The organism is Rubritalea marina DSM 17716 (assembly GCF_000378105.1).
Taxonomy (GTDB): Bacteria; Verrucomicrobiota; Verrucomicrobiia; order Verrucomicrobiales; family Akkermansiaceae; genus Rubritalea; species Rubritalea marina.
Map to the genome: position 1 here is coordinate 1 of NZ_KB899266.1, position 47636 is coordinate 47636.

General features: G+C 52.1%; 34 protein-coding genes, 1 tRNA gene and 1 pseudogene. 24 read left to right on the forward strand and 12 right to left on the reverse strand.

What is annotated here, in order from left to right; genetic code table 11:
• Window positions 1–555: 555 nt before the first annotated feature.
• Window positions 556–4062: a DNA polymerase III subunit alpha gene (gene dnaE, locus F454_RS0112570; protein ID WP_018971014.1), complete on the forward strand. Its 3507-nt coding sequence runs from the start codon at window positions 556–558 to the stop codon at window positions 4060–4062.
• 7 nt (window positions 4063–4069) lie between these two features.
• Here dnaE and F454_RS0112575 read toward each other — a convergent pair whose 3' ends face one another.
• Window positions 4070–4786: a YdjY domain-containing protein gene (locus F454_RS0112575; RefSeq protein ID WP_033368004.1), complete on the reverse strand. Its 717-nt coding sequence runs from the start codon at window positions 4784–4786 to the stop codon at window positions 4070–4072.
• A gap of 2 nt (window positions 4787–4788) precedes the next feature.
• On the reverse strand, window positions 4789–9387 hold the full coding sequence (locus F454_RS0112580) for a LamG-like jellyroll fold domain-containing protein (RefSeq protein ID WP_169334402.1): 4599 nt from the start codon (window positions 9385–9387) through the stop codon (window positions 4789–4791).
• A gap of 453 nt (window positions 9388–9840) precedes the next feature.
• Here F454_RS0112580 and F454_RS0112590 point away from each other — a divergent pair, with 453 nt between their 5' ends.
• The 3 genes from F454_RS0112590 to F454_RS0112600 all read left to right on the forward strand — a co-directional run bounded on the left by F454_RS0112590 (window position 9841) and on the right by F454_RS0112600 (window position 14510).
• Complete coding sequence (locus tag F454_RS0112590; protein ID WP_018971018.1) at window positions 9841–13332, forward strand: hypothetical protein; 3492 nt, start codon at window positions 9841–9843, stop codon at window positions 13330–13332.
• A gap of 36 nt (window positions 13333–13368) precedes the next feature.
• Window positions 13369–14148, forward strand: a complete 780-nt coding sequence (locus F454_RS0112595; protein ID WP_018971019.1) for an SDR family oxidoreductase — start codon at window positions 13369–13371, stop codon at window positions 14146–14148.
• A gap of 143 nt (window positions 14149–14291) precedes the next feature.
• Entirely contained in the window at window positions 14292–14510 is a 219-nt protein-coding gene (locus F454_RS0112600; protein WP_018971020.1) for a hypothetical protein, read from the forward strand.
• A gap of 70 nt (window positions 14511–14580) precedes the next feature.
• Here F454_RS0112600 and F454_RS0112605 read toward each other — a convergent pair whose 3' ends face one another.
• From F454_RS0112605 to F454_RS0112620, 4 genes are all read right to left on the reverse strand, one after another.
• Window positions 14581–15501: a S1C family serine protease gene (locus F454_RS0112605; RefSeq protein ID WP_083913026.1), complete on the reverse strand. Its 921-nt coding sequence runs from the start codon at window positions 15499–15501 to the stop codon at window positions 14581–14583.
• Between the two features lie 85 nt (window positions 15502–15586).
• Window positions 15587–16171: a hypothetical protein gene (locus tag F454_RS0112610; protein WP_018971022.1), complete on the reverse strand. Its 585-nt coding sequence runs from the start codon at window positions 16169–16171 to the stop codon at window positions 15587–15589.
• Window positions 16172–16193: 22 nt separating this feature from the next.
• Window positions 16194–16787 (reverse strand): RNA polymerase sigma factor, encoded by a 594-nt coding sequence (locus F454_RS0112615; protein ID WP_018971023.1) that lies wholly within the window; start codon window positions 16785–16787, stop codon window positions 16194–16196.
• Window positions 16788–16982: 195 nt separating this feature from the next.
• Window positions 16983–17057 (reverse strand) — tRNA-Met (locus F454_RS0112620).
• 311 nt (window positions 17058–17368) lie between these two features.
• On the opposite strand from F454_RS0112620, the gene ileS reads away from it, so the two are divergent.
• The 4 genes from ileS (at window position 17369) to F454_RS0112640 (ending at window position 22356) form a co-directional block, all read left to right on the forward strand.
• Window positions 17369–20155 carry an isoleucine--tRNA ligase gene (gene ileS / locus F454_RS0112625; protein WP_018971024.1) on the forward strand — a complete coding sequence of 929 codons (2787 nt, stop codon included), beginning with the start codon at window positions 17369–17371 and terminating at the stop codon, window positions 20153–20155.
• 663 nt (window positions 20156–20818) lie between these two features.
• Entirely contained in the window at window positions 20819–21022 is a 204-nt protein-coding gene (locus F454_RS0112630) for a DNA-directed RNA polymerase subunit omega (RefSeq protein WP_026292892.1), read from the forward strand.
• A gap of 60 nt (window positions 21023–21082) precedes the next feature.
• Entirely contained in the window at window positions 21083–21544 is a 462-nt protein-coding gene (smpB, locus tag F454_RS0112635; RefSeq protein ID WP_018971026.1) for an SsrA-binding protein SmpB, read from the forward strand.
• Window positions 21545–21972: 428 nt separating this feature from the next.
• Entirely contained in the window at window positions 21973–22356 is a 384-nt protein-coding gene (locus F454_RS0112640) for a rhodanese-like domain-containing protein (protein WP_018971027.1), read from the forward strand.
• A gap of 40 nt (window positions 22357–22396) precedes the next feature.
• Here F454_RS0112640 and F454_RS15195 read toward each other — a convergent pair whose 3' ends face one another.
• Window positions 22397–22978, reverse strand: a complete 582-nt coding sequence (locus F454_RS15195; protein ID WP_083913028.1) for a CIA30 family protein — start codon at window positions 22976–22978, stop codon at window positions 22397–22399.
• A gap of 139 nt (window positions 22979–23117) precedes the next feature.
• On the opposite strand from F454_RS15195, the gene F454_RS0112650 reads away from it, so the two are divergent.
• The 9 genes from F454_RS0112650 to F454_RS15200 all read left to right on the forward strand — a co-directional run bounded on the left by F454_RS0112650 (window position 23118) and on the right by F454_RS15200 (window position 32821).
• Window positions 23118–24017: a MerR family transcriptional regulator gene (locus F454_RS0112650; RefSeq protein WP_018971029.1), complete on the forward strand. Its 900-nt coding sequence runs from the start codon at window positions 23118–23120 to the stop codon at window positions 24015–24017.
• Between the two features lie 42 nt (window positions 24018–24059).
• On the forward strand, window positions 24060–25583 hold the full coding sequence (locus tag F454_RS0112655; protein WP_018971030.1) for a phytoene desaturase family protein: 1524 nt from the start codon (window positions 24060–24062) through the stop codon (window positions 25581–25583).
• A 9-nt stretch (window positions 25584–25592) separates the two neighbouring features.
• Entirely contained in the window at window positions 25593–27119 is a 1527-nt protein-coding gene (locus F454_RS0112660; protein WP_018971031.1) for a phytoene desaturase family protein, read from the forward strand.
• A 4-nt stretch (window positions 27120–27123) separates the two neighbouring features.
• Complete coding sequence (locus F454_RS0112665; protein WP_018971032.1) at window positions 27124–27792, forward strand: hypothetical protein; 669 nt, start codon at window positions 27124–27126, stop codon at window positions 27790–27792.
• 3 nt (window positions 27793–27795) lie between these two features.
• Complete coding sequence (locus F454_RS0112670; protein WP_018971033.1) at window positions 27796–29100, forward strand: ABC1 kinase family protein; 1305 nt, start codon at window positions 27796–27798, stop codon at window positions 29098–29100.
• Between the two features lie 30 nt (window positions 29101–29130).
• Entirely contained in the window at window positions 29131–29808 is a 678-nt protein-coding gene (locus tag F454_RS0112675) for an SDR family NAD(P)-dependent oxidoreductase (RefSeq protein WP_018971034.1), read from the forward strand.
• 102 nt (window positions 29809–29910) lie between these two features.
• Complete coding sequence (locus tag F454_RS0112680; protein ID WP_018971035.1) at window positions 29911–30507, forward strand: hypothetical protein; 597 nt, start codon at window positions 29911–29913, stop codon at window positions 30505–30507.
• 202 nt (window positions 30508–30709) lie between these two features.
• Complete coding sequence (locus F454_RS16430; protein WP_018971036.1) at window positions 30710–30886, forward strand: hypothetical protein; 177 nt, start codon at window positions 30710–30712, stop codon at window positions 30884–30886.
• 540 nt (window positions 30887–31426) lie between these two features.
• Window positions 31427–32821: a sulfatase gene (locus F454_RS15200; protein ID WP_018971037.1), complete on the forward strand. Its 1395-nt coding sequence runs from the start codon at window positions 31427–31429 to the stop codon at window positions 32819–32821.
• A 111-nt stretch (window positions 32822–32932) separates the two neighbouring features.
• Here the strand turns inward: F454_RS15200 and F454_RS0112700 are convergent, their stop codons facing one another.
• The 3 genes from F454_RS0112700 to F454_RS0112710 all read right to left on the reverse strand — a co-directional run bounded on the left by F454_RS0112700 (window position 32933) and on the right by F454_RS0112710 (window position 37895).
• Window positions 32933–34618, reverse strand: a complete 1686-nt coding sequence (locus F454_RS0112700; protein ID WP_018971038.1) for an exosortase/archaeosortase family protein — start codon at window positions 34616–34618, stop codon at window positions 32933–32935.
• Window positions 34611–36956, reverse strand: a complete 2346-nt coding sequence (locus F454_RS0112705; protein ID WP_018971039.1) for a tetratricopeptide repeat protein — start codon at window positions 36954–36956, stop codon at window positions 34611–34613. The genes F454_RS0112700 and F454_RS0112705 overlap by 8 nt, the downstream gene beginning before the upstream one ends.
• Window positions 36957–37028: 72 nt before the next feature.
• Entirely contained in the window at window positions 37029–37895 is an 867-nt protein-coding gene (locus tag F454_RS0112710) for a choice-of-anchor L domain-containing protein (protein WP_026292894.1), read from the reverse strand.
• A 311-nt stretch (window positions 37896–38206) separates the two neighbouring features.
• Between F454_RS0112710 and F454_RS0112715 the strand changes: the two genes are divergently transcribed.
• The 4 genes from F454_RS0112715 (at window position 38207) to dapF (ending at window position 41179) form a co-directional block, all read left to right on the forward strand.
• On the forward strand, window positions 38207–38812 hold the full coding sequence (locus F454_RS0112715) for a hypothetical protein (RefSeq protein ID WP_018971041.1): 606 nt from the start codon (window positions 38207–38209) through the stop codon (window positions 38810–38812).
• 86 nt (window positions 38813–38898) lie between these two features.
• On the forward strand, window positions 38899–39423 hold the full coding sequence (mog, locus tag F454_RS0112720; protein ID WP_018971042.1) for a molybdopterin adenylyltransferase: 525 nt from the start codon (window positions 38899–38901) through the stop codon (window positions 39421–39423).
• A gap of 75 nt (window positions 39424–39498) precedes the next feature.
• Window positions 39499–40302, forward strand: a complete 804-nt coding sequence (gene trpA, locus F454_RS0112725; protein WP_018971043.1) for a tryptophan synthase subunit alpha — start codon at window positions 39499–39501, stop codon at window positions 40300–40302.
• 64 nt (window positions 40303–40366) lie between these two features.
• Complete coding sequence (gene dapF / locus F454_RS0112730) at window positions 40367–41179, forward strand: diaminopimelate epimerase (protein ID WP_018971044.1); 813 nt, start codon at window positions 40367–40369, stop codon at window positions 41177–41179.
• Between the two features lie 88 nt (window positions 41180–41267).
• Here the strand turns inward: dapF and F454_RS0112735 are convergent, their stop codons facing one another.
• Window positions 41268–42998 carry a LamG-like jellyroll fold domain-containing protein gene (locus tag F454_RS0112735; protein ID WP_018971045.1) on the reverse strand — a complete coding sequence of 577 codons (1731 nt, stop codon included), beginning with the start codon at window positions 42996–42998 and terminating at the stop codon, window positions 41268–41270.
• Window positions 42999–43232: 234 nt separating this feature from the next.
• On the opposite strand from F454_RS0112735, the gene F454_RS15970 reads away from it, so the two are divergent.
• The 3 genes from F454_RS15970 to F454_RS0112750 all read left to right on the forward strand — a co-directional run bounded on the left by F454_RS15970 (window position 43233) and on the right by F454_RS0112750 (window position 46615).
• A complete protein-coding gene (locus F454_RS15970; RefSeq protein ID WP_205619043.1) occupies window positions 43233–44120 on the forward strand; it encodes a phosphatidate cytidylyltransferase in 888 nt (295 codons plus the stop codon).
• 37 nt (window positions 44121–44157) lie between these two features.
• Window positions 44158–45324 carry a 1-deoxy-D-xylulose-5-phosphate reductoisomerase gene (locus tag F454_RS0112745; protein WP_018971047.1) on the forward strand — a complete coding sequence of 389 codons (1167 nt, stop codon included), beginning with the start codon at window positions 44158–44160 and terminating at the stop codon, window positions 45322–45324.
• A gap of 748 nt (window positions 45325–46072) precedes the next feature.
• On the forward strand, window positions 46073–46615 hold the full coding sequence (locus F454_RS0112750; protein WP_018971048.1) for a DUF4288 domain-containing protein: 543 nt from the start codon (window positions 46073–46075) through the stop codon (window positions 46613–46615).
• 728 nt (window positions 46616–47343) lie between these two features.
• On the opposite strand, the pseudogene F454_RS16530 reads toward F454_RS0112750, so the two are convergent.
• A pseudogene (locus tag F454_RS16530) lies at window positions 47344–47636 on the reverse strand (hypothetical protein); the annotation flags it as partial.

Here is a 47636-nt window from a genome sequence, read left to right on the forward strand (position 1 = left end):
AACAGTTTATTCTTCAAACCCCTGGGCGATATGAACTGGTGTGCTGCTGTGCTGTTGCTGAGGAATTAAAAAGTGATGCATAGCTTATCACTAAAGGGCTACAGCTTACTTGTCCACCTCTAAAAAAGGGTGTTTCACTTTACTATGATACCTTGAATTTCAATATATCCATTAGATATGATATCACTTCACGGGAGACCCAATTCACACACTGTTAAAATCTTACAAAAGCTAAGAGCTTCGAATTTTTTTGCTTTTGCTGCACCCTTATTAAATCATGTTCAAATGACCACTCTTGGCGAGACTAACAAAAAGCCATCTCTCATACATCCATGGGCTGAGGCGATGCGTTGGTATTTGGAGTGGTTGCAGATTTGTAGGCGCACGCATAAAGAAACTGCAAGTATCCCGGAAAGAATGGCCAATGCTGTGCATCGACAGCATGACGCTAAAGCGTCACGACGTCAAATGACACTATGAGGTACACCCCTCGAAGAAAGAATTTCCGAGCACCTCCTTTACTCTTTTTAGATTCCTCATTAGGCTCCTTCCAGCATGTCAGATTCCTTTGTTCACCTACACGTTCACACCGAATATTCGATCAAAGACTCCATCGTCCGCATCAAGGACTTGGCCGGTGCGGTAACAGACAATGGCATGAGCGCCGTCGCAATGACCGATCACGGCAATCTCTTCGGTACAGTCGAGTTCTACCAAAAGATGACCGGCAATGACATCAAGCCGATTCTCGGCTGCGAAGTCTACCTCGCCCCATCCGCCCTCACCGACAAAAAAGACATCCCAGGACGCAAACGAGCGACTCACCTCACACTCCTAGCAAAGAACAAAATAGGCTGGGACAACTTGACCAAGTTAGTTTCTGTTGGGCACCTCGATGGCGATTACTTTGGAGAGCCACGCATTGACCGCGACACGCTGCGCGAATTCTCCGAAGGCATCATCTGCCTCTCTGGCGACGACGAGGGGCCCATCCACGAATGGCTCGAAAAGGGGGATCTCGCTGCCGCCAAAGCCCAGGTGGAAGAACTCATCGACATCTATGGTAAGGAGGACTTTTACATCGAGCTGATGGATCACGCGCTGGAGACCCAGCCAGCGATCATCAAGTCGCTCACCTCGCTGGCCGATGAATACCAACTCAAGTTAGTAGCCACCAACGACGTCCACTTTCTCAAGGCGGAGGAACACGAAGCTCACGACGTGCTCATTTGTATTGGTGAGTCCTGCCTCTTGCTTGATGAGAACCGCAAGAGCTACTCCGACCAAGTCTACTTCAAGTCAGCTGCAGAGATGCGCGCCCTCTTCAAAGACTACCCCGGCGCCTGCGACAACACGCTGGAGATTGCGGAGAAATGCAATGTCGAGCTCGTGCTCGATCCTACGTCTTCAGACAAGTACCCGCAGTTCGAGTCCCCAGATGGCTCACCGCGTGAGGAATACTTCAAGAAAGTCTGTAAAGATGGCGTGAAGATGCGCTACCCAGAGGATAAGATTCAGGAGCTCTGCGGCATCTATGATACCGATGTAGACGGCGTCTGGAAGATTCTCGATGAACGCCTCGAGTACGAGGTGGACATCATCAACTCACTGGGTTTTGCCTCCTACTTCTTGATCACCGCGGACTTCATCGTTTGGGCGCTCGACCACGACATCCCGGTAGGCCCGGGCCGTGGTTCCGCTGCGGGCTCATTGGTGGCCTATGCCATGAAGATCACCGACATCTGCCCGATGCGCTTCGGACTACTCTTCGAACGATTCCTCAACCCAGAGCGTGTTTCGCCACCCGATGTGGACATCGACTTCTGCCAGACCCGTCGCCCTGAGGTCATCGACTACGTGCGTAAGAAATATGGAGAACGCTGTGTCTGTCACATCATCACCTACGGCACCCTAGGCGCGAAGTCGGTGCTCCGAGATGTGGCTCGCGTCATGGGCGTTTCCTTTGGCGATGCCGATAAACTTGCCAAGCTCATCGAAGCCGTTCCCGGTGTGAAGCTTCAAGGTGAATACGATGCAAAGGAAGAACTGCGCGATACCGTAGAGGCATCCTCCACCTTCAAAGAACTCTGGAACTACGCAATTAAACTCGAGGGCCTCACGCGCAACACAGGTGTCCACGCTGCCGGCGTGGTGATCGGTGATGGCGACCTCGACCACCACGTACCACTCGCCCGCGCGAAGGAAGGTGAAGTTGTCTCACAAGCAGACATGGGCGCGATCACTGAGATCGGACTCCTGAAGATGGACTTCCTTGGTCTGAAGAACCTCACGGTCATCCAAGACGCGGTCGACCACATCACCCCGCACACACCAGGCTTCAACATCACCCAGGTGCCACTCGACGATAAGCCAGCCCTCGCCCTGCTCAACCGCGGCGAAACCATGGGTGTGTTCCAGCTGGAATCCGGCGGCATGGTCGAAACATGTAAAAAGTACGGCATCGACAAGATCGAAGACGTGATCGATTTGCTCGCTGTTTATCGCCCGGGTGCGATGCAGTACATCGATGAGATGATCGCGGTGAAGAAGGGCGAGAAGGAAGTCGATTACGAACACCCGCTGCTCGAAGAAATCTGTGGCGACACCTACGGCGTGATGATCTATCAGGAACAGGTGCAGAACGCGGCAAAAATGCTCGCCGGCTACACCCTCGGTGGTGCGGATATTCTGCGCCGTGCGATGGGTAAGAAGAAGCCCTCCGAGATGGCCAAACAGCGCGAGATCTTCGTCAAAGGCGCCGCCGAGACCAACAACATCAACGCCACCAATGCCAACAAAATCTTCGACAAGATCGCGGGCTTCGCCGGCTATGGTTTCAACAAATCGCACTCCGCCTGCTACGGCCACATTTCCTATTGGACCGCCTACCTCAAAGCGAACTTCCCGGTAGAATTCCTCTGTGGATTGCTCTCCAATGAAATCAACAATACAGAAAAAATCGCGGTATTCATCGCCGAATGCCACCGCATGAAGATCGAGGTGCTGCCGCCAAACGTCAACAAATCCAAACTGCGCTTCGCACCGGAGATGCTTCCATCCGGCAAGATGGCCATCCGCTATGGACTCGCCGCCATCAAGAACGTGGGCGAAGGCGCCATGGCTGTGGCAATCGCCAATCGCGATAAGAACGGCCCCTTCGAGAGCATGGACGACTTCTCCAACCGCCTCGACACCAAGGTCGTGAACAAACGTATCCTCGAGAATCTCATCAAAGCCGGCGCCATGGACTGGACCGGCGAGACACGCGCCAGCATGGACGCCCGTCTCGAAACCGTCATCGCCACCGCCTCGTCCTCGCACAAAGACCGCGCTGCAGGCCAAGTCGCCCTCTTCGACTCCATGGACTTCGGTTCTGCTCCAGAGCCGGAAGACGCACCCCTCGTACTCCGTGAGTGGCCAAAAGAGCAACGCCTCGACACCGAGAAAGAATTGCTAGGATTCTACACCTCGGGCCACCCACTCGATGCCTACCGTGGGGTGATCGATGCTGACATGTACACCCGCATCGGCCTCATCGAAGACATCGACCTCAGCGACCGCCGCAAGCGCCATCGCTTCGCCGGCATGATCAAACAAGTAGAGCACAAAGTCACGAAAGCTGGCAAACCCTTCGGTGTGATCTACCTCGAAGACTTCACCGGCACCAAAGAAATCCTCGCCTGGAGTGAATCCTACACCCCCGCGCGCGAAGAAGGTCTCCTCGAAGCTGGCACCGTGATTCGCCTCTTCGGCAATGTTCAAGAAGACGACCGCAACCCCGAATCACGCCGAGTCTCCGGCTCCAAGATCGAAGGCCTCGCCGGCAAACGCGTCGCAGGCGCCGACAAGAAAGCCCTCAATATCACCCTCTGGACCTCAAAACACGACGAGCAAGACCTCAAGGAGATCAAACACATTCTGGAATCTAACCCAGGGAAAACCCCTGTGCTGCTCCACATCCAAAACACCATGGGTGACCGCGCCACCCTCATAGCAGGCGATTCATTCCAGGTCAGAAAGTCTGACTCCCTAGAAATGGCCCTCGCCAAGTGGATGGAGTAGCCTCCCCTCACTCCCCACCATCGGGCTCCCGGAAATGGAGCTCCACCTGAACTGGCATTCCAGGCTTTGGTAGGGGCAACTTGGTTGAATAACTATAAATATCATCCTGTGGCACCGTAGCGTTCCCCGCTCGGTTGATCAAAGCTGAAGGGTCATTGATCAACGCTATGAGGCTCTTTTCAGCGTGGGCATTGAGAAATCCGGCTCGGCTTACCTCCCCCGTGTAGAGCCACCCACTCAGCCGCTCTTGCGCTTCTTTGCCGTCAACCGCTATCAGCTCTTCGAGCGAGCAGGCGTGGTCTTCCTCAAACACCTTCCACCTCAGCCGGACCTCGACTGGGTCTCCTTTTTGCACTCCTATCAGCATCGCCGCATAGTGCAACTGAGCTGGGAGAACATCCGTAGAAAAGAGCGTCTCATGCACCTTGCCGGTGGAATGGGTCATCGCATATTCTAGATTCGAATCTACGACTTCTGCGCTCACCACATAGCGTATCATACGCGACTGCGTATGGAGCCACACTCTGCCTAGTGTGAATGCATGCTCACCCGCAGGTTTGAGTCCCAGTGATTGCTGAGGCGCATCAAAGTGTGGCCGATCAGCCACAGGAGCTTCGAATTTACCGGATGGCTTGAGATGCTCAGCGCCAGCGATTTTTTGCTCAGCTGTTTGAGCAAGAGCAACACCAGCGACCGCCATGGATAGGGATACAGCTCGCAACATGATTATGGGCTTTCTATCGCTTCCACACGGAAGAACAACGGAGTGCCTTGCGGCGTGAATTCTACGTGATGCATGGTGTAATCCGAGTCCACATCTTCCATGCTCGCATTCGAAATAGAACCACTCACCGATGGATCCGTAAAAGGCCGCCATTCGATCATGTCGGTACTGACCTGTGGAACCAAGGTGATCCCGACTGCTTCCTTGGGCTCGATGTAACTATAGCGAAATGTACCCGAAAGCATCTTACCAACTGGGAGACCGTGGCTTTTGCTATCGGCATCTAGGCTGGGAGCTTGAGCAAGGTTCGGATTCCCCAAACCAAAGGCATAGTAGAGACCGTTCTGCACTCCATTTTCAGATGCATCGCCATGCACTCCCCCTTTCTCTGGATCGTCATGCAAGCTTTCATCCAGATAGGTGCGTACCCAATGGTTCAGGCCGCCCTTGGACTCTTTTTCTGCTAACAAAGCAATCTCCGTCTCTGAAAGAACACGGCTGTGAATGCGAAGCTCATCGATGTAACCAGCATAGCTATTGCCTCCACTCGTAGAGCTACCAAACACAAATTGCGCCACACTCACATTGAATGGAGTTGTCGAATTACTGCGGGCTCCCACGAGTGCACCATCCTTGTACACCTGCATCAGTCCGGCGCTGCTATCTTTGGTAAATACCCAATGGCTCCAAACATCATTAAATAAGCTTTGGTCGCCATCAAAACTTGTCGTCATTTTGTCTACTGTCCCCTCACTACCTAACTCGAAAATGGTAGCAGCACTATTATTCGGCACGTAAAGGCGAAGCACCGCTTGGTTCGAGGCATTTTGCGCGTGAAACAGCTGAGAAGAACGAAAAGCTTCCGCGCCATCACGCTGCGCCCAAAACGATATACTGACGCTCTCCCCAAAACCACTAGTAAGTGCGGGTGGAATCGTCAGGGTGTCTCCATTGATATAAATGGAGGAACCTCGCTTCGCTACAGAGCTCAACTCCACTTCATCGCTCGTAGTCATATGGTACGCGTTCCCTGAGCTGTCTAAAAAGCTGCCATCTGCTTCCTCAGCATCAAAGGTCCAATGCGCTAACAAGTCATCCGCAAGTGCATCCACTTCGCTGAAAGCCAAAGTCGCAGAGCCCGTCTGTCCGTCACTTTGGCGGATCGTGTACTCTAGTGAATCTACCGACCCACTACTCTGTTTGGTATAGCTAATCGATTTTCCATCCGATGAAATCCGCGCATATCCAAGACTCGGTGCCGTGGGTATCGCCACGACTTCCACGCTCCCTGCAAATGCATCATTTTCTGTCACATCGATCAATGCAGGCACATCTTGTGCCACGACCAGAGTATCATCGAATGGGATCGGTGCTGGCACCACGCCATGGCTGTGGTAGCCCCCATGGCGATACTCTAGGTGGTCCCCGCTGATTGCCCCCTCACCATTGATCGGTTCGTCCTCACCCTCTTTCTGCCACGCCACGGCAAAATGGCTCGCTCCCTTATTTTCCTTATGACGCAGCTCGATATAATAACGCTCGCCCGCCACTAGGTCGAAATACTCCGACACGCCAGCTCGCCCGTCTGACCAGCTCTTCTCCCCTGTCGAGCCCGTGGTATGTGCCACAAGTTGCATATGGGTATCGTACTCTGTTGGGCTCCAGTAAAAGTCCACATCGTCGTCACCCGTGACATAGAAGCGGTACTTGCCACTCGTTGGAGGAACTACCCAACCACTGGCTCTATGGCCTATCGAGTTCGTCGTCTGTGAAGGTGTGTAGAGCTCAAAGTCTGTAATCGTTTGGTAACCGCCAGTCGCGTTCCAAGGGAAATGATAATTCGCCTCAAGATCCTCGACATCGCTTCCTTCAATTTCCTCAAAAGTCGCGACCCAGATACCCCCTGCCACAGACCCAGTATTATCAGGTACTGTGAGAGTCGCCGTATCGGATACAAACACGTGTTCCCCTACGGTGCACACGCAATAATACGTACCTTGGCTCCCACCAACCACGGGCCATAACCACAACCAATGATCTTCTGTCACCGGGCCAATCGGCTCCCCATTGCGATACCATTGGTAGATCTTCGTACCACTTCCGCTTATGAGAAAATTGAAGCTAGCATAGGAACCTACATTAGGGCTTTGATCCGACAAATTGGTCGTAATTGCCGGAGTCACTGCCGCCTCTGGCTCCTCTAACACAAGTACTGATCCATCCACTAAGTGGATGTCCGACTCAGAAGGTGTCGTCCAGCCTACGGATACATATCCCGGTGTTTTCCCCGTCTTGTGGAACAGCCTAAATGTATAAACCTCTCCAGCCGTGAGATTCACCGCCACCGGGCTTTGGTCGGATATCGCTTCCCAATCTTTTCTTTCCACCACGGCACTTGAGGCAGCGATCAGCTCCCAACTGCTGTCATCCTCTGGGTCCCAATGGATCTCAGCACCATCATTGGTGGTGAGGTAAAACTGATAGAGGCCAGACTCCTTTGGCACGACCTTAAACTCGACCTCGCGCCCCATGGTGTCGGCTTCAGGTGGGAAATCCAAACTGTAATAGCGACGTATCCGGTCAGCTCTTCCCGAAATGGCCGTGAGCGGAGTGCTATTAAACTCATAATGAAACTCACTTTCCACCACACCAGCCTGATAGCCATCAGGTGCAGCCCAAGCATGCACGTGCACTTTAAGCAGTTCCACCAGCTCCTGCCCTGAGCCTTGTAGGCGTAGCTCAAGATCGTAGATGCCGTCTTGTGAGAAATCAAACCCCGTGCTCAAGCTGCTGGCATCATCCAGTTGTACAGATGCAGCATTCTCACTCAGCACCGTCCAGCTCACTGTGTAGTCATCCGTAGGCACCGACTCTCCGAGACCATCTAACACGTCAAGCAACACATCTAGGGTCCCGTCCTCACTCACCAAAGTATGGTACTCAGGCTCGAACAATTCATGCGGAGTCGCGCTAAAATCCACCACCCACTCACTAGTATCCCACCCTGGTAAGGTCGCATAGCCACCACGTGCCACACTATAGGGTAACGCCGTAAAAATCTCTCCTAACAAAAAGTTCGAGTCATCATCATTCTCGATCCAGCCTCTAATATACTCCTGTCTCTCCCCACCAGGTTGCCACGCTAAATGCCAATACCATTTCCATTGGTCTAGTAAGTATCGACGTTGCTGAGCCGTCCAATAAGGCATCGCGAGTTGGTGCATTGCCACACCACCTAGGGTGTGCGTGTGCGCGTATTGGAAATGCTCTTGAAAACGCACCAAATAGTCCGTCATTTGATCCACATACTCTTTATCAGCAGCTGGGGGATCAGCTCCCTCCAGAGAATTCATATAGCCAAAAATAGCACCCGCTGTCCTTGCCGATGCATCCAGGCTAAATGATTCATTAAAGCCATACGTGTAGGCCACGGCGCCGACCCCTTCATGCATCGAAGCCTTTAGCTGCTCCCATTGCCATGCCATCTTTTCCTCGATCGACGGGTCAACCGCTTCATCCCATCCCTCGGGCACGACCCCTTTGACTGAATCTGGTTTCTCATCCTCGCTGGCATAGCCATAGTGCCGCGCATCGCGGATACGTACTGAAGTGTCCAGCACCCGCTCACCTTCAGCATCCGTCACTTTCTTCGCCATCGAGAGGGCAGAAAAACTATGCACCACGCAGATATTAAATCCATTTCCTGTGTAATCACTATGCACCCCAGCATGAGCACCTCCAGCTATCGGATGACGCCCGCCATACTGGGCCCACCATTGCACCCGGTTGGCTATTTTTTCACTATATGTCTGTAGCTCATCGTAGTACTCCTCTTCCTTCGTTTTCTCCAAATATTCAGCGAGAAACATCAATGAAGTGTTCAGCACCCAGTTCTCGTGTCCCGCGAACTGGTTCACAAAATGCGGATTGGCCGTGCCATCTGGCAAATACTGTTCTAGCGGAGCATACTGCGCGTTCTCCAATGCCGAGAGACAAGAATCCCGCACTTTATTGATCGAGAGCCGATACGGAGTGTCCCCCGTCGTATCATTCCAATTCGGATGACCCAACAGCGCGAAACCCGCCCAGCGCTTTGGGTAGTTCGAACCCGTTGCGCTTTCATCATTCATGATACTTTCATGAATCCCAGCACAGGCGATTTCATACTGCGCTTCAAAGGCCGTACTCCCGAGTGGAAAGGTAGGACCAAGCCCGCCGTCACCTTCCAGCTGCACGTTGACCACCGTCGTCCCCACACCGGAGCGCAACACCATCAATGGCAGCAGGCCATCGCCGCGCTGCGCACGCTCAATCGCTTCCCCCAAATCGCGAGTCGCTCCAATGAAAATACCCCAGCTATTCTCCCTCACAGAATCGCTAAATTCCTCACCAAACGCACCGTAAATGTAATCATCCACCTGCAAACCCGCCAAGGCTCCAGGCGCCCCATCAATCACCTCGCTCACCCTCACCATATTCGACTCAGACTGCGCAAAATACCGTCCTCCGATCATCCCCAAGGGATAATCAGTGTCGGTCTTCTCACCCGCCAAAACACCTGACACCAACAAAGCGAAGCACCAGATTATGACTCTATCCATTCTCATCGGGCGCAAAGCCTAGCCTATTGATTATTAATATTCCATGAGTAAAACAATGGTTCACCAGATTGTTAGACCAACCCAATCCGAGATCTGTTGGCATTCAATGGATCACGCGACCTGGAGATAGAGATGTTTTTTATACTATGTGCTTCCAGATCCCTACCGCCAATCCCCCAACAACTCGACACCTCCCCTCACTGATCGGACGGAGCTTACGACAGACTAGTTCAGGGAATATGAATGTCACGCAGGGCGGCCCAACTGCCCTAATCTCCCGCCCCCACTGGGATTCCAAAGGGGCGGAAGGATTTGCAACCATCCTTAATAGACTAGCCCTTAGCATAAGACTACAATGGCAATTCGCTATCTCGACTCATGCGCAAAAGTCTTCCTCCTAAAGCTTTCTCAGGCCTTCGGTCTCTTTGTTCCATTCGCAGAGGCTATGCCCTCATGACAGTCTTAATCGTCAGCCCCTTGCTGCTCGGACTGACTCTCGCCAGCATCCAGTTAGCCAATTCTCAACAACGCAATAGTCGAAAAGTTTGGGCACAAGCAATCGCAAAGCAGAATGCCAAATTTGCCCTCAACATCGCCATTGCCCAACTCCAACGCTATGCTGGTAGAGACCAAGTCATTAGCGCACGCAGCGACATTGACCCGCGCAACACACAACAATTCCTGACTCAAATCTATCAAACTGAAGAGATTCCAGGAAACTTCGGCACTGGCTTCCATGAGCGGCGGAGCACGGCACTTCCAGCTGTGTTGGTCTCCGGCAATGAATTCTACGACTTACTCAAGCCGAATATCGGCAAGAGCTACCCCAAAGGGTACTTCCACGGCCGCTCAGAAAGCACAGGAGATCGTTACCTCACGATCGAATCCAGCTCTAAGATTCGCGTGCCAATCGTCGGTATTCCAAGCTCCGGGCAGCACCAGCAAGCTTACGCATACTGGGTGAGCGACGAAGGGATCAAGGCGAACATTTCTATCGACCCTCTCGCAGACACTCAGGCACACCCAAATAGAGCCCCCGCCTCAGCAAACCTAGGGGCACTAGAGTCTAAAGCGAAGCCAGAAAAGCCAGTGCAGCGTGCTGCTCATCTGCAGATCGGCTGCTTTGCTGCCAGTGGTGTCTTGCTTGCCGAAGAATTGCGCCGTCATCGGCACGACATCACCTGCAGCTCGGAGTTCCTGCTCTGTGACATGCTGCATGGCGGCCTGCGCAAAAACCTCAATGCTGCATGCCAGCTAGAATCAGATCAATTTGTAGACCTCATCCAACATCGCGGAAGTGAATACGATCACCCAAACCCGGTCTTCCTCTACCAACGCTGGTGCTTTCCGGCTGAACGCGACGAGCTCTCGATTAGCCACTACCCTAGCGCTCCTTGGGAATTATTCCGTAGTCACATTTTACGTGCAGAACTTGAGCCCAACCTATCGCAAACTGACGCGCCCGTTCTCAGTCATCTGGGAAGCGCCGCGCACCGATTGACCCACTATTGGGAAAACTACCACACGAGCTATGTACCACAAACATTAGCACGCCTGGTACGCCGGTCACCAGTTATCTTGCGCTTCCAAGTTGCCGTTGATTATAGCCTCGAGGATCTGGGTGCGCACAGCGACCCTGTCGATGGCACGACCTGGACCAGATATCGACTTCGCCAACACTTCATCCCATACCTTAGCTTTTGGAACCCGTACGACAAAGGAATCGCGGTCACCGAATCCATCCAGTTCAAAACCTACCTCACCCGCGGCTATAGCGGTGGCAGCTATGATAGTCTCTTTCAACTGCAGCTAGGCCTCGACCAACGCTGGATGAGCAAGGCCGCCCATAGCTCAGAATGGGATAGTGGCCATGGTGAGTCCCAGATACGCTATCCATACTTTGCCGGTAGCTCGCGCGTGAGCAACAGCCAGCTCAATGCCACCTGCTTCACTGTGCCACCATTCAACCTTGCAGCAGGAGAAACCTGCAGCTTTACCGCAGGCGCAAGCAACACCACATTCGAGATCACTGGCAATAAACAAAATCTATTGGTTCAAGCGGATGGCCCGATCAACATGGGTTTCGGCTTCATCAGTAAAAATCTTGAGCTCTTGATCGAGAAGCCGGATTCACCCGAGCCACTCGAACTCAGCTTGATACGCTTTCCCGCAGAGGGAGGCGATGAGGAAACTCGCCTGCAAGTCACCAATGCCTCAAGCTTCCAACGCCTGCACTGGAATATCGGCGAGGCTACCGCACAATCGACGCTGCGGTTTCGACCAACGATTCTCGGCGACGACGAGCCCCTGCCTCAAGTCGATTCCAATGGCACAGAATCGCCGAAAATCACCACCTTACTCATCAAAAAGTGGCCCGCAGGTGAGCATCTCAGCGCACTCCCAGAATCATCTCTCGCGCTAGCACCCTCCAATGCCTATCAAGCACCCTGGGCACTCTTCTATCAGAGTAATGCCGCTCGCTTTGGCGCTCTAGGCTCCAATAGCGAAGGAGCTGACAGCTTTTCTTCTAACCCCATGTACCTCTCGGGGGTCGCGATCGGCCAGCACCCACTCAATTCCCCAGACCTCAGTGCTGATGCTCGCCCATTCGTAGGCTACTCCGACAGCATCGCCCATGGCTCACTTCGCTCCATACAGCACAAACTACCCCACCTCAAACGGCGCCTCTTTTCACCGGCACAACTCAATCAAGTCAACCTCAGCAAATGGCTCAGCAACTACAATGCCCAGCAAAGTAATGCCTCAGCTACCGACGCCCTGAGCCCCTCAAATTGTATCGGCAATTCCTTTTGCCCACCCCATGTCCCGTCCGGACGCACAAGCATCGTAGTTTTTGACGCCAAAGCCTACGAATCTAGCAACACCTCAACCCACTATGACGCTAGCTATCGATACAACCACGCACTCTGGGATCGCTACTTCTTCACCGGACATTATGCCAATGAACTTCAAAGTCAGAAATCATTCGCTCATGAACTCCGAGCACAACACCTCAACGTATGTCACAACCCAGACTTGTTGGCAGTCCATGACCCGCATCGTTCAGCCACTCAATTTACCCTTCAAGGAGGATTCAACATCAACTCCACATCAGTCAAAGCATGGGAAATGCTTCTCTCCGCCACTGCTGAAACATCACCCTATCATGACAAACTCACACACTTCAACGCGCGTGCTCAGCCTCATTCCACCCCACTGAGTAAGCCCCCAAAAAGCACCAAAGACCCTAGCCTTTATGACGGTTCGAGCCACCGAGCCCTCAAAGCCAAAGAACTCAGAACACTTGCTGAAGCGATCGTAGCACAAATCAAACTACGTGGCCCAGCTGCCACTATTAGTAGCTTCACCAATCGCAAGCTCGATCCCTCACACCTCGCCTCGACCCACCAAGCGAACGCCCTCCAAAGCAACTCCCTGCTGACCGGACGCCTCCAAGAAGCCATCAATCGCAGCGCGATCAATGGCGTCTTCAATGAAGCGAATTGTGTGTTGCCTCCCTCATTGTTGGCGAGCTCCGAAGCCGACTTCCAAGCCGGGAAAGTCAATCCAGAGGCACTCAACTACCACAGCACGTATGGCTGCCCCGCAAGCATCACCCAATCAGACATTCTCCACTCTATCGGACATCGTATCAGCCCACGCTCAGACACCTTCAGCATTCGAGCTTATGGTGAATGCCGCAGCCCAAGTGGAAAACTGCTAGCACGCGCATACTGTAGCGCAATAGTCCAACGTGGTTATGACTACATGCACCCTGGCGACCCCGCCGAGGGAACCGAGAAAGAATGGCAGCTAAACGCATACGACAAGGTTCCTACTCAAGGCCAGTGGGTGGAAAGGAAGCAACTTCACACTCATTCAAAACAATTTGGCAGACGATTCAATCTCACGGAATTCCGCTGGCTCAATCCCCATGAAATATAATTGAGTTCCTCCCTGAAGTATGGCATTTGATGTACTATGTCTTATCTTGATTCGTTGTTCAACCTGAAGGGAAAAGTTGCTGTTGTCTTGGGTGGCACTGGGGACTTGTGTGGTCAAATTGCTATGGGGCTGGCGAAAGCAGGTTGTCAGGTCGTTCTATCTGGGCGCGATGAGCTCAAGGCCTTCGATCGCGTGGAAGCCATCGAAGCAGAAGGCGGCACCGCCTACTTTGTCGAGGCAGAAGTCACTGAAAGTGGCTCACTCGAGGCCTTGGTCGACATCGTGAGTGAACGATCAGGACGCATCGACATCCTCATCAATGGTGCAGCTATCAATTCGAGAAACGCGATGGAGAACGTGAGCGAAGATGAGCTCACCAAGATATTTGATGTTAACTTCAACGGCACATTCCGTGCATGCCAAATCTTCAGCAACTACTTTAAACAACACGATCGTCCAACCAGCATCATCAACATTGGCTCGATTTCCGGCATCAACCCACTCTCCGATCGCTTCGTACAATCGGCAAGTAAAGCTGCAATCCATAACCTCACCCGCAACCTTGCCCGCGAATGGGCTGAATTCGACATCCGAGTCAACACCCTCATCCCCGGATTTTTTCCAGCAAAACAAAGCGCCACGATGCTGGATGATGCCCGCGTACTCGAGATTTTAAGACAAACACCTGCCTCACGTTTTGGTAATCCAGAAGAACTTGTCGGAGCCACATTGTTGTTGGCCTCGCCGAGCGCTAGCTCCTTCATCACTGGGTCTGAAATTGTGGTCGATGGAGGATTTAGCACAACTTCCATATAAAAGTGCAAAGGCTTGATAGATATTACGTGATAATGCGGTAATTTCATTCATAGAACGTTGCAACTTATTATTATTAACATTGACTTATGGTAATAATAAATCTGACAATCACAAACATTGAAGCAACCTATTAAGGAACGATCATGCAGCACAAAAACAACGAACTCTTACACACGGAGAAAATCATTGCCGACCGCAAAACCTTCTACCTCGACCTCAAGAAAAACGCCCGTGGTAAAGTTGTTAAAATCACCGAAGATGTTGGCGGCAACCGCGATACCATCATGATTCCTGCAGACATCCTTGGCGACTTCATTGCAGCCCTTACCGACATCCAAGAAACCTCGGACAACGACGAGTAAGACCACCCGCTCACAAACAAAAAAAGGCACTCCTCTCGAGTGCCTTTTGTGTTTCTACCCCACGCTAGAACTACCTCCCAAATGGGAAAAAGCTCATTCCCGCGGTTCCTTTGCTCATCGCGTCACGATTGACCCCGAGCGCATCGACTCTGGCCCGAACATCTGCCGGAACCGCTTCGCGATCAGCTGCAGTTTCATATGGCCCTGAGAAGACCACATTGCCTTGGCGATCTTTTACCGTGATGTGTTTCCCATTTTCGTCATCGGATTTCACATTCACCGACCCTTGATCATCCATCAGGGAAAAACTGCTACTGAATGAACCATGAGCACCCTGAGTGAGCGAGCTGTCTCCCCAAGAATCTTGTAAAAACTGCTTCTGAAGCTGCGCCATGCGTTCTTCCATCTCACGCGTGCGCGCCTGCATCATCTCGCGAATTCTTTGTTGATCGATACTAGGCAGATGGCGCATGGAATGCGGGATTGCCTGCGGGCTACGATCTTTCGGCTGTGATTCGCCAGCTTCGGGCATCTGAAGCTCGCGACGAGCCAAGTGCGAGGGCCTGGCTTGGAGAGTCACCGATTTGGTGACCACTTCACCTTCGGATAAACAAGTGATTGCGACATCTTCGCCAACTTGGGCTTGATGAAGCGCCTGCTTGAGGTCTCCCATGTTCGTGATCTTTTTGCCGTCAATAGCTGTGATCACATCAAATTTTTGAATTCCGGCCTGCGCTGCAGAACCGTTCGGCGATACTAACTCAATGGTGACACCGTGTGTGAGTCCCAAGCGCTCAGCCATGCTAGGCTCGATAGGCTGTCCAGCCACACCTAACCAAGGCTTTTCCACTGTGCGAGCTTTCGCAGAACTAGCTCGTAATTGAGCAACCGACTCATCTGGTTCCTGAATGGGAGTTAGCCGCTCTATCGCTAATGCTGATGTGCAGAATCCTGCGGATACCATTCCTGTAATAATGACCGATTTATGCATAGTTCTCTGTGGATTATCTTTCAGTTATTTTGGGTAGTTGGGATTAGGGAGTTCAGAATGTAGGTACAATATTGATGCCTTGTATTCAGTGGATTTCTGCAGGGACAGCGTAATATTCCACACGTGGTTGTTTGATGACATGCGGATTTCCCTCACGGTCACGCACAATGACTTCATCCTCAAATTCGACTTGCATCAAACGCACAGCACGTCCGTTCGCATCGTAGGTGATCACATCTTGTGTGGCGTTCTTGAGTTGGGAAGAAAACTGGCTACTGGGCTGTTGCGGGTTACTTGCTGGCACCGCACTTTCAATATTCGCCATGGGGACTTGCTGACTCAATGGCTCCACTGTCGTCACCTGAGCAGATGCTTGTGAAGCGGATGGGTCGCCTTGGTTCAACATCAAATAAGAAACTGCGGCGACTAATGCGACGGCGGCAGCTTGAGCCCAAGTGTTGAAGAATCGCAATTTAGACTTCACCGTCTGTGGTGACTGATCGGCGACTAGCTTTTGGGCTGCTTGGAATGGGATGATGTTTTCTTCATTTACGGAGCCTTCGCCCCATTGATCCATGGCTGAAGCCATGCGCTTGATCATATCTTCTGGCATCATCTCTGGGCTGTGCGCCTTGAGCTGTTCTTCAAAGTCCTTGAGTTCTTGATCCATAGTTGCTGAAGTCTGTGATTACTTAGTTGATAGCGAGGTGGCCATTTTTGCGCTCGTCATCGAGCAATTTTTTGAGTGCTGCCAAGCCGTATCGATAGCGGGAAGCAGCGGTGTTTTGAGAGATATCTAATGCTTCGCCAATCTCCGCAAAGGTTCGCTCACCCCAGATTTTCATGGTGATGACCTCCGCAAATTTGGGTGGCAATTTTTTGATACTTTGTTCGATATAGGCACTTGATTCACTCTCGGCCTCGGCACTCTGAAACCACGGATCCTGGACTCCGCCAGTGTCGTGCATTTTTTCAGATTCGGCTTTTTCTTCGCGTTTCCCGCGTCGTTCCACCTTGCGTCCGAGATCAATCGCATTGCGCCTGATCGCTGTGTAAAGATAAGGCAGCCAGGCTTCTTGCCCACCACTGAAACTTCCATCATTCACCTTCTGCACTAGTTTCACTAGCGCCTCTTGGAGGATGTCTTCTGCATCAGCATGTGAGCGCGTCTGCTGACGCGCAAACAACAGAAGCTTGGAACCATGCTCACGGAGCCATGACTCCCAAGCTAGTCCCTTCTGATTTTGCGCGCTCGCTTCACCCATACTGTCTTGATCTTCATCCATAGAGCGTCAGAGAAAACACCTTTTGTTTATTGTACCTTAATTTTCTGAACTTGCATCCATTCTTCGTTAGAATGTGGTGCCACAACAAAAGCAATTGGTAAGCCAAAGATATAAGCTGGAGTGGAGGATCTGGAAACAATAAAAAACCGCAAGTCCTAGAGAAGGAATTGCGGTCGCCAGAATCTGAAAAAAAGTTGGTAGCACGACCGGGATTTGAACCCGGGACCAAAGGCTTATGAGTCCTCTACTCTACCACTGAGCTATCGTGCCACTGAACTTTTAATCTGTTCGAGCCCATGAGCTCGTACGCGGAGCGATTTACCGCAGCTCGGTGTACTTGTCTATAAAAAATTTTAAGGAACCATCAGAATTGTCGAAGAGCCGCTGTTGTAGCGCATCACGCAACGCTAGAGGCACAAGCCGAAAAAATGCATGTGAGCCACATCACCACCTGGAGGATCTAATTATTCCATAGCGACACACAAATCTCTGCAATCAGGGATCCCAATAATTAGCATAATGTGCGATTGACCCTCAGATTTTCTGTGCCTAGCTTCGGCGCGAATTCAGCCAACTAATTTATGAGCAAGGACGCCCAGAACTACAAAGACAGCTTGAGCTTACCGCAAACAAGTTTCCCAATGCGTGGAGACTTGGTGAAGCGTGAGCCACTACGCCTCGAACAATGGGAATCAAATGATCTCTACCAGCGTATTCAAAAGCGTCGTATCGATCAACATGCTCCTCGCTATATCCTCCATGACGGCCCTCCATTTGCGAATGGTGACGTGCACATGGGAACTGCGCTCAACAAAGTTCTCAAGGACCTCGTACTAAAGTCTAAGACCATGGCAGGATTTGAGACTCCCTACATCCCAGGCTGGGACTGCCACGGACTACCAATCGAATTCAAGGTAGTGCAGAATGCTCAGGGGCTCGAGCCTGCTGAGATCCGCCGTCGTTGTGTCGACTTCGCCAAAGGCTGGATCGACACCCAAAAAGCATCCTTCCGCCGACTCGGTGTGCTCGGTGACTGGGAGAACCCGTACCTCACCATGGATGCGGCGTATGAAGCCGACATCGTGCGCACCTTTTCCGCACTGATCAAGCGCGGCAATGTCTACCAATCCAAGAAGCCAGTCCAGTGGTCTTACGGCGCCCAGACTGCCCTTGCCGAAGCTGAGGTGGAGTACATGGACAAGAAGTCGATCTCGCTCTACGTCGAGTTCCCACTCCTCTCCGACAAGTTTGGTGCCGGCACCTCGATGGCGATCTGGACCACCACACCGTGGACGCTCCCAGCGAACCTCGGGATCGCCACCCACCCGCTCTTCGACTACGTCGTGGGTCGCTTTGAGAAGGTCAAGCAGGTCAAAGGCCAGCCAGACGAACTCATCAGCAAGCGCCTCGTCATCGCCAAGGAACTCATCGAAGCCTTCGAAGCCAAGACTGGCTTCGCCCTCAAGGAAACCTTCCAAGAAGTGAAGGGCGACACCTTTGAAGGGCTCGATGCGCAGCATCCATTCCTCGCGCGCACATCCAAGCTCATCAATGCCAACTTCGTCACCACCGAGACCGGTACTGGCGCGGTGCACATCGCCCCAGGCCACGGTGCAGACGATTACTCTGCTGGCCAGCAAAATGGTCTCGGCGTGCTCTCACCAGTCGACGACGAAGGCAAGTACACCGACGAGTGCGGACTCCCAGACATGGTGGGCGAGCACGTCTTCGACTGCAACGTCCCGATCATCAAGATCCTCGCTGGCAAAGGTTTCCTTCTCGGCAAAGAAACCATCGCTCACAGCTACCCGCATTGCTGGCGCTCCAAGACGCCGATCATCTTCCGCGCGGTCGAACAATTTTTCATCTCACTCGAAGGCATCCGCGAGCAAGCGCTCGAAGAAATCGACAAGGTCAACTGGCTACCAAAGTGGGGCCGCAACCGCATCCACGGCACAGTCGAGGCGCGCCCCGACTGGTGTGTGTCCCGTCAGCGCACTTGGGGCGTTCCCGTCCCCGTATTCTTCAATGAAGAAGGCTCCGCCGTGATCGACGCCGATGTGGCCGACAAGATCGCCGACCTCATCGAGCAAGAAGGCTCCAACATCTGGTTCGAACTCAGCGACGCCGAGCTCTGCGAGCGCCTTGATCTGCCAGCGGGCTACAAGAAGTGCCGCGACACCCTCGACGTCTGGATCGACTCCGGTTCCTCGCACAAAGCCGTGGTAGACCGCCGCCCTGAGCTCGAAGGCCCAGCCGACCTCTACCTCGAAGCCACTGACCAACACCGCGGTTGGTTCCAGTCTTCGCTAATGCTCTCCGTGGGTCTGCGCGATGCAGCGCCATACAAGTCCGTACTCACCCACGGCTTCGTGGTCGACCAAGACAAGCTCAAGGCCAAGAAGGCAGGACAAACCAATGGCGAGTCCACCAAGCTTTCTAAATCCGAAGCCGAGAAGAGCGGCAAACCGATCGACGCAGCCTACTACTACAATAAGTACGGCTCAGACATCGTGCGCCTCTGGGTTTCCAGCGTCGACTGGCAGACCGAAGTCCCATTCGGTGAAGACCTCTTCAAGCAAATCGCTGAACCATACCGTCGCTTGCGCAACACCCTGCGCATCCTCCTCGGCAACATGGACGGCTTCCATCCCGAGACCGACGCCGTTGCCAAGGCCGACATGCCATTGCTCGATCAATGGGTGCTCGAACGCCTCAACATCGTCATCGACGAATGCCGCAGCGCCTACGAAAACTTCGAGTTCCGCAAGGTCTTCAACCAAATCAACCAATTCTGTGCCACCGACCTCTCCGCGATCTACGTGGATGTCACCAAGGACCGCATGTACTGCGACTCCAAGGAAAGCCTTCGCCGCCGCTCCACCCAGACGGTCATGCACGAAGTCTTCAGCGCGCTCACTCGCCTTCTCGCACCAGTGCTCGCCTACACCGCAGACGAAGCTTGGGAACACGCTGGCTTTGCCGACTCAGTCCACGAGCAAGACTTCCCAGCCGTCAATGACGCATGGGCAAGCTCCGAAGTCAGCACCAAGGTCGACGCCCTCCTCGAAGCGCGCGGTGTGATCCAGACTGCCATCGAAGAACAAGTCCAAGCCAAGGCATTCAACAAGAACAACGAAGCCGACGTCACCGTCACCGTGCCAGCAGACTTCCCAGCACTTGATGAACTCCAGAACCGCGACTTCGCCACCGAATTCTTCATCCTCGCGAACCTCACTGTGGAAACTGGCGACGCGCTCAGCGCCACCGCCAAAGCCACCGAGTACGCGATGTGCCCACGCTGCCGCCGCTACGAGCCACTCCTCGAGTCCGGCCTCTGCGCACGCTGCGAAGAAGTAGTCGGCTAAGCCACAGCGACGTTCTAGCGCTCAGCCGAACAAAATCATTCCAAAAACCTAGGGTACCTCACAGGAACTCTAGGTTTTTTGTTTTTCAGAATTTCAGATGATGGAACGGCTTCCCCACGGCCATAACGAACTGAACCCAGATTCAGAAGCCCTCCAGCAGGGCACGCCATGAGATAAAACTTAAGGTGCTGTTTGATCACAACTCTCAAATCGCCAGCTACAAGGCAATGCGACACCACCCAAGTCCCCCATAGGATCGTGAATCATCAATACGACAGAATAAATACTCAGCTAACACTAAATAAGTTAAGCCCCCACCCCACGTCTAACATAAAATAAAATAGCAAGATTATTCAAAAAACAACTTGCGCAAATAGATGATCAGGAGTAAAACAATACTCAGAAAGCAAGCAGTGCTTGTCTTTCGGCCAGAGTCGGTATTTCGGGGGGAATTTCCCGACTCTGTGCCTAATCTTTCAATCAAGCCCAATCACAATTCAGATTGGGCTTGATTCTTTTATAAAAAGAAGCTTGAACGTTTCTTCACAAATCGCAGAGTGTCACCGCTCTCCAGACCAATCACACTAGCTGAAGCATATGGAACCATCGAACATCATCCCGTTTGAAAAACCCAAGCCAGCGACTCTTTATCCAGGAACACCCATGAAAAGCGACCTTGTAGAACAAGCAGCAGAGATCGTAGTAGATCCACAAGTCCTCATCAACGTTGTATCTCAGCGTGTGCGTCAACTCAACACTGGCCGTGCGCCATTAGTCGACACGCTCCCAAGCATGGGCGCTGCCGACATTGCTCTCACTGAGATCATCGAAGGCAAAATCAAAGTGGTTGCAGAGGAAGAGGAATAAACCTCGTCCTTTCACAAACCACTTTCCAGCACCTGCAACACCCAGCTCCACCAGTACTTCATGAGTGCCGAAATTTCTAAAAATAGAAAAGCGCGCCACGAGTACCACATTCTCGACACCTATGAAGCGGGTGTCGAACTCAAAGGAACAGAGGTCAAGTCGATCAGAGCTGGGAAAGTGAATATCGCTGACTCATTCGCGCGCGTCGAGAAGGGTCAGCTTTTTTTGTATGGCTGTGACATCCAGCCTTGGGAAACTGCAGGCTCATGGTTCCAACACCAAAGCCGCCGCCCGCGTCGCCTACTTGTTCATAAGGCAGAAATCCTCAAACTTGAGCAGCAGACAGCCCAAAAAGGCAACACACTGGTCTGCCTGCGCATGTACTGGAAGAACCGCCGCGTCAAAATCGAGGTCGGTGTCGCCAAGGGCAAATCCATCACCGACAAGCGTCACGCCCTGAAAGATCACGTCGAGAAACGTGAAGCGCAGCGCGAAATGCAACGCTTCAATAAAGGCCACTAAGTGAGCGTACACGCCTCGCGATTCTCCTTTGCCTCTTGGCATTGAAGCTGCAGACTCTAACACTGCATCAAGAAAGAAATCTTTCGTCACCACGACATCGTCACTGTCAGCTTCTAGTATTCATTACCAGAGAGCGAAGGCATTCCGGTACTCATACGCAATGAGCACACTTGCACTTCAGGAATCACCGAAATTCCTATTCCTGAGATGCATCCGAATATCTGCGTACTCCATGACGAGGACTACCCAAAAGCTTCACAAGAATGCCACCAATATGGATCAGGAACTCATCTGTCCACATTGTGCAGCAATAAATCCTGGTGACTTTGAAGTCTGTTATAAGTGCGACGGTGACCTGATAGGATCAAAAGCTGCAACAAATTAGCTTCTGACTTTCTCTCCCCTCATCCTTGAACTATATTCAATCAATGAAACGCATCGCCTTTATTCTTTGCCTTACCACATTATGTGGCAATCTAACCCTAGCTGAAGGTATTCAAAACATCGAAGCCAAGCAAGCCGCGGCTCTCCTTCAAAAGACCCCATCCATCACCGTGCTGGATGTGCGCACTGTGGATGAATTTGCCAATGGTCACATCGAGGGCGCCAAGCTCCTTGATGCCACCAAGCCAGACTTTAAGAAGCAGCTAGAGAAACTGGATCGCAACAAGAGCTACCTATTACATTGCGCTAGTGGGGGGCGCAGCAAGCGAGCGCTCGCAGTGATGAAACAATTGGGCTTCGCCAACATTTACCACCTTGATTCCGGTTTCGCTGGATGGGAGGAAGCTAAGCTTCCAAGCGCCGACTAGTTCCGCTACTGCGAGTTTGGAGAGCACTAGCAATCCCCACCTAGTAGAGGAAGGATTGCTGCTCTTTGTATGCTTTAATCCAATCGAATTCGATTGTGAATGGCCCATCCTTTTTGTCGTAGATCATGAAACCTATGCTGTTGACCTTAGTGATATCCAAGGTCTTACCGTCGACTTTTTGACCAAAAAAAGTCGGATAAAATGAACTAAATGGCACGCGCAAGGTGACCCACTTTCCTGCTTCAGGCTGGACTGGGCTCCAGTATGCCAGCCGTCTGTTGTCTGGATTCCTCACCGTGAGGTAGTACTTCCTTCCATCACCTTTTACCCGGAGCTCCACTCCAGCAAATTCGCCGAGATCTAGCGAGGCGCCGCTGGTGCGTATCGACGAGAAACCTCCTTGGTTTTCGAATGAAATTGATCCACTGAATACCATTGTTTCATCCTTGCTCACAGCGGGGCCTCCTTCAGACACTCCGCCCATCACCGTGTCATTGATGGCTCGCCATTCCATCTTGGTACTGCCATTTTCAAAGTTTTCAATGGTCATCACGTCGTTAGCCGTAGCTGTGGCCAACGCAACAACGCTGGCGAGGGAGCTAAATAAAGTTGTAGATTTCATCTCAATGCTTGGGTTTGTTTACAATATGTCTCACTTTTCCCACTTAATGTCTAGGTTTTGTTTCTAATTTCTCTAAAAAAAGTTGCTATTGTCTAAAGTTTGTCTATTAATTGTTTCGGATAGCAATCAATCTTCTTTCATGCACGGTATCAAAATAGCTTCACTTCAGTCAGGTCTCTCCGCTCACGTCATTCGCATGTGGGAGAAGCGCTACAATGCCGTAGAGCCACTTCGCACAGACACGAACCGCCGCCTCTACGATGAGGCCTGCATCGATCGCCTCAGCACCTTATCAAAACTCACTCAAGGAGGTCACAGCATTGGGCAGATCGCTCACCTCGACGACGCCGAGCTCCAGACCCTCTGCAACAACCTACCTGACCGCATCCCCAAAAACCTGGAGACCCCGAGCCAGCATCGCTTGCTAATCGACAAACTCCTGATCGCCATCGAAAAATTTGACAAGCAAGCCCACGACACCCTTCTAGATGAAGCGACCAAGGCTAACGGCTATTCTCACGTGCTTGAAAAAGTGCTAATCCCCTTCATTCAAGAAGTTGGCTCTCTGTGGCAGGAAGGCTCTTTCACCACCGTGCAAGAACACGCCGCTACGAGCTTCATCAAAGACTACCTCTGCGTCAGCGCTCAAGCCTTCGGGCACGAACCCAATGCTCCCAAACTACTGGTGAGCACGCCGCCCGGCCAACTGCACGAACTCGGTGCAGTCATTGCCTCCAGCCTCGCACGCAAGCTCGGTTGGCACGTGATCTACCTGGGAGTATCCACACCTCCTGAGGAACTCGCAGGAGCCGCGGAAACGATTGGCGCTAAAGCCGTTTTACTCAGCATCATCTACCCACTGGATGACCCGATGATGGAAAACAACATTCTCAAAGTCCGCCAAAACATGGACTCAAGCATCAAACTCATCATCGGAGGCCCTCACTCTGAACACTACGAACCATTGTTCAAATCCATGGATCTCACCTCGCTCCACTCCATGGAAGATTTCAAAAATCAACTTCAAGCCCTGCGTTAAGGCGAGCTGCCTCACGCATTTCCTTACCCAATAGAAAAATCCATGAAAAAGAAAATCATCATCATCGGCGCAGGTCCAGGAGGCCTCACTAGCGGTATGCTTCTAGCGAGCCGCGGCTATGACGTAACGATTCTAGAAAAATCCAGTGTGGTTGGCGGGCGCAACGCGCCCATCCAAGCAGGGGGGTACACCTTCGACACTGGCCCTACCTTCTTGCACCAAAAATTCACTCTAGATGAAGTCTTTGCTGAGACCGGTAGACGCCCAGAGGACTACATGGACTTCGTCAAGCTCGACCCGATGACCACTCTCACTTGGGGAGATGTTTCCCTTGAGACTAGCTGTGACGAACAAAGCATGATGCAAAACATTGAGAAAGCATTCCCCGGTGAATCGGCAAACTACCAGCGCTTCATGCAAGATCATGCACTCAAACTCAAAAAGATCTTCCCTTGCTTGCTGAACTCCTACCACAAGCTCAGCAAATTCCTCAGCGGCTATTCAATCAAGGCGCTCCCCTACGTGGCCACCTCAAAGTCCGTGATGGACGTCTTGAGCGAGTACTTTGTGGATGAACGCCTCAAGCTAGCCTTCACCTTCCAAGCCAAATATCTCGGCATGTCACCGTGGAACTGCCCAGCTCTCTTTAGCATCCTTTCCTACATCGAATACGCACACGGAATCTACCACGTGCAAGGCGGCCTCTCTAACATTTCTGCAGGCATGGCAAAAGTCTTTGAAGAAGAGGGTGGCACATTGCGCCTCAACGCAGAGGTTCAGGAAATCCATTACCAAGGTAAAACGGCTTCGCACGTGACCCTCAGCACAGGAGAAGTCATCGAATGTGATGATCTCATCGTGAATGCCGATTACGCTCAGGCACGTCACATGATTTTTGGAGAGCGCAACGAATCGCGCGAAGAGCAACTCGAGAAGAAGTACTCATGCTCCACCTTCATGCTCTACCTCGGGCTCGATACCATCTACAATGATGAGCCTCATCACCACGTACTCTTTGCCGAGGACTATCATAAGAATCTCAAGGACATCCAGAACGAACAAGTCGTCTCCGACGACATGTCGATCTACATCCGCAATTCGAGCGTCACTGATCCAACCGTCGCTCCCGAAGGTCACTCACAGCTCTACATCCTCGTTCCTACCATCAACTTGCGCAACGGCCACGACTGGGATGCCACCGTCGCCGAATACCGCGAGAAGGTACTCGATCGCATCATCGAAAAGACCGGCATGAAAGACCTGCGTGAGCACATCACAGAAGAACGCATCATCACCCCGAAAACCTGGGAGCAACAAGACATCTTCCTAGGCGCCACCTTCAACCTCGCCCACACCCTAGATCAAATGCTCTACCTGCGCCCTCGCAACAAAATGCAAGGGTTTGAGAATGTCTACCTCGTCGGTGGCGGCACCCACCCGGGGAGCGGCCTCCCAACCATCTACGAAAGTGCACGCATCTCATCCAATCTGATCTGTGAGTCATACGGTAAAAGCCGCAAACGCGTCGACTTCGCGACCGAAATCCTCGAACAAGCAGCGTCCTAACTTAAGGCCATGAAATCATCTCCAAGTATCGCAATCATTGGCTCCGGGCTCGGTGGGCTCTCCGCCGCCATTTCCCTGAAGTCCGCCGGCTACGATGTCGAAATTTTCGAAAAAAACGAGCGCATTGGTGGCAAGCTCAACATCCTAGAAAAAGACGGCTTCACCTTTGATCTCGGCCCCTCAATCTTCACCCTCCCACAGTTCTTTGAACAGCTCTTCGCAAGAGCCGGAAGGAAGATGGATGACTACGTCCAACTCGATGCCGTCACTCCACATTGGAGAAACTTCTTTGAAAACCACCAAAGCATCGACCTCTACCAAGAGCACGATCGGATGAAACACGAGCTCTCCAAGCTACCTGGCGACCTCGAACAACATTGGCGCGAGTTCACACAATTCCTCGAATACGCTCGCGAACAATACCAAATCGTCGATGAAGGTTACTTCCGCGAAGGACTCGACAACCTCTGGGAATTCCTCTGGCACTACAAGAAACAACTCGTAGCCGGGAAAATTGACTACAAAGGTAGCATGGCCAGCACCATCGAACGCCACATCAGCGACCCGAAAATGCGCCTCATCTTCGAGTATTTCATCAAATATGTTGGTTCCTCCGCACTCGATTCACCCGGCTACATGAACCTAATGCCCATCATCCAATTTGATTATGGTCTGTGGTACGTTCGCGGCGGCATGTACAAGCTCGCTCAGGGGCTAGGAAAACTCATCAACGAGCTAGGCATCAAGGTTCACCTCAATGCTGATGTCACACAAATCACCAAACAAGGCAAGCAGGTCACCGGACTCCGCCTCAAGGGTGGCAGCACCCATCACTGCGACATCATCGTCAGTAACATGGAAGTGATTCCATGCTACGAACAATTACTCAAGGAACCCCAAAGCTTCGTCAAAAAGCTCGAAAAGTTTGCCCCCGCATGCTCGGGCATCGTCCTCCACATCGGCACAGACAAGATCCATGAGAAACTCGCTCATCACAATTTTTTCTACTCCGAAGACCAGCACAAGCACTTTGAAACCGTCTTCCACAAAAAACAACTCCCCGACGATCCAACCCTCTACGTCGTAGCACCCACTCGCACCGACCCCACAAAAGCGCCTCAAGGTTGTGACAACATCAAGATCCTACCGCACATCCCGCCACTCGATGAACATGCTTCTATCACTCACGAAGACTATTTGGCACTCAAGGAACGCTGTATAGATAAGATGGAGCGCTGTGGCATCACTGGACTACGCGACAGCATCATCACCGAGGACCTCCTCACCCCTATCGATATCGAACGCATGTACCGGTCCAACAAGGGATCCATCTACGGCGTCGTCACCGACTGGAAAATGAACTACGGCTTCAAAGCCCCAAAAACCAGCAACCGCTACAACAATCTCTACTTCACCGGTGGCAGCACCAATCCAGGCGGAGGCATGCCAATGGTCATCCTCTCTGGCATGAAATGCGCCGACCGCGTGATCAAGCGCCACCCGATCAAGCAACTCCAACCACTCCACGCAGGATAAACCCATGGACACCCCAAACGAATCCACACCCGCAGTCGTCGATACCAATAAACACACCATCGAATCCAAGTACTGGCACCACCTACTCACCGATGGCAAGCGCCCCACTAGCGTCTACGCCTTCACCCAAGAAATCGGTATCGAAGAAGCCGAGTTCTACCGAGTCGCCACAAGCTTCGAAGCACTCGAAGCCAACTACTGGGAAGGCCTTGTCTCCGACACCATCGCCGTCCTCCACAAGGACGATGAATACCCAAGCTACCCACCAGAACAAAAGCTACTCGCCTTCTTCTTCACCTTTTTCCTCCACGCGCAGAAGCATCGCTCACGCCTCGTCAGCTACTTCCCTGGAGCAAAGAACATGAACTTGATGAAGCCAATGCGAAGCAAGTTCATCGAATTCGCCACTGAGGTCGTCAAAGAAGGCGTCCAAGACGGTAGCATTGCCGATCGCAAACAACTCACCACAAAGTACCCTCACCTCCTCTTCGAACAACTCCGAGCCGTGGTGGAATTTCACAAACGCGACCAATCCGTAGACTTCCAAGACACCGATGCCTTAATCGAAAAGAGCGTGCGCCTCGGCGCCGACATCGCCAGCACAGGCACCCTCGATTCAGCACTCGATCTCGGTCGATTCCTCCTCGGAAAATGGACTCACCCCACCAACTAAACCATGTCCCTTAAAGAACAGACAAGCATCCCAAAAAACAAGATCTCCCGAGCAGGGAGGCTTGCCCAAACAGGCGTAAAGGTCGGCGTCAACTACCTCAAGTACAAGACCAAAGCCATGATGGGAGATGACGATAAGTCTGAATTCCACGAGGTGACAGCCAAGCAAACATACGAAACATTCAGCGAGCTCAAAGGCGGACCACTCAAGCTAGCTCAAATGCTCAGCATGGATCGCAATTTGATCCCAGACCAATATGCCGACCAATTCTCGCAGGCACAATACAAAGCGCCCGCGCTGACCTACCCACTCGTCGTCAATACCTTCCAGAAAGAACTCAGTAAACACCCCACTGAGCTCTTCGATAGCTTCACCAACAAAGCGGTATCGGCGGCCTCCATTGGCCAAGTCCACCAAGCCACACTTGGCGACAAAACCTTCGCCATCAAAATCCAGTACCCGGGTGTCGCCAGTAGCCTCAAGTCCGATCTCGCCATCGTCAAACCCATCGCGATGCGCCTATTCCAACTCGATTCGAAATCTCTCGACCCCTACATCAAAGAGGTTGAGGAACGCCTCCTTGAGGAAACTAACTACGATATCGAGCTCGAGCGCTCACAGTTCCTCGCCGAGCAATCCAAGCATCTCAAACACACCCACTTCCCCAACTTTCACCCAGAATTCAGCAGCCAAAGGATCCTGACCATGGATTGGGTAGAAGGTGAGCAACTCGACACCTATGCCGAGTCAGATGCCAACGATGCGATGAAGCAACAAATTGCCCAGGCGCTCTGGGACTTCTATCACCACCAAATCCACACGCTGAAGCTCTTTCATGCTGACCCACATCCCGGGAACTTCAAGGTTCACAATGATGAGCTATGGGTACTCGACTTCGGCTGCACCAAGGGTCTCGAAGAACGCTTCTATTGTGACTACTTCGGGCTCATGCAGCCAGACGTGCTGCTTCATGATGCCAAGTTCCGCGCAGTGCTACGCAAGCTTGGACTTCTGCTAGACTCCGACAGTCCAAGGGAAGCCGACAAACTTACTGGGATTTTTAAAGAATCGGTCGCACTTCTCTCCAAACCCTTCTTCGAGGAAACCTTCGACTTCGGCGACAAAACCTACTTCGATTCCCTCGCAGCCTTTGGTGAACGTACCCGAAACGACAGCGAGCTCAACAAGCTCAACACTTCACGAGGGAATGCCAATGCGCTTTACCTCAACCGCACCTACTTCGGGCTCTACCACCTAGTCGGTAGCCTCAATGGCCGAATCAAAGCCGAACTCCCTACGATCCCCTAATTTCTAGATAGACCACCCACACTACAAACCATGAAAACCTATCTCATCATCGGAGGATCATCTGGCATCAGCCAAGCCATTGCCAAAAGACTCAGCAACGCTGGTGAGACCGTCCTCACCGCCAGCCGCAGTGGCAGTGGGCCAAACCACCAACACTTCGACGCCACGCAGCCTGGCACCCTCGATTTGCCAGACCAACTCAACGCACTTGTCTACGCTCCAGGATCGATCACCCTCAAGCCCTTCCACCGCCTCACTGCGGAGGAAATGCTCCAGGAGTTCCAGCTCAATGCACTCGCTGCCGCGCAGGTGATCCAACAAGCCCTACCTGCTCTCAAACGCAGCTCTCAGGCCTCCATCCTACTCTTCTCCACCGTGGCCGTACAAACGGGCATGCCATTCCACGCCTCTATCGCCATGGCCAAGGGAGCCATCGAAGGTCTCACCCGCTCGCTAGCCGCCGAGCTAGCCCCCAAGATCCGCGTCAATGCCATTGCCCCTTCGCTCACCCAGACACCCCTCGCCGACCCACTTCTCAACTCAGACAGCAAGCGAGAAGCCGCCGCCCAACGCCACCCACTCAAATCCATAGGCCAAGCCGATGACCTAGCCGAGCTCGCCACCTTCCTGCTCTCCGAAAATGCAAAATTTATCACCGGCCAAATCATCCAAGCCGACGGCGGCATCGGCTCGCTGAGAACGTTTTAATCAGTCCCTCCTTTCTTCAATCTTTGGATAGAATCCCATTTCGTTCACAAACCTCGGCATCATTCGTTGACTCTGCAAGCAACAATCTGTTAGGAGAATGGTATGCAACATTTTTGGACTCTCATCCTCGTCGCGTTTTGCGTCATCCAGCTCAGCTCCTGCAAGAGTGAATGTAGACGCTGCAGCTCACCAAGTGAAGCATCCGACACTGCCGCTACCGCAGAAGAACCTAAGCTCTCAGCTGAAGAACTCCTAGCCGCCCTCGGCGGCCATTACTTCGATGTAGAGCTACCAGATGACACTCCCGAGAAATTCTTTATTCGCACCGCTCTGGTCAATTCAAAAGGCGAAATTCTCAGAAATTACGGCGGAATGGGTGTCCATAACGGAGCACAATCAACACGAGTCTTCCTCTTTAAAGACGGCCTAAACATGAAAGAAGCGATATTCATCAAGAGCCCCAATATCGATGGCATCATCCACGGGTCGCACTACAAGGGCACGGTAGAGCTACCGAAGCACATGAGTCATATGATATACCCACAAGGGAAAAGCATTAAACCAGGTGAAGGGATGATTCGGCTCAAGTATGAAGGAACCCAGTCAGGTGGTATTTCTGGCGGAAAACTCACTCAAGAAGATACCATAGACCTAACCGTCATCATTTCAGAAATGGATTCCTCATCCATCACTCAATGATCGCTTATTGGGAAATCTCTAAACCTTACATGAAAGGCGCCTAAAACCCAGGGTTCCCTCCGTTGACCACAGCGTGGTCACAGAGTGTAGCCCTAGTCGAGCACAGCGAACACTCGGGTTTCTCGATAGCATCCGCGGAATCTAGGGTTCTCTTGTAGCTTTTACCGCTTGATTGATTCTCAATAATACATAGAGTATCAATGTGATTACGGATGATCTAAAATCTCAAATTCAGCAATTATCCAGCAAGGAAAAGTCTGAACTTAGCTCCTATCTTACCAAGCTCAAACTCGAAGAAGACCCTGAGCTTTGGAAAGAGATTCGTGAGCGCACTCATTCATACGGCCCTGCCAGCACAATGGATATCGAAGACTTGTAAAGCCAAGAATATATGTCGTCGGACTACCGAGTTTTGATCGACTTAGCCTGCCTTGAGCAGCTACCGAAGACGGGGCGGCGAAGAGAAAATATCATTCGCTTTTGCACTGACCTAAAACACAACTACCACTTAGGAGGAGATTTTCAAATTCGCGACCCTGAGACCTTCCGCGAGTATGAAGTTTCTGAGTGCGAGGGTTACGTGATTGTCTGGTGGAATGATGTGCCAGTAAATCGCATCGTAATCGTAACCATTCGGCGCGCACCCAAGTAGTTTCAACCAACGACTCGCCGTCTTTGTGCTTTACTACCTCTCTAGAAACCCAGGGTTCCCTCCGTTGACCACAGAGTGGTCACAGAGTGTAGCCCCGAGTCGAGCGCAGGGAGCACTCGGGGTTCCAGATTGCCCCCAGCACGACTCCGGAGGTGTCGCAGAGCTGCTGCAAGTAGACAAGGATCGCGCCATTGTCACAATTCGTCGCCCGCTAAATTAGAGCTTCGCATTGTCATCAGAATCCTCATCATGCGGTATCGATTCTCGATGAAATTCTTCTCAGCCAGTTCCGCATTCGCTAGAAAATTTTCCAAGCATTGCTTGGGCGCCACCCTATCTCTCTGGGGTGGGCTTGAGGCAAAACCTAAGGTCCAAGCAAACATCGTATTCATCTTGGCAGACGATCTTGGCCAGCACCAGCTGGGCTGCTATGGCAGCGACTACTATGAGACGCCGCACATCGACCAGCTGGCTCGAGATGGCATGAGATTTACCAATGCCTACGCTGCGGCCGCGATTTGCTCGCCCACCAGAGCCAGCATCATGACTGGCAAATACCCCGCGCGCCTCCACCTTACCAACTTCATCCCCGGAGGCAGAGCGAGGGCCACCAAGCTCGTGACTCCGGCCTGGCAAAAGCAACTCCCATTGGAAGAAGTCACCGTGGCTGAGGCACTAAAGAGCGCTGGCTACGCCACTGGACACTTTGGCAAATGGCATCTCAACTACGATAAAAAGTATGAAGCTGGCCGCCCGGGCGATCCAGGTTCGCAAGGGTTCGACGAAGTACTCACCACCCACAAGCCAGGCGCGGGGCCGGAGAGTCGCTACCCAGAGGACTGGCACCACGTGCGCGAAATCACCGAGCGCGCCACGAACTTCATTGAAAGACACAAAGACGAGGCATTTTTTTGCTTTGTCAGCCACAACAGCATCCACGACCCAGAGATCGAGAAAAAAGCGCTCGTAGAGAAATACCAAAGCAAAGCTGGTACGCTGGAAGATAAAAGAAACAACCCCACGCAGGCAGCTATGCTGGAAACTCTAGACCAGAGCGTGGGCAAGATACTCGAGACACTGGAGCGGCTTAATCTCACCCAAAATACGCTCGTCATTTTCTACTCAGACAATGGCCAGAAAGGGGTGAAACAGGGCAAGCCATTGCGCGGCAGCAAGGCTGACTTCCACGAGGCCGGTATCCGCATGCCATTCATTGCCAAGTGGCCAAGCGTGATCCCAGCAGGTTCCGAGTCACCAGAACTCGTCATCAGTAACGACTTCTTCCCCACATTCACTGACATAGCGGGCAAGTCTGCCGCACGGGAAAACCTAGATGGCATGAGCATTCTACCCATCCTCAAGGATCCGAAACAAAGCCTCGGACGCAATGCACTCTATTGGCACTTCCCCCACTATCACGGCCTCAGCCTAGGACCACAGGGCGCCATCAGGGTGGGAAAATACAAACTAATCGAATGGTATGAAAAGTCCGCCTTCAACCGCCCCGGCGCCTTCGAACTCTACGATTTATCCAAGGACCCCGGAGAAACAAACAACCTTAGCAAGTCGATGCCAGAGCTCACGGCCAGATTAAAGAAACAGCTAGATGATTGGAAAACCAATGTCGGTGCCCAGCCGATGCGAAAGCGTCAGGCACCGTAAACGATACCTACCAAGGCAAATTATATCTCTTCAACCTACAGCAAGACATTGGGGTAACCAAAGATGACTCGATATCAAACACGTCGATCGGGAAATTCAAGCTATGCTTCCTTAATACTCCAGGTGCAAGCAGGGTAAAAACTCATCGATGGCGTCACTCGATTCGTCTGACCAGACCACATAGAGGTTCCAATTCGTTTGCTTGCCAAATAATTTACGCCAAGTGTCGGTGATCAGAAACTCGGGGTAGTTGTCGATGCCATTACCGTCTTCATCACCAAACCAATAAATAAAGGTTCTTTCGATCCCCTGCTCTTCGTGAACAAGCAGCAATTTCCTCGCCTTTGCACGCTTATCATTCGCATTCAAGAATTCGATCGACTCGCTGCTAGTCGGCTTCCACCCGAGGCCAAATTGGCAATACTCGGGAGTGTGGATGGTTTTACGATTCCCATGAGATGGCACAATCATGACCCCAACCTGCTTCTCTCCTTGCACATAATTCCGCGAAATGATGTTCCCTCGTTGGTAGAAATCAAAAGTTTCTTCATCGACAATGTCTGTCCCTTCCCAGGCCATTTGATCACCCAGAATGTATGGCAACACCAGAGAGGAACGACTCACACTCGACGGCTCCACACGCACCACGTAGAGCATGGCTAATAATGCTAGCGCTGCAGAAGCAAGCATCGAGGTCGTCCAAACATTGCTCAGTTCACCATGACTTGATCGTTGTTTGAGTGGCAGGCTGTACTTCACGAACACAAACACTGCTACCGCGGTCAGCACAAACTTCCCCACTAATGGCACCACCATCCCATTGGTACCAAGAAAGAAATTGATGATCTCACTCACTTTAGGAAATGATAAGAAGATCACAAACTGGAATGGCAAGGCTCTCAGCGCAAAGCTCACATTGCGATACGCCAAACCCACTGCGAAAAGGGAAAGCATCAGAGTAACTCCCAGTACATAGTAGTTGGGCCCGGGAAGCTGCGAGAGTACCGCGACTAATGAACCAAAAGCAAAAAGGAGCGCACCATGCTTCATGCGACGTGTGTCTGGATCTGTCCGATGCCAGAACCAACACCAAGCAGCAAGCCCACCCAAAAAGAAGATGTAGCCGAACTTGTCGTAATGGTTGTACACCGTGCCTTTCCATGCTTCGAGACAAGCAGACAGCACAGGCAAATAAGTCAGCACAAGAAGCGCTAGAGTGATCGGAAGTACATTATTAGAAGATCTGGCACGTTTCTTAGACACCTGCTCAGACTGCTTCTTATCGGCGAGTGATTCCGTGATGATGAAGTAGGCTGCCACAGCAAGGGTGAAGGCCATGAGCCCAATCAACGAATGCAACCATCCGTCCGCGATCACCTCACCTCGATGGTAGCTAGCCCAAAGAAGTGCTGTGAGACGAATGCTGTTGGCGATCACCGCAAGGATCACTGCCAACAACACCGCAATCAATTTGTTGAATAAGCGGATTCTAGGGTGAATCCCTGACCAAACGATCCCAGTAAAGATAAAGGCTCGGATCATCTCTGACCCGCTGCACGCTGGAATGATGTCAAACACCATCCCTTCCAGTGATAAAATAGTGCCCTGTCGTGACACCTCTAGATGGGTCGCCCTCAAGAACACTTCGGCCAACATCGCCGACACTTCTCGCAACTCGACAGCGTAGCTCTCAAACACAATCGGTATTCCAAAGAACGCAGCCACGGCGATGACGATAGTCAAAACCATACGCCACCATGGGGCAGCCTGCTGAACCTGCGTCATTTCTTTACTCATGGATCGTTTGTAGTGCGACTTCAATGTCCCCGCGCTTGATCGGGCTCGATTCCCAGAACGCTGAATCGAGATCTAAAATATTCTGATAGATGGTGGCCGCTTCTTCCATGTAGCCATGGTCTCGATAGGCAGCCGCCACATACAGCTGCAGTCCCAACTGTGGATTTTCAGGTGTTTGACTGATCACCTTGCTCAGATAGCGTTGAGCCTCATCCAACTTGCTCTTCTGGAGTGTCTCGATCGTTTGCTCCATGGCCAACTGGGTCATGGCCACGACCTTCAGTGCAATGGCATCCACGTCCTCGGGATTTTGATTCAGCACTCTCTCCACCTCCCACAGAGCGTCAGATGCTTTGCTGGATTGAAGGTAGAGCTTAGCCAGTCGATTGAATGTGTATGCACTATTGGAATCTATATCCGCCGCTTGGCGCAGCGTCGCGATCGCCTCCTCGGTCTCACCATTCAATTCGTGGATGATGGCTAGCCCATGCAAGGCAGTGACATTCTCAGGATTACTCTCCAAGACGGCACGGTAAAGCTCTTGCGCTTGCCCGGTCCTTTTTTCGATCACCAAGAAACGCGCATAGTCTAGGTAGCCATGAAGGTCATCCTCATCCATCGCCTTCATGAAAAGTTGTTCAGCTTTCGCTGCATTGCCTTTTTTCAGCTCCAGCCTTGCCAAGATCAGATGCTTGCTCCTCTCTGGCACTTGGGATTTACCGAGCTCACGGCGCAATTCATCTTCACGGTTCTGACTGACCAAGGCCATGTAGTAGATCATCTGGAGCTCCAGGTTTTCTGGATTCGCCAGCGCAATCGGGCGAATTTGCTCCAGCGCCTGCGCATCATTGTTATTTTCGAGCGCCTTGCCAATTTTACGGAGCTGGAAGCTCAAGTCATTTTTGAAGCGTTCGTTGAGCACTCTCTCCACATTCTGCACATCATAACTGTCATTGGCCGCCACACCCACTTTGGAATACAACAAGATTGAATCCGGTGTGAATGCACCACGTTGGTGCAAGTGCGCTAGAATAGCGAGCGCTTGACTCGCTTGGCCGTTGAGCTCGTATGCTCTAGCAACTTCTAATAGAAATAACGGAGACTTGTAAAAGCAACCTGCGAGCCCTTCGATGCGCGCCAGTGGGTGGATCGACTCCAGGCTTTGATACAGAGCCACAGCATCGGCGGCTTTCCCTTCAGTTAGGAAATAGCGGATCCCCAACCACTTGAGCACTGGTGAGTCGCCAATCAACGAGCTGATCCGCGCGTAGTTCGAGTTGCTACCAGCACTCAAAGACTCGCCAAGGAATTGGTAAAAAATACGCTCACCTTCAATTTGCTTCTGGCTCACACGGAGACCCAAAAGTGGTGTGGGTAGCGTCCCAGGTGGGACATGCTTTAGCTCAGCGTTCGCGATCTGATGAAGATCACTAAAGCTTGCCTCGTTCTGTTGGATGATCACCCGTAGTAGAGCCAGGAAAATGCGAGCTTCATGCGACACCGTGATGGCGATCGGATGCTCTGAATCGGCGTCTTTTAGCGACTCTAGGGTGGCGAGAGCTTCGGGTAGGTCGCCTCCTAGAATTTGTAGCATGGCCATCTTTAGCTGCCACTCGCCATGGGGATCTTCTGCCTCATAGGCATTTGCCTTCTCCAAGGCATCCTCCACTTGGTTATCAAAAATCATTAGAGACACCAACATGTTCATCCCCTCATCAGAGAGGTGACCCAATGCCTCTTGTTCATAGAGAAAGGCGATCGCTTTCTCACGCTTACCGGTCATTTCCAGCTTGCGAGCGATCTGCAGTACCAGACCTTCGGCTGGATTTGATTCGTGCAGCGCCTTCCAAATGAGGAGAGCTTCCTCGTGTTCGCCAATTTGAGAATAAAATCGCGCCTTGGCATTGAGATGACGAGGAGTCTGCTCCAGATGCGCAAACAACTTATTGAAGAGAGCAATTTTCTCACTACGTGACCCTTCCAAATCATCGACGATCACGAGGATCGCAGACAACTTCCTTTCGCCCAGATCCCATGCTTGTTGCATGTGATCAGCAGCTTGATCAGGCTTTTTAAGCACCACCGCAAGGTGCCCTGCTTGAAGAGCTACCTTGCCTTGGTTCGGATCATTTTCTAGAGCCAGTAATGCTTGCTGGTATGCCTGAGAATAGGCTCCCGCGCGGGTCAGAGCTAGTATACCCTCGGCCGCTGTTTGCTTGGATCCGGCAGTCGTTTCATTTTCTGGTGTGGGATCAACCTTGATCGATACCACAAGTACAATTGCACAGAGTGCCGCAATACCGCCTAATATCAGTAAGCCGAGGGTTTTCTTTTTCATAAGACAATTTCACAAAGTCTATGTTCTGCGCAAGACCTTCGCGCAGAGCCTCTTTGTCATGCGACAAAGAACTTATGCTTGTCTAAGCACAGACCTTGATTTGTAGAGCATTCCAGCCACGGCGATCAACACCATGAACATCGCTTTTGGTTCTGGAGCTCCAGAAGGTGCTACAGCAACGATTGATTGCGAGAAACTACCAGCCTGAATGAACACAGCTGAGTCGTAATAATTGTCTCCAGCATCCGCGATGCCCATCATGATGTTGTAGCTCTGTCCCGCTTCGAGGCCAGTGATCTCCGCCGTAAATACATCTGTGAAACCATCGTATTCAAATGCGTATGGCGCACCATTTCCGATCGAGTTATCATTGAATAAATCTGCATTATTCACATTGCTCACGGTATTGATCGACACCGCAGTGTCGGTACCTGGAAGCAAGGCCACATTTTCACCATTCACAAAGAATCCGAAAACGTCGTTGAAGCTGGAGCCAACCCACTCGACATATTCCTCAGATGCAAAGGCGTAGTTAAAGTAGGCAGAATCTCCGCTGCTCACAAAATCAAAAGAAAGGACTGTTGCGTCATAAGTGCTGTAGCCTGGAATCAGAGTATTCAAGGTGCTATCGCCTGCCGCTCGTAAATTCGTACTGGTCGATTCGCTAGTATTGCTATTCGCACCAGCCGACGAGGCGAGGCCACTTGTCAAAATAACGCCTGAACCGATGTCGTTGCCAGCAGCATAGCCGCCACTGAAGTAACCGGAAGCACCATTGCTACCCGTGTACTGGACGTTACTGATTTGGATACCTGGGCCAACGAGAGATTGCGCCAAGGCCTCCGCCGAATCCATCGGCGTGATCGTCGTTTGAGCGAATACTGGAGTGCTGGCAGCCAGCAGGATAAGACTAATTTTATTGGGGGGTGTAATTTTCATCGCTACCAAGGTAGATAAAAATCATCATTTTGACGACAAAAAATAATACTTTGTGATGAAAAACAAATAATTGCGTGACATGGAACACCACTAATCCAGTAGGAAGAAGAATCCATCTAAGCCCCTAGAAATCAACAATTAAAACCACCAAACTAGTGAAAATGAGCTTCTTTTTCATTCGAAAAAAAGTGCTTCAGTTAGGGAGGCCTAACCATCAAGCCTCGCGTATTGACATGATTTTCAATGACTAAGCCAGCCATTCTGCACAAGCTTTAGATTGTATCTACCTCAGCATTTGTTAGGTTAATGCTATGAAACACGTCTTTCTCCCCTGTAGCGCACTCAGCTTGCTGCTCTTGAATGCCTGCCAATCTGAATGCAATCGCTGCAAAATCAGCGAAGGTGAGAGCAAAGCGCAACAGGAAAAACTCTCAACAGAACTCACTGCTGAAGAGCTTTTGAGTGCTCTCAACGGTCACTTTTTTGATGTCGTGCTTCCTGAAAACCGTAGCGAAGCGATCGCCGTCCGCACTGCATTGATTGACTCGAATGGCGATGTTCTAAGCTACTATGGTGGCGCCACGGTCGGTACAGACACAGCTTCTGTGCGCGTGATCCTCTTCAAAGAAGGGGAACACATCAAAGAAACCATCCAGTTGGAGTCGATACGACACGAGGACACTCTCTCAGCCTCAAAGTTTCAAACTGAATACGTCTTGCCTCCGCACTTGGGCAGCATCAGCCACCCACAAGGTCGCAGCATCAAGCCCGGAGATGGCTTGATCCGCATGTACCAAGGAGAGGAAGCAGCCTTCACCATCGCTGGCGGCAAACTAGCACAAGAAGAAACTCTCGATCTCACCGTCGTTATCACACCATTTGGCACCTGCCCCCCGAGCAAAGGCTCGCATGAGTGACTTGTCTCGGCCCGCGTTGATACTCAGCCAGCATCCCCTTCCCCCACTTGTCAGCAAGTCCGATCTATGCTTAATCATGCTGCATCATGAAACTCGGAGTCATCAACGTATCGGATCGTGCCAGTGCCGGCATTTATGAAGACATTCCAGGGAAGGCTGCTGTTGCGCTTCTTCAAGAATGGATCACCACTCCCTTTGAAACTGCATACGCGGTCATCCCTGACGAACAAGCGCTCATTGAAGAGCAACTCCGTAAGCTCTGCGACGAGGAACAGTGCTCATTGGTACTCACCACCGGCGGCACCGGACCTGCCGTGCGCGATGTCACTCCCGAAGCCACCGAGGCGGTGTGCGATAAAATGATGCCTGGCTTTGGCGAGCTCATGCGCGCCACCTCGCTCCAGTACGTGCCAACCGCCATCCTCTCACGCCAGACTGCTGGCATCCGCGGGTCTAGCCTGATCATCAATCTCCCGGGCAAGCCGAAGGCGATTGGCGAGTGCCTCGAAGCAGTCTTTCCCGCCGTACCATATTGCATTGACCTCATCGACGGTCCATTCATCGAAGTTGATCCAGAAAAGATCAAAATCTTCAGACCAAAGCAGAGCTAGTGCTCGCGCCAGCATCCGCTACAATGCTCTCAATTCCGACTTGATAATTCGGGATCCCGATACGAGACTGCGCGCATGAGCAACCGCATCGACACCACCTTCCAAAAGCTGGCAGAGTCCAACACCCCAGCCTTCGTGGCCTATGTGGCTGCTGGCGACCCAAGCCTGGAGAAATCACTCGAGATCATCAAGGGCCTCGCCGATGCAGGCGCCGATGTGATTGAACTCGGCGTACCCTTCTCCGACCCGCTCGCAGACGGCGTGGTGAACCAACTCGCCGCGGAGCGCGCGCTCAAGGCAGGCTGCACCTTCCCCAAGGTACTCGATCTGATCCGCGATTTCCGCAAGACCCACGAGACCCCGATCGTACTCTTCACCTACCTCAACCCGATTTACACCTACGGCTTCGACCAATTCCACACCGACGCGGCGGCGGCTGGCGCTGATGGTGTGCTCTTGCTAGACCTCCCGCCAGACGAGGTCCCGCACAATGCCGAGCTCAGCGCCCACGCAGGCCTAAAACACATCACGCTCATTGCGCCGACATCACCGGACGAGCGCATCGCTCAGCTCGCCAAGCAATCTGAGGGTTTCATTTACGCGCTCTCCCGCACCGGCGTCACTGGCGCCCAGGCAGCGCCCTCCGCAGCCATTGGAGCCACCGTAGAGAAAATCAAACAACACACCGACACTCCAGTCTGTATTGGCTTTGGTATCAACACCCCAGAACAAGCTAAAATGGTAGGCGAGCTCTCAGATGGCGTGGTCGTAGGCTCCGCCATCGTCAGTCAAGTCGCAGCGCATGTGGATGCCGAGGACGTGGCCGCCAAGGTAGCCGCTTTCGCCACCCCACTCATCCAAGCTGCCAAAGGGCAATAATTTCACCCCACGTCCCTAGGCGTGGCTCTCCCCACACAACCATTCACCCAAACAACCATTTACCATGCTCACTTTCACTAAAATGAACGGCGCGGGCAACGACTTCGTTGTCATCGACAACCGCGACCTCAGCATCACGCTTTCCAAGGAACAAATCGCCCTGCTCTGCGACCGACACCGCGGCATCGGTGCCGATGGCCTTCTCGCCGTTGAGCCAGCCGAAGCTGGAGCCGACTACAAATTCCGCTACTACAACGCCGATGGTGGCGAAGCAGAAATGTGTGGCAATGGTGCCCGTTGTTTCGGCGCCTACACCGCCCAGCTCAGCAGCCCTGCGAAGACTGAGGTCAGCTTTGAGACCATCGCTGGCACCCTCGGTGCGGAGATCATTGGCGACAATGTACGCATTGCCATGTCCGACCCATTCGACCTCGCCATGAACATCCCGGTTCAGACTGCAGACCTCGGCGACGTGCACTTCGTCAACACTGGCGTGCCACACGCGGTGGCATTCGTAGAAGACCTTCCAGCACTCGATGTAGTGAGCAATGGTGCGGCCATCCGCTACCACGACCACTTTGCCCCGAATGGCACCAATGCCAACTTCGCCGCCGCGGTGGCTGAAAGCCACATTGCCATCCGCACATACGAGCGCGGCGTGGAAGGTGAAACGCTTGCTTGTGGTACCGGCATGTGCGCCTGCGCCTTGTTCCACCACATCCTCACCGGTGCCGCCTCCCCGATCAAGGTAGACGTCGCTGGCGGTGACACCCTAGAGATCGGCTTCGTAAACGACGGCAACAACAACTTCACGGAGGTGACCCTCACTGGCCCAGCAGACTTCGTCTTCACCGGCCAGACTGACCTCGTGGGCTAAGCGCCTGAGAGATCTCAGATCCCTTTCCATCAAAAAACCCTAGGTACCATTTCGGAACCTAGGGTTTTTCTTTAAAATGATTGGCTACTTAATTTTGTGCCAGCGTCTCAATCTCGGTGGAGCTGAGCGGACGGTCCCATACCGCAAAGTTGTCGATCACACTAGGCGGCATGCCCGAGCCTGACTCGTTCTTATAATTCCCCAGGTAAATGTAGGGATCAGTGGAAAAATCATTGAGTCCTGCTGAGCTATTTTGCTCAATCTGCTTCCCGTCGAGGTAGATCGTTACTTGCTCATTTTCTGCTTCTTGGACAATCGTCACCATGTTCCACGACTTGCCAGCCACCACAGCGTTCTCTGGCGCCCATTCACGTGGATTACCAGTCGTACTTCCAGACCATTCGCTCTGGCTAGAGACGCTGAGTTCCGTGTCACGTGCGCTTGATGGCTTGATCCAGAACGAAACCGTGTAGTCTGAACGATCCAAATCCATGCCCGCCTTCTCCATATCAAGCTTGAAGCTGTATTGCTTGCTCAAGAAAAGCCCTTCCCCAGAGCGTCCATCGCGGCTGAAACGCGGTTCTTTAAGGATCGGCTCCAACACCAAGTCGGGATTATTGAGCGACTTGAGTGAGTCATTGGTGAAATTGATGTACGCGACCAAGCCTTGCTCCGGAAGCACCGAAAGCTCATTCTTCGTTTGCTGAGACATGTTCGCCACTTGGCTACTCACCTTGGGTGTATCATCACCACCACCGAAAACAGCGAAGCCGATGATGCCTAGCACCACCACACCAATGCCGCCGAGCACTGCTGGCTGCTTGAACAAAGCCGCCTTCTGAGCCAACTCCTCCTGCTTCACCTTACGCATCTCTTCCTGCTGTGCCGCAAAGGCCTCAGCAGCAGACACACCTTGAGCACCGCTATCCACTCCTGCTGGAGCCACACCCTGCATACCGGTCACCGCCACCGCGGGAGAATTAGCCACTGCAGACGTTGTCGATATCGGGATCGGTGCTGATTGCACAGGATGCGGCAGCGCTTGGGAGGCCTCCGCAAACGTCTTGTAACGGTGTGCTGGATCGGTACTGATCATCGCGTTCAACCATAGTACAAAAGCCTCAGGTAGCTCTGGCTTGTATTCAGAAACCAAAGGAAGCGGCTGGCTTTGCTGCAGCTCTAGCACCTCATCGGCACTCGCTTCAAGCCAAGGATGACCACCAGTGAGAGCGTGGTACACCAACTGACCAATCGCATACACCTGTGATTGCTCACTAGCTGCTGCGCCGCCCGCTTGTTCAGGGGCTATCAAATAAGGGGCACCAAGGTAGGCCTGCTCACCACTGATACGGCGATAAATGTCGGCAATCCCGTAGTCGGCGATCACATAAAGCTTTTTGCCACTCGGACGGGTGGTCAGATTGATACTGTCAGGATCCAGTGCACCGTGGAAGCTCCCGGATTCCTTCGCCGCATCGTGAATCTCCAACATTTGCTGAGCAAGCTCCCAGCCCTCGTATTCACCGAGAGCTCCATACTCCGCCAAATGAGCATTCAAGGTGGATGAATTCACATATTGTCTCAAGGTGTACGGGCCATCCTCGTCCACCCCATGGTTATATACAATCGGCAATCCAGGATGTGACACCGTGGCCAAATCCGCCGACGATGCACTAAAGATTTCCTCCCATCCATCTACCGCGGGTGCGTTGTAGTAAAACACCTGAACATCTCTTTGAATGAAGGTATCTTCGGCGAGGAAGTATTTTCCGTAACTAATCTCTTCAAGCAAATGCTTAACTTGGTATCTTTCGTCCATGGTAGGTTTGTTAGGTGACTCTGTTATTCACGAAGTTATTATCTAAAATGACCTAGCATCTGAGACAATCAAGTAAAAGCATCAATTTATGCCTAGGGTGAATGAGGTGAGTCTCTCCAGATGCGTCGGTCGCCTTAATGATTAAAACACCGTTCCTAGTGAAAAGTAGGGATTGGAATTAAAAGCGAAATCTCATTGCAAATCTCTAGCACTATGGCTTGGATGCATGAAAACATGAGTGCCGGAAAGTCAAAGGCTCAAGTATTTGCCGCTCGTTTATTTAGTACGATTCTACTCGTGGCGGTAGTCGGCGGCACCATGGTGAGTATGAACCCCTGGGCATTCATGGCCCTGATGAGTGTGCTCTCCATCGCAGCCAGCGTAGAACTCTTCCGCATGATTGGCAATAGCGACACCCGCTGCCAACCCCGCTGGGGCATGACACTCTCGGTACTCTACACCCTCACCTTAGCCGGCATTCTAGGATCCTGTGGCCGCGAGGGCCTCGCCTTTGTTAGCCAGATAGACACTGCCTTCATTGCCTTTGCCATTCTCTCCACCTTCATGTTTCAGCTGCGCGAGCCAGTACAGGCAAACAAGTCGCTGCTCTGTGTGGGCACTACCGTGCTCAGCGTGCTCTACATACCCTTCCTCTTTGGCTTTTTAGGTAAGACCCTCTTTGTCCCACCAAGTGGTGATTTTACCGAAGGCGTGGCGCTCCTCATCTGGCTGGTGGTAGTGACCAAGATCACTGACATCGGCGCCTACTGCACCGGCTCACTTATTGGCAAACACAAGATGATCCCGCACATCAGTCCGGGCAAGACCTGGCAAGGCTTCTTCGGCGCCCTCGTCTGGGCACTCGTCACAGGCTCCACCATATACTACTTCAATGGTGAGAACCTCGCCGCTTTAGGAGGCTGGCCACACGTCATCACCCTGTGCATCATTCTGCCCTTGCTCACCGTCGTAGGAGATCTCGCAGAATCCGTCATCAAGCGCAGCCTCGATGCCAAAGACAGCGGAAACACCCTACCCGGCATCGGCGGAGCACTCGACCTCATCGACAGCCTCTGCTTCACCGCTCCCGCCCTCTACTTCTACCTCCTCTGGCTCAACTAATTCCCAGGGCAGCTCATCGCACGCACACACACCACCTATGAAGCGCAAAAAGGTCGTTCTACTCGGATCCACTGGCTCGATTGGCACCAGCACACTCAAAGTCGCTCAAGAGATCCCAGAGCACATGGAAATCGTTGGCCTCGCCGCAGCCAATAGCGCCGAAGCACTCGCCCAGCAAGCACAGGAAACCGGCGTCAAACACCTAGCCATCTTCAACCCAGAGAAAGAAGCTGAGCTCAAAGAAAACCTTGATTCTGGGGTGAACGTCTACACCGGGCTCGAAGGTCTCGTTGAGCTGGCCACCTTAGCAGAAGCCGACATGGTGCTCGTGGCCATCGTTGGCACCGCCGGCTTGCACCCTGCGCTTGCCGCCATCGAGGCCGGTAAAGAACTCGCCGTCGCCAGCAAAGAAATCCTCGTCATGGCCGGCGAGCTCGTGATGGAAGCCGCCGCACGCAAAGGGGTGAAAGTCCTCCCCGTCGACTCAGAGCACAATGCCATATTTCAATGCCTCGAAGGTCACGCTGGTGGAGAGAAAGAAATCAACCGCCTCATCCTCACTGCCTCGGGTGGACCCTTCCGCACTTGGCCCGCCGCAGACCTCGAAGGCGTCCAGTTAGAACAAGCGCTCAAGCACCCCACCTGGGAAATGGGCCGCAAGATCACCATCGACTCCGCCTCACTCTTCAACAAAGGCCTCGAAATGATCGAAGCACGCTGGCTCTTCGGCGTCGAAATGGATAAAGTAGACGTCATCGTCCACCCCCAGAGTATCGTCCACTCCATGGTCGAATTCTCCGACAGCAGCGTCCTCGCCCAGCTCAGCACCACCGACATGTGCTTCCCGATCCAATACGCGGTCACCTACCCAGAGCGCATTGCCAATGGCCTCAAGCCACTCAACTTCGCTGAACTCGCCAAGCTCGAGTTCGAAGCCCCGCGCCGCCAAGACTTCCCCGCCATCGACCTCGCAGTCCGCGCCGGAACCCAAGGTGGCACCCTCCCCGCCGTCTACAACGCCGCCAACGAAGTCGCCGTAGACGCCTTCGTCGACAAGAAAATCAAGTTCACCGACATCTGGAAGCTCGTCGAACACACCATGGACACCCACCCATGGAACGCCGGCAAGACCCTCGACACACTCATCCAAGCCGACGCCGACGCCCGAGAAATCGCCGAGGCATGGGTAGCACAGCAGCCATAGAACCCTAGGTTCACCAATCAGCTGCGGCAGGGATGGCTTTCCCTCGGCCCCAGCCAAGCTGCCCCCATAAAGGCAGAAGCCGTCCAGCGGTGCAGAGATCGACCAATAACTCAGACAGACTATTTCTTGTTTCGGACTATTTTTTGTTTCGCGTGACACACTGGTGCGCCAGTATTCTCTAAATTAGTCTGTCTGACTTTTTATGTGGTCTGACTTTTTATGCTCTGACTTTTTATGGTCGTTTTTCATTACTCTACCTAGACTTTAGAGGTTTTTGAGCTCCTTATCTAGACAAGACCCTTAGGAATAACCCATTCGCCGAAGGCGAATCCCATACCAGCCTAGGGTAAGGCAAAGCATGAGCCGCAACCCTAGGCCTCTTCATTAAATACACCTTCCCTGAAGGGGAAGCACATAAGTCGAGGGGAAAGTGATCCATTTACGTAAGCTCCCCATGATACATGGTGCCAGGCTCACATGACAGGCTCACATGACATTGGTAACCTCAAGCAAGATCATTCCGTGAGCTTAAGAAGGGACGACAATGCATAATTAATGATAATCCGATATCGTGAAGGGTGATATCAGATGTGTGGGAATTGTTGAATTTTAAGCCATCTAAAACTAACAAAACACTCGATTTAAAGGTCGACAAAGAGGCGGGATTCCCTTTAAAGATAAAGTATGAAGCAGTTTTTCAGAGATCAATCAGTAAGGGGTGAGGTAGGATCTGATATCGCTCAGGGGTTTGAAGAATAAACTGTTCGCCGAAAATATGGAGAAAGACTACCATTCATCTCAGATCAGCAGCGCTGGATGGTATATTGCCTCATATATCCAGCGGATTGACCCAGTGACCGCTTATGAGGATGAGGACTCCTCTCATGAACCCTGGGCGGTTTGGGAGAATAGGATCTTGGTGCGAGCGTCAACACCGGACGAAGCGCTTAGGAGGACTAACGAACATCTTGCAGAATGCGGGTCTGAATACACCAATTCAGATGGAGTTCTCTTACGTTACACGGTGGTTGGGCTCACCAGTCTGCTTCCAATCTACGATAGTCTTGAAGATGGGAATGAGATCGAATGGATAGACCACACGGGTGAGACTGTCATCGACATGTTTGAGCGAGTAAGGGACAATTCCTCTCTAGAGGCTTTCACTATTCCCGAACGCGCAACAGATCAACAAGGCGAACAAGGTGGCGCTGACCAACCCGCTACCGTTCTGCAGTCGCCGTCGCAGGAAAAGAAGAACACTAAACTTGAGTCGAAGGTGCGCCCCCAGTAGCGGGTGCCAGGCCTCAAACGTTCGACTAAAAATATGAAAATCACACGCTACATATTCATCACTCTGTTATCGATCTGCCTAGCCTTGATCGTATACAATCACACAAATCCTAGCATCGTGGCTACATCTTCAGGAGAAGCTGTTGAGCTTGATCTTGTGAACACAGCTCTGACTCAAGCAGCTACAGAGCAATATCGTAATACACTCCTACCTTGGATATCATTTCTAATTTTATCCATATTGGCATGGTTTTTAGTTAAGTCTAAGGTTGTAGCATTTGTTCTTTGTCTACTAGGTATTGGCTCTTTAGCTTGGTCGTATGTATCTATATTCCAGACAACTCCTGGATATAGGTTTGATCAGAAGTGGTCCTCTTTCTTGTCGAGTCAAGACACTTGGTCGATTGCTATGCACAGCTTATACATACTTAGTGCGATAGTGCTTATTGCATTTCTAGTCATGGCTAAGAAACGAACAATGGTCGAACGAATAACATAGACAGACTAAGTTTAGAGAAGGTCTGAGCCTAACACTGTGGTTTTGCTGATGATCAACTCCTGCTGACTTCATGGGCCGTTATCTGCGAGCATCTTGGGCGATTCGACTCGAAACACCTGAAAACACCTTCTATTTGGCCAAGTGGTGCCAGAGCTTCGTGTATTGTGAAGCGAGGTTGATTGAGCTTGGTCTATATGCTGGTCTGAAACTCGAATGACCAGTGCCTGGTACTATTCTAGCCGCCTCGATCGAAGGGTGTTGAGCGGCTCGTTGTTGATACTAAAGTTGGTGTTCTGGGGCTTGTGCTGCCTCGCCTTCTTTCCTTCTTTGGCTGCTGGCCAGTAGTGGTTTTCTTGAAGTTGCTCGATCACGTCCTCCACAAAACTCTGACTGCCGATCACCGCGGCTTTGCTGAAAAAGCGAACCCGCTGGGTAAGGCTTTCGCGCAGGGTTAATTCCCCGCCATTGTTCAGAACAGCGGCGATCTCTGCATCGCTGAAACCGCAACGCTTTTGCTTACCCA

Excerpts from the sequence above, each read along its gene's own strand:
- F454_RS0112715 (WP_018971041.1), top strand. The coding sequence starts at position 38,207 with ATGAAACACGTCTTTCTCCCCTGTAGCGCACTCAGCTTGCTGCTCTTG.
- F454_RS0112710 (WP_026292894.1), bottom strand. The coding sequence starts at position 37,895 with ATGAAAATTACACCCCCCAATAAAATTAGTCTTATCCTGCTGGCTGCC.
- F454_RS0112590 (WP_018971018.1), top strand. The coding sequence starts at position 9,841 with ATGACAGTCTTAATCGTCAGCCCCTTGCTGCTCGGACTGACTCTCGCC.
- F454_RS0112640 (WP_018971027.1), top strand. The coding sequence starts at position 21,973 with ATGAAACGCATCGCCTTTATTCTTTGCCTTACCACATTATGTGGCAAT.
- F454_RS0112575 (WP_033368004.1), bottom strand. The coding sequence starts at position 4,786 with ATGTTGCGAGCTGTATCCCTATCCATGGCGGTCGCTGGTGTTGCTCTT.
- trpA (WP_018971043.1), top strand. The coding sequence starts at position 39,499 with ATGAGCAACCGCATCGACACCACCTTCCAAAAGCTGGCAGAGTCCAAC.
- F454_RS0112705 (WP_018971039.1), bottom strand. The coding sequence starts at position 36,956 with ATGAAAAAGAAAACCCTCGGCTTACTGATATTAGGCGGTATTGCGGCA.
- F454_RS0112605 (WP_083913026.1), bottom strand. The coding sequence starts at position 15,501 with ATGCATAAATCGGTCATTATTACAGGAATGGTATCCGCAGGATTCTGC.
- F454_RS0112735 (WP_018971045.1), bottom strand. The coding sequence starts at position 42,998 with ATGGACGAAAGATACCAAGTTAAGCATTTGCTTGAAGAGATTAGTTAC.
- mog (WP_018971042.1), top strand. The coding sequence starts at position 38,899 with ATGAAACTCGGAGTCATCAACGTATCGGATCGTGCCAGTGCCGGCATT.
- dnaE (WP_018971014.1), top strand. The coding sequence starts at position 556 with ATGTCAGATTCCTTTGTTCACCTACACGTTCACACCGAATATTCGATC.
- F454_RS0112680 (WP_018971035.1), top strand. The coding sequence starts at position 29,911 with ATGCAACATTTTTGGACTCTCATCCTCGTCGCGTTTTGCGTCATCCAG.
- F454_RS0112700 (WP_018971038.1), bottom strand. The coding sequence starts at position 34,618 with ATGAGTAAAGAAATGACGCAGGTTCAGCAGGCTGCCCCATGGTGGCGT.
- F454_RS0112745 (WP_018971047.1), top strand. The coding sequence starts at position 44,158 with ATGAAGCGCAAAAAGGTCGTTCTACTCGGATCCACTGGCTCGATTGGC.
- F454_RS15195 (WP_083913028.1), bottom strand. The coding sequence starts at position 22,978 with ATGAAATCTACAACTTTATTTAGCTCCCTCGCCAGCGTTGTTGCGTTG.
- F454_RS0112675 (WP_018971034.1), top strand. The coding sequence starts at position 29,131 with ATGAAAACCTATCTCATCATCGGAGGATCATCTGGCATCAGCCAAGCC.
- F454_RS0112665 (WP_018971032.1), top strand. The coding sequence starts at position 27,124 with ATGGACACCCCAAACGAATCCACACCCGCAGTCGTCGATACCAATAAA.
- F454_RS15200 (WP_018971037.1), top strand. The coding sequence starts at position 31,427 with ATGAAATTCTTCTCAGCCAGTTCCGCATTCGCTAGAAAATTTTCCAAG.
- F454_RS0112595 (WP_018971019.1), top strand. The coding sequence starts at position 13,369 with ATGTCTTATCTTGATTCGTTGTTCAACCTGAAGGGAAAAGTTGCTGTT.
- F454_RS0112670 (WP_018971033.1), top strand. The coding sequence starts at position 27,796 with ATGTCCCTTAAAGAACAGACAAGCATCCCAAAAAACAAGATCTCCCGA.
- F454_RS15970 (WP_205619043.1), top strand. The coding sequence starts at position 43,233 with ATGAGTGCCGGAAAGTCAAAGGCTCAAGTATTTGCCGCTCGTTTATTT.
- ileS (WP_018971024.1), top strand. The coding sequence starts at position 17,369 with ATGAGCAAGGACGCCCAGAACTACAAAGACAGCTTGAGCTTACCGCAA.
- F454_RS0112650 (WP_018971029.1), top strand. The coding sequence starts at position 23,118 with ATGCACGGTATCAAAATAGCTTCACTTCAGTCAGGTCTCTCCGCTCAC.
- F454_RS0112630 (WP_026292892.1), top strand. The coding sequence starts at position 20,819 with ATGAAAAGCGACCTTGTAGAACAAGCAGCAGAGATCGTAGTAGATCCA.
- F454_RS0112610 (WP_018971022.1), bottom strand. The coding sequence starts at position 16,171 with ATGGATCAAGAACTCAAGGACTTTGAAGAACAGCTCAAGGCGCACAGC.
- F454_RS0112660 (WP_018971031.1), top strand. The coding sequence starts at position 25,593 with ATGAAATCATCTCCAAGTATCGCAATCATTGGCTCCGGGCTCGGTGGG.
- F454_RS0112600 (WP_018971020.1), top strand. The coding sequence starts at position 14,292 with ATGCAGCACAAAAACAACGAACTCTTACACACGGAGAAAATCATTGCC.
- smpB (WP_018971026.1), top strand. The coding sequence starts at position 21,083 with ATGAGTGCCGAAATTTCTAAAAATAGAAAAGCGCGCCACGAGTACCAC.
- F454_RS0112615 (WP_018971023.1), bottom strand. The coding sequence starts at position 16,787 with ATGGATGAAGATCAAGACAGTATGGGTGAAGCGAGCGCGCAAAATCAG.
- F454_RS0112655 (WP_018971030.1), top strand. The coding sequence starts at position 24,060 with ATGAAAAAGAAAATCATCATCATCGGCGCAGGTCCAGGAGGCCTCACT.
- F454_RS0112580 (WP_169334402.1), bottom strand. The coding sequence starts at position 9,387 with ATGGATAGAGTCATAATCTGGTGCTTCGCTTTGTTGGTGTCAGGTGTT.
- dapF (WP_018971044.1), top strand. The coding sequence starts at position 40,367 with ATGCTCACTTTCACTAAAATGAACGGCGCGGGCAACGACTTCGTTGTC.